We start from the raw sequence: 57,671 nt of genomic DNA, 5'->3' as shown, positions 1-57,671 counted from the left end.
TCATAAGCTTCTCTTGTGTCATAATAATTTCTAAGAGCCGTATCTATATATAAAATCATACTATGTTTAAAATAATGCAAATCAGGCGACGGATTCCAAGTAACTTCTTTTCCAATAGGTTTATACCCCCCAATAAACTTTTGTACTACACTACTTACAGGATCCCCTTTATTTACAATGCGTTTTATATCAAGAAGTTGTTCATATTTTTTAGAAAAATTTTCATTACCTATAGCAGGTGCACCAAAAGTGATTACTTCCAAAGGAGAAGTTACCCCTTCATCTTTGGCTCTAGCTGCCAATAAAGTACTTACTGCACCACCAAGACTATGTCCTGTAAAAATAAAGTTTTGATTTTGTGCTTTTTCTTTTATCAGTTCACCAACCGTTTTATCTTCTAAAGTAGTATCCCAGATAGAAGTCGCATAACGTTTAAAACCGCGATGTACCATACTTTCTGAATCTGATTCATTCCAAGCTATTTTAGACACACTTAAATCCGCCTTTATATCTGTAAAATCACTAGTCCCTGTAACTGCAACAATAGTAAGTGGTTCTAAATCTGTATCCGCTGATTCTGCAATCAAAAATTTTGCATGACCGGATTCGTTACTAATTTCTGCTTTCCTCAATATCCAATTTTCTTTTTTCAGTTCTTCCCTTGCTACTTTTCCAATCAACCCATTATAAGCAGCCATGGATATCCAAGAGGACAAGTAAGCTTTACGTGCATCAGTATAATCTTGTTCTATATCTGTTGCTAAAACTCCATGAGGAAAAACTGTAGTATATAATATAACTATTACTGTAGTTAATCTTTTTACCCAATTCATCATAGTCTCCATATAACATGTAACTGCTTATATAAATTATTTATATAATAAGTATACTATATTGTATAAACATTACCTAATATTTGTTTAATAGAAAAAAGAACTGCTAAGTTAGCAGTTCTTTTTTCTATTTTTCAAGCGAGCAATTCCTTTCATTGCAATATCACTACGATATTGCATTCCTTCCCAATAAATTTTCGAAACTCCTTCATAAGCTTTTTTTCTTGATTCTTCCAATGTAGAACCACAAGCCACTACATTTAACACACGTCCACCAGATGTATAAAACCCATCATCTTTCAAAGTAGTGCCTGCATGAAAAACATGACACCCCAAATTTTCTGCTTGCTTAATACCTTCAATTTTATCATCTTTAGAATGTGCTTCGGGATACCCGTTAGTAGCCAATACTATATCTACAGCATAACCATTTTTCCAAGTTACATCTTTTTCATTTAATGTTCCTTGTACACAACTCATCATAATATTTGCCAAATCTCCATCCAACAAAGGTAATACCGCTTCTGTTTCAGGATCTCCAAATCGGCAATTAAACTCCACTACTTTAGGACCATCTTCAGTTATCATCAAGCCTGCATAAAGACAGCCAATAAAAGGATGTCCTTCTGCCTGCATAGCATCAACTACAGGTTTAAGAATCTGTTGATAAATAGTTTCAGATAGTGCATCTGTAATAATAGGAGCAGGTGCATAAGCACCCATCCCTCCTGTATTAGCGCCGGTATCATTGTTACCAATACGTTTATGATCCTGAGATGAAAGCATAGGAACTACATTTTTTCCATCACAGAAAGCAAGTATAGAAGCTTCTTCACCCGACATAAATTCTTCAATTACAATTTGCTTACCTGCCCCATTAAAAGCTAATCCCGCCATCATATTATGAATAGCATCCACTGCTGCTTCTTCATTTTGTGCTATAATAACACCCTTACCTGCTGCTAGCCCATCCGCCTTAATAACCAATGGATAATTTTGCTCTTTTACATATTGAATTGCATCCTTTTCATCAGTAAATGCTTCATACCCTGCTGTAGGAATATGATATTTTTTCATAAAATTTTTTGCAAATGTTTTAGATCCTTCAATACGTGCTGCCTTAGCAGAAGGTCCAAAGAAAGGCAATCCTGCTTCTGCAAACTTATCAGCCAATCCGTCAACTAATACCGTTTCCGGTCCTGCTACAGTTAAATCAATATTCAATTCTTTTGCAAGTTCTACATAATCCATATCATTTTGTGCAGGAATAACTGATGCCACATCAGTCATTGCTAAGCTTCCGGGAGAAACGTAGACTTCTTCAACACCGGCACTTTCTGATAACTTCCATGCCAATGCATGTTCACGTCCACCAGCCCCAATTACAAGTATCTTCATAAACTCCCCCTTTTAACAATGACGGAAATGTCTATGTCCGGTAAAGACCATGGTAATATTATATTTATTTGCCATATCTATAGATTCTTGATCCCGGATAGACCCACCCGGTTGGATTACACAAGTAACTCCAGCTTTTCCTGCCGCTTCAATGGTATCTCCAAAAGGAAAAAAAGCATCCGATGCAAGAGCTGCACCTTTTGATTTTTCACCAGCTTCTTGAATAGCAATTGCAGCAGCACCTACACGATTCATTTGTCCTGCACCTATTCCATAAGTAACATCGGTTCCGGCCAATACAATGGCATTCGATTTTACATGCTTAACTATTTTCCATGCAAATTCCATAGCTTTCCACTCTTCTTCTGTGGGTACACGTTCTGTTACTACTTGACAATCTTCTCTTGTTTCCGAACTATCATCAGCAGTCTGTACTAATAATCCCCCGGATACTTTGCGAAGTTGTAACTCTTCTGTTGTTGTTTCCGGTATTTCTATTAAACGAATGTTTTTCTTCGTTCCAAGAATTTCTAAAGCATCTTTTGAAATAGTAGGTGCCATAACTACTTCAAAAAATATAGGTTTCATAGCTTCTGCCGTTTCAGCATCCAATTCTCTGTTAAATGCTACAATACCACCAAAAGCAGATTTATCATCTGCTGCAAAAGCACGTTCAAATGCTTCTAATACTGTATTTCCTAATGCAGTCCCACATGGGTTTGTATGTTTTACGATTACACAAGAAGGCCGTTCTTTCCATTCATGTGCTAAATTCCATGCTGCTTCCATATCTACAATATTATTATAAGAAAGTTCTTTCCCATGTAATTGTTTTGCAAATGCAATACCACCTTGTGCTGCAGTATCTCTATAAAAAGCCGCTTTCTGATGTGGATTTTCACCATATCGCAAATCTTGTATTTTAGTAAATGACTTACTATAAACGACAGGCATAGAAGCTTTTTCTGTTACTTGTTTTGTCAAATATTCAGCAATAGCACAGTCATATAGTCCTGTATGCAAAAAAGCTTTTTGTGATAATGCCAATCGAAAATCTTCCGTTAATGTATTTGAGTTAACTTTTTCTAAAACTTCAGAATATTGCATAGGGTCTACTACAATAGCAACATATTTATAATTTTTAGCAGCAGCTCTTACCATAGAAGGGCCGCCAATATCAATATTTTCGATAGCTTCTTCTCTGGTTACATCAGGTTTAGCAATAGTTTCTCGGAAAGGATATAAATTTACTACTACTAAATCAATCCCTGTAATGCCATGTGCTTTCATAGCTCCTACATGTTCAGGATTATCACGAATTGCCAAAATCCCTCCATGTACTTTCGGATGTAAAGTTTTTACTCTTCCATCCATCATTTCCGGAAAACCGGTAATTTCAGAAACAGATATTACCGGAATACCTGCTGCCTTTAATTGTTGCATAGTTCCGCCTGTTGAAATAAGTTCTACCCCAAGTTCATGCAACCCTTGTGCAAACTCAACAATACCTGTCTTATCAGAAACGCTCAATAATGCTCGTTTTATTTCCATTGATTAATTTTCCTCCCCATGTATCCCTAGAACACGATTACCACTAACAGTAAGTTTATCTGCGCAAAATGCAGCAACAGCTGCCACATAAGTCGGATGTTCTTTTTCTAGAATACGACTTGATAAAGTTTCTTCGGTATCATGGTCATATACCGGCACTACAGTTTGTGTAATGATAGGTCCATCATCCAATCCTGTTCCTACAAAATGAACTGTACATCCTGCTACTTTTACTCCAGCTTCTAAAGCCTGTCTTTGTGCATGAAGACCTCTAAAACTCGGAAGCAATGCCGGATGTATATTGATTATTTTATTAGGAAATTCGTGAATTAAATCAGCACCACAAATCCTCATATATCCTGCTAAACATATTAAATCAGGAGTATAAGATTTTGCTGCTACAACAAGTGCTTCATCAAAATCCATTTTGTTAACAAAATTTTTCTTCTCAATAATAGTTACCGGCACTTTCCACATAGAAGCTCTCTTAATGACAAATGCTTCTTTATGATCGCAAATGACTCCAACAACTACACCATTAATTTTATCTTCTATCGTAGCTTTATAAATAGCTTCTGCATTAGAGCCTCTACCGGAAGCAAATATCAAAATACGTTTTTTACTCATTAAACAAACCACCCGTCACTACTACATCTTGATTTCCTTCAGTAATAGTACCCACTTCATAAACCGGTTCATTAATAGATTCTAAGATAGATTTTATCTTTTCTGCCTCTTCTGTATTCGCAATTAAAAGCATTCCCAATCCACAGTTAAATGTTCGATACATCTCTCTTGCTTCTACTCCACCTTTTTTTGCAAGGAACGGGAATATAGGAAGCATCGGCCACTTATCCGCATCTAACACCGCACGAGTCCCTTCCGGTAAAACACGTGGAATATTGTCATAGAACCCGCCACCGGTAATATGAACTAAAGCATGTACATCATATTCACTAATAACCGGAAGTACTATCTTTGGATAAAGTCGTGTAGGTTCTAAAAGTACTTCGCCCAATGATCTATCAAAATTCTTATATACTTTATTTAAATTTAACTTTTCATCTTTAATAATACGACGAACTAAAGAATATCCATTAGAATGCACACCGGAAGAAGGAAGTCCTAAGATAACATCTCCCACTGATACCTTCTCCCCGGTAATTAAATCAGCTCGATCCACAATTCCTACCGCAAATCCTGCAACATCATAATCACCTTTACTGTAAAACCCTGCCATTTCAGCAGTTTCGCCACCTAGCAAAGCACATCCGGACTCTTTGCATGCATTAGCAACCCCTTTAACAATTTCTGCCATATGCTCCGGTTTTAATTTTCCGGTTGCAATATAATCAAGGAAAAATAGAGGTCTGGCCCCTTGTACTAATACATCATTAACACTCATAGCTACACAATCTTGTCCAATAGTATCATGAATATCCATGTCAATAGCCAAGCGTAATTTAGTTCCAACTCCATCCGTTCCGGATACTAAAACCGGATCAGCTGTTAAATCTCCCTTTAGAGAATATAATCCACCAAATCCACCTAAATCACCAATCACGCCTGATGTATAAGTAGAACGTACGGAATCTTTGATTAACTCTACTTCTCTTTCTCCTGCATCAATATCAACCCCTGCATCTGCATAAGTAAGTCCTTTTTTCTTCTTATTCATGAGCAACCTCCTCCGATATCATACTCTTTATTACTCTTTTTTCTGCCCTTCTGTATCTAATACTTCCGGATAATCTCCATTAAAACATGCCATGCACATATCTTTTTTAGGTATACAGGAAATAGCTCTTGCTAGACCTTCTTCTGACAAATATTGTAATCTATCCGCCCCAATAAATTTTCTAATCTCTTCCAACGTGTGTGTAGCGCCAATTAACTGTTTCCTCTCTGCTGTATCTATACCGAAATAACAAGGATAACATACCGGTGGAGAACTAATCAGTAAATTTACTTCTTTAGCTCCTGCTTTTTTTAATAATCGGACAATAATTCCACTTGTAGTACCACGAACAATCGAATCATCAATCAGTACAATTCGTTTTCCTTCCACATTACAGCGAATAGGATTCAGTTTCATTCGTACGGCTATTTCTCTATTTTTTTGACCGGGCTTAATAAAAGTACGCCCCATATATTTATTTTTGAGTAAACCGACAGAGTAAGGAATTCCGGATACTTCCGCATAACCTCTCGCTGCTACATTCCCCGAATCAGGAACACTCATAACTACATCTCCATCAAATTGTGCTTCTTTCCACAGCTGCCTTCCCATTTCAAGACGTGCTTCATAAACACTTTGTCCGTTAATAATAGAATCAGGTCGTGCAAAATATATATATTCAAAAGAACACATTCCTAATCGTGCCGGACGATAAGCCTCAAACCATTCACTATGTAATCCCTCTTCATCAATAGTTACAATTTCTCCCGGCTGCACATCTCTATAATATTGAGCATCGATAAGATCTAGTGCAGCGGTTTCAGATGCTAAAACCCAGCCTTTTTCAGTCTGTCCAATAACTAAGGGACGATATCCCAATGGATCACGAACACCATAGAGTGAATGATTAGTGCATACGACTAAAGCATATGCTCCACGGATCTCGCTCATCACTTCTTTAATTTGATCTTCAATTCGTCTTTCTTTAGAGCGAGCCAGAAGTTTAATAATAACCTCTGTATCCATAGTAGTTTGAAAAGTAGCTCCACCTTGTAACAAACGTGTTTTCAATGAAATAGTGTTTGTTAAATTTCCATTATGTGCTATGGCAACAGATCCATTAATACCTTCTGCTTGTAATGGTTGAATATTACTGGAAACAGAGGAACCCGTAGTACTATAACGTACATGACCTATCCCAATAAATCCTTCTTTTTCCGGTATTTGTCTAAAAACTTCTGTAACCAATCCCATTCCACGAAAAGTTTCCATACTCTTTCCATCAGAAATAGTAATTCCGGCACTTTCTTGTCCTCGGTGTTGTAATGCAAACAATCCATAATAGGTTTCAAGTCCTGCTTGCCGTTCATGATCAAAAATCCCGAATACACCACATTCTTCATGAGGTCTATAATCATAAATTATATTTGTAGACTTCACTATACACTCCTGTTTTCACTCTAGGTAATTATACATACTGTATATCCTATATATTAAAATTGTTCTCCAGTTAATAATTCATATGCTTCTTTATATTTACCAATGGTCTTTTCAATAATTTCTTTTGGAAGCGCATCTGTCGGATTTTCTTTCAAATAATCTCGCACAAATTGTTTATCATAAGACGGTTGACCTCTACCAACTTCATAACCTTTTAGTGGCCAGAAACGAGAATTATCCGGTGTCAATATTTCATCACCTAGAATAAATTCTCCTTTTTCATTAAGTCCAAATTCAAATTTAGTATCTGCTATGATAATTCCTTTTTCTAAAGCATAATCAGCACATTTTTTATACAATGCTAAAGAAAGATCTCTTAATTTTTCCATATATTCTTTTCCTTTACCCGGAAAGAATTTATCTAACCAAACAGCCCCTTCTTCCATGGAAATATTCATATCATGCTCACCCACCGGTGCTTTAGTACTGGGAGTAAATAATGCTTCAGGAAGTTTTTGGCACTCTTTAAGGCCTTCAGGTAATGAAATACCACATACATGTCCATCCATTTTATAACTTTCCCAACCGCTACCGGTAATATACCCGCGAACAATACATTCTACAGGAATCATATCCAGCTTTAAAGTCTTCATGCTACGTTTTGCAAACCAGTCTGTTTGAAAAAATTCAGGCATATCCTTTGTGTCAACAGAAAGCATATGATTAGGAATAATATCTTTAGTTAAATTAAACCAAAACTTGGACATATAGTTTAATACATCGCCCTTTTCAGGGATATCTGTTTCCAATATTTTATCAAAAGCGGAAATACGATCGGTACACACCATAACTAAACTATCTTCTAAATCGTATAATTCTCTAACTTTTCCTTCTTTATAGGGCTTGTACTGTTTCATGATATTCTCCTTTAATCTTTTAACTTTTCTTGTATTGTTTTATCTTTTTCATAAATACTTTTTGCCATATTATTTCGATACGCCTTATATTGATCACACAATACCGCATCTGATAATGCACCCATTTGAACCGCTAAAAGAGCTGCATTTTTAGCACCATCAATAGCTACAGTAGCAACCGGCATACCGCTTGGCATTTGAACAATCGATAATAACGCATCCATTCCATCCAATGTATTACCGGAAAGAGGAACTCCTATAACAGGCTTAGTAGTAAGACTTGCAACTACACCAGGAAGTGCCGCTGCCATACCGGCACCGGCAATAAAAACAGCTACTCCTTTTTCTTCTTGTGTTTCTACAAAATCAATCAGTTTCTCCGGTGTTCGATGTGCGGATGCTAATGCTACATCATATGTCACTTCAAATTGATTTAAAATCTCAACCGCTTTTTTCATTACAGAAAGATCCGAATCACTTCCCATTACTATTGCAACATGCATTAGAAATCCTCCTTATAACTCCTTCTATTTCATACAGAAAATAAAAACACTCCCTGCATAAAGAAAACAGTCTTTTTTAAAGACAATAATCCATTATACAGAGAGTTGTTCCATGCGGACATAGAGTTATACTGCATTATAAACACAAATAATAACACACAATAATATACAATCTCCCCCGGGACAACATGCATAAGGCTAACCGCTGCGCTTGCCAATCCTCGATGCAGGAACCCAGACAAATGTGTCATTATAACTCCTTTTAGAAAAAACAAAGAGTCAGTTGTAAATAAGCTGACTCTTGAGTCCTACCAGTCCAATTAACTTCATTGTATATGCTTTAATATAAATTGTCTAGATTATTTTACACTTTTTAATAATTATTTATATTTATTTTTTTATATCACAATAATAAAGTATACTTTGATAGATAATTACATATATTATTACTTTAAGACTATTCATATATTTGGTTTTCTTTTATATAGCATATACTTATACAATAATAAAAAGAGAGAATTCATTCTCTCTTTTTATTATTGTATTATTCTTCCGGAAGTTCTGCGTTATGATACACTTCCTGTACATCATCCATTTCTTCTAATTCAGCAATAAGACGACTCATTGTTTCTGCCTGATCCCCTTCTAAATTTACAGTGGTATCAGGAATCATTGCCACTTCTGATGCTTCAACAGGAATATTTTCGTTTTCAATAGCTTCTGAAACTGTCAAAAAATCTTCAGGAGAAGTAATAACCTGGAAAGTATCTCCTTCTGTAATTACATCTTCCGCCCCTGCTTCCAGTGCAATTAGCATTACATTATCTTCTTCCGCTTTTTCTTTGTCAATAATAATAGTTCCTTTACGCTTAAACATCCATCCAACAGAACCTGTTGCGCCTAAAGAACCCCCATTGTGATTAAAAGCGTGACGAATATCTGCTGCCATACGGTTGCGATTATCTGTATTGCATTCTGCAATAATAGCTGCTCCACCAGGACCATACCCTTCATAAGTTACTTCATCAAACCCGGCACCGGTAGAAGCCCCAACCCCTTTATCAATAGCACGTTTAATAATATCTTTAGGAACATTATTTTGCCTTGCTTTAGTTAATGCTAACTTTAAACGCATATTACCAACAGGATTTCCTCCACCCATACGAGCTGCTATTGTAATTTCTTTTGAAATTTTTGTAGTTACTTTTGCTCGCATAGCATCATTTTTACCTTTTGTACGCTTAATATTTGCCCATTTTGAATGTCCTGACATTATAAAGCCTCCTTATTTCCACCAAGATTCCCCTAATAAACGATCTAAGATAATAGCTACCGCACTTCTTACACATAAATGATTATATTCTCCACCCCCATAAATTGGCTCAAGAATATAATCAAAATTTTTCATCATTTCTTTTGTCATTCCAAATCCGGTTCCGAAGAGAATAAATATTGGATTTTCTTCTTCCAAAATTTTTTTACGTATAAAGGGATATCCTACTGTATTAGGATACACCCTGGCATCTGTAGTAACAACAATCGGTTTCTTTCCACATTCTTTTTCAATCGTATTTACAGCTGTTTCCAAATCGGAAACTAATTCAGTTGTTATAAATGCATCTTTTCTATCCGGATTATATTGAGTTCCATAACCGCTTTTCCAATGATTCATGACACGATATGCCATTTCACGCTGTTTTTCTATAGGATGAATAATAAAGTATGTCGATACATTATATGTCCTCGCTGTTCGGGATATATCATGAAGATCATAGTTGGTAAGTGCCGTTGTTACTATCTCCATATGTTTATTATAAATTGGATAGTGCAATAACCCAATATAAACTGGTGCCATATTTACGCCTCGTTTTCTTCATCAAGAATTTCTTTTATCATTTTTTTATCTTCTTTAGATAAAATCAGTTTTTTCATAAGATCCGGTCTTTCTTGCATCGTTCTACGTAAAGACTCTTTCCTTCTCCATTTCGCAATATTCGCATGATGCCCTGAAATCAAAACTTCAGGAACCTTCATCCCTCTGAAATCATACGGCTTTGTATATTGAGGATATTCTAATATAGGTTCATAAAAAGAATCTGTGGTAGCACTACTGCTATCACCAAGAACACCAGGAATCATTCTTGAAACTGCATCAGCAATAACCATTGCCCCCAACTCCCCACCGGTAAGCACATAATCCCCAATAGAAATCAATTCATCCGCTAAATACTTTTCTACTCGATGGTCGACCCCCTCATAATGTCCACAGATAAGAACCAAATGGTTATAATCACGATGTAGTTGTTTAGCTTTATCTTGTGTAAACGGTTGTCCTGCCGGAGATAAAAATATAACTCGGTCTTTTTCTGTCTTAGTGGGAAGTACGGATGCTACTGCATCAAACAAAGGCTCACATTGCATAAGCATGCCTGCACCACCGCCATAGATAGTATCGTCCACATGACGATGCTTATTTTTTGAAAAAGTGCGTGGATCTGTAACTTCCATCTCCACATACCCCGACTCAATCGCCCTCTTAATAATACTTTGATTAAAAAAAGACTCTATAAAATCAGGAAATAAAGATAAAATATCTATTTTCATATGCTATGCCCATTCTGGAAGTTTCACTGTAATTATACGCTTCTCTTTATCAGTATTTAACACACAAGAAGGAATTACAGGGAGATATATCTCTTTACCATCCGGCAGTTTAACTGCATACACTTTATTAGCACCTGTTTCCAATATTTGAGAAAGAGTTCCTATAACTTCCCCCATATCTGATACAACTGTCATCCCAATAAGTTCAAAATAGTAAATGGCTCCTTCCGGACGTTTAGGAAGTAAAGAAAATGGTACTTCTACCGTCTCACCAACTAAAGTTTCAGCCATATTCCTATCATCTATTCCCTCTAAATGAACAATATAGATGTTTTTATGCGGACGTGCGGAAAGAAGGTCATATATATGACCTTTTATGTAAATATTTTTTAATTTTTTATAAATAGATGGTCGATCCGTATCCGGTAATATACGCAAATCACCCCGCACACCATGCGGGGCTACGATTCGACCGATAATTATCAATTCATCGGATTTCATATGTTGTTAATTGCGAAAAGCTACAACCTTTCCGTCTTCTACAAGAATTTCCCCAGCCAATACTTGATTCATGTCGTCTCCTACACGAAGAGTTACTACACGAGTCATAGAAGGACGAACAATTTCTGCGCCGATAGTAAGTTTATTAAGATGTTCTTTATCTGCGAGAAGTTTTTCCTTAACCTGAGTCATTTGAAATTTTTGCTGTTCAAACTGAGCACGAAGAGAAGCTACTCCCTGCATATTCAACTTAGCTTGTTCAGCAATCTTGCCATTAGCTTCAAATTCAAGACTAGACAAATCATGTTCCACACGACTGAGGTTCTGGTCAATTTCATTCATTAATGTGTTTTTCAACGTTTCTGTTAACTTAGACTTAACTGTAACAGGAACGAGAATCTGCATTTCATCCATTTCTGTACCCCTTAAACAATATCAACAGCTACTTTAATGCCCTTTTTGAGAGCACCTGCTTTGACTACAGTTCGAATTGCATCTGCAATTCGACCACGTCTGCCGATGACTTTCCCCATATCCTCAGGGGCAACATGGATTTGATAAACCTCCATATTCCCCTTTTGAACTATGGTTACCGAGACAGCGTCTGGATCTTTGACGAGAGCCTTAGTGATAACTTCCACCAATTCTTTCATAAGTAGACGCCTCCCTTACTTCTTTGCTTCTGCAAACTTAGCAAGAATTCCATTCTTCTTCAAGATAGAACGAACAGTGTCTGTTGGCTGTGCACCTTTGCTTAACCAATAAACAGCCTTTTCTCCATCAATCTGTACCGGTGCGTCCAACTTAGTTGGATCATACCAACCCAAAGTTTCGGTCGGAACACCATTACGAGCTTCGCGAGAGTCAATAACAACAATGCGATAGAATGGATTTTTCTTTGCACCCATACGAGTTAAACGAATTTTTAACATAATTTCACCTCCTCAATTTATTTGCTATTATCTATGGAACATCCCTGAAAAGCCGTTGCCAAACAAGGATGAGTTCATGCGTTTATTATTTTTCATACGTTTCATTTGCTTTTTCATTTCTTTAAATTGCTTGACCATACGATTTACATCTTGAATTTGAGTACCGCTGCCATCTGCAATTCGCTTTCTTCTACTTCCATTTAAAATTTCAGGCTTTCTACGTTCTTCCGGGGTCATAGAATAAATAATGGCTTCCAAATGTTTCATCTCTTTTCCATCAAGATCCACATCTTTTAATGCCTCTTTATATTTGCCCATTCCCGGAATAAGCCCTAAAAGACTTTGTAACGAGCCTAATTTCTTTATTTGATGAAGCTGAGTAAGAAAATCGTCTAAAGTAAACTCTCCTTTAGACAATTTAGAGGCTGCTTCTTGCATTTCTTCTTCATCAATAGCTGTCTTAGCTTTATCAATTAAAGTTTCCAAATCGCCTAAGTCTAAAATACGACTAGCCATACGAGCCGGATAGAAGTCTTCTAAACCGCCATCTAATTTCTCGCTCATCCCAATCAATTTGATAGGCTTACCGGTTACACTCTTAATGGAAAGTGCTGCACCGCCTCTTGCATCACCATCCATCTTAGTGAGTATCGTTCCATCAATACCCAAACTTTCATCAAAAGCAGATGCTGTAGTTACTGCATCTTGCCCTGTCATAGAATCTAACACCAATAAAATTTCATGTGGATGAACCTTACTTTTTATAAGACGAAGTTCTTCCATCAACTCTTCATCAATCGTAAGTCTTCCTGCTGTATCAAGAATAACCACATCTCGGCCTAATTTCCTTGCTTCATCCAATGCATTTCTAGCTATTTCAACCGGAGAATTGCTACCTTCTATAGTAAATACAGGAACTTTAACTTGTTCACCAAGAATTTGCAACTGTTTAATAGCTGCAGGACGATATACATCGCAAGCTACCAGCATTGGATTTTTGCCTTGCTTTTTTAATCGCAACGCAAGCTTACCGACTGTAGTAGTTTTACCTGCCCCTTGCAATCCTACAAGCATAAGTACTGTAAGACCCGTAGAAGAAATTGTAATTTTACTGGATGTACCACCCAATAATTCCGTCAATTCATCACGTACAATTTTTATAACAGTTTGATCCGGTTTCAAACTCCCAAAGACTTCTTCTCCTAAAGCCTTTTCTCGCACATTAGCAATGAATTGCTTTGCCACTTTAAAATTGACATCTGCTTCCAGTAAAGACTTTCTTACTTCACGAAGTGCATTATCAATATCATCGGGAGATAACTTTCCCTTTCCACGTAAATCTTTAAACGCATTTCGTAGCCGATCACCTAAATTCTCAAATGGCATGTATTCACCTTCATTCTGATAATAGTTCCAACCATATTTCCGCTTTTTTTAGTTGTGTTTCCGTTAATATATTTTTTACATTAACAAGGGCTTTTTGTTTTTCTTTTTTTTTGTAAAGAAGACAGAGTGTCTTTTCATAATAGGCAAGCTGCTCTTCTCCATGACGCATAGCATCATGAACAGCTTGTCTTGAAATCCGAAAATGTTCCGCAATTTCTGCCAATGTCAAGTTTTCATTATAGTATAAATCCAAACAATCTCTTTGTCTTTTTGTCAAAAGCTCTCCGTAGCAATCTAGAAGTTCGCCTTTTTTTATAATATTTGTTAGCAACATAAAATCACCATTTCGGAAGTCATTATATCAATACCGATTAGTAGCGTCAAGTATTTTTTCTTTACAAGTCATATTTTTTCTTATACACATGTAATAAATCAATAAATTCTTTTTCAGATTGAGCCTTCATTATACCTCGCCGTAATTCGGTTGCTTTTCTTAATCCACGAAAATAATGACTTGCATGTGCTCGCATTTCTCGTACAGCTACATACTCACCTTTATCAATGACTAACCCTTTTAAATGCAATTCCGCCATCCTTAATTTTTCTCCGGCAGTTGGTTCAGAAAGAATGCTTCCATCTTGTAAATAAGCATTTACACTTCTAAAAATCCAAGGATTCCCCCAAGCAGCACGACCGATAGCAATACCGGCACAACCGGTTTCCTCCATAAGTCGTTTTGCTGAAATCCCGTCTACTACATCTCCATTACCAAATACAGGAATAGCTACAGATTCTACGACCCTTTTTATAACATCCCAATGTGCATGCCCCATGTACATTTCTGATCGAGTTCTACCATGTACAGTAATAGCTGCAGCACCGGCTTCCTCTACTGCTTGTGCCAGTTCTATACAGTTGATAGATTTTTCGTCCCATCCGATACGCATTTTTACTGTTACAGGAACAGATACTGCACGAACTATAGATTTTACAATATCTGCTGCTAAAGAAACATTTTTCATTAAAGCGGATCCTTCTCCATTTCTAACTATTTTATGCATAGGACACCCCATATTGATATCCACTATATCTGCCCCAACTTTTTGAACTTCTTTTGCTGCAAAAGCCATAATATCCGGATCACTTCCAAAAAGTTGGATAGTTACAGGATGTTCTCCTTCATGAATTTTTAACATATTTTTAGTTTTTTCATTATTGAAATATAACCCCTTAGCACTTACCATTTCTGTTGTTGTCATAGCTGCACCATGATTCATGGCTATAACACGATATGGCAAATCACTGACACCTGCCATAGGGGCTAATACTGCCCAACCATTAAGCTTTATATTTCCTATTTTTGGCTTTTCCGTAACCACAGTAAACCTCACTTTATCCAATACCAACTTTTATTTTTTATCTTAGTTATCCATATATAACGATTTAATTCCTATAATCAATCATTTAATTTTATCAAAAACTAAATGACTTGCCTATCCAATAGTAAATATTTTATTATTGATACAATAACTTAATCTAGAATATAAATACACATAGCTATAGAAAGGAACTTATACATGTATCTCGAAAAAATTCAAACTCCTAACGACATCAAACACTATACACCTCATGAACGTAAAATATTAGCACAAGAGATGCGTGATGCTATGCTTATTCGAACCAGTATACACGGTGGTCATTTTGGTCCGGACTTTGGAATCGTAGAAGCAACTATTGCACTTCATACAGTTTTTGATTCTCCCAAAGATAAAATTGTCTTTGACATTTCGCATCAATGCTATCCACATAAAATGTTAACCGGGCGTAAAGATGCTTTCTTATATAAAGAGCATTACAATGATGTATCCGGTTATACCAATCCTGATGAAAGTGAACATGATTTTTTTAATGTCGGCCACACCTCGACTTCTTTAAGTCTTGCTTCAGGTTTAGCTAAAGCAAGAGATCTCAAGTGCGACTCGGAAAATATTATTGCTGTTATAGGTGATGGTTCTATGAGTGGTGGAGAAGCACTTGAAGGACTGGATACTATCGGTGAATTAGGTACAAACCTAATTATTATTTTCAATGATAACAATCAATCCATTGCAGAATTACATGGTGGTATGTATCGTTCATTTAGTGAACTGCGAAAGACTAACGGTAAATCTCCTAACAACCTTTTTAAAGCAATGGGATTAGATTATCGGTTTGTTGCAGATGGAAATAATACAGAAAAGCTTATTCAAATCTTTCAAGAAGTGAAAAATATTGATCATCCCATAGTCATTCATATATGTACCCAAAAGGGTAAAGGATATAAACTTGCAGAAGAAAATAAAGAAGCTTGGCACTATCGAGATGCCTTCGACATAGAAACCGGTGAATTAAAAGAACAGTTCTTAAATCCTTATGCAGAATTAACTGCCACTTATTTATTAGACCGGATGAAAACAGACAAAAAGTTAGTCGCCATAGCAGCTGCTACCCCTTCTGCGCTCGGTTTCAATAAAGAGCGAAGAGAACAAGCCGGAGCACAATATATAGATGTCGGAATTGCAGAAGAACAGGCTGTTGCTATGGCATCCGGTTGTTCTAAAAACGGTGTTCATCCTGTATTTGCTACTGCTGCCACATTCTGGCAACGTACTTATGACCAAATATCACAAGATGTCTGCATCAATAATAATCCTGTAACTTTTCTTGTCTGTTGGGCAGGATTTTATGGAATGAACGATGTAACACATTTAGGCATTTTTGATATCCCCATGTTATCTTCCATTCCCAACTTAGTTTATATAGCACCCACTTCACTCAAAGAATATAAAGCGGTATTAGATTGGTCTATTAATCAGAAAAATCATCCGGTAGCCATTCGTGTTCCTTTACCTCAATTTACAGATTCCAACAGTCCGATTCGCCATTCTTATGACGATATTAATTCTTATGAAGCAACCCAATCAGGGAATGCGGTCGCCATATTAGGTGTAGGGAATATGTATCATATAGCTGTAAAAGTCGCATCATTACTCAAAAAAGAAAATATACAAGCTACACTTATCAATCCTTTATTTATTAGCAGTATAGATAAGGAATTATTAACGCAATTACAAACTAACCATCATCTAGTTTGTACAATTGAAGATGGGATTTTAGCAGGTGGCTTTGGTGAAAAAATTGCAGGTTTCTATGCGCCAACAACTATGCGCGTTCTAAATTTCGGATTAGAGAAAAACTTTTATGACCGCTACGATTATGAAGAACTTGCAAAAACAAATCATTTGACTCCTCAGCAAATAGCACAAGATACATTACAACTTTTACATACATTACAAAATAAAAATTCTTAAAAATAAATGAAAAACCCCGTTCTTACGAACGAGTTTTTTTATTTATAGTACCGCTGCATGAACCGGATTTTCCGATTCTTTTTCCAACACATCTTTTAAATCATGGTTAGTCATAGCACATACAGCTGCATCAGACCATACATTTTCTGCTGTTTCAATCATATCTATAATCGTGTAAATAGGAAGAATTACCCCCATCAATCCCAAAGGCGCACCAATAGAAGACATAAGAGATAATGTTAAGAAATAGCAACCCATAGGTACTCCGGCATTTCCGATTGCTGAAATAACGGCAATAAATATCCATAAAATCATAGTATTTAAACTAAGGTCAAACCCCGCATTCTGCATAACAAATAAAGAAGTGGTTAATATGAATGCTGCACAACCATTCATATTTATAGTAGTGCATATAGGAAGAACAAAACGTGAAACGGAACGATTGACTTTCATATTTTGTTCTGCAGAAGCCAATGTTACAGGTAATGTTCCTGCTGAACTTTTAGTAAATAATGCCACAGCTAAAGCGGAAGACATTTGTTTAAATACAAGCACGGGATTCAATCCTCTTGCTTTTAAGAATAAAGGAATCACGATAAAGAATTGAATGGCATTACTGCCAAGAACTACTGCCAAATATTTACCAAGAGTACCCACAATAACACCGGCTTCAATTTGAGCTGACAACTGTGCAGCAAAAGCGGTAATCCCTACGGGGAGAATCCATAACAATGCTTTTATAAGTGTAAATAACAACTCCTGTAATCCGTGAATAGTCTTAATAAGCATATCTCTATTTTCTGTCTTTGGCATAAAAGCAAGTGCCAAACCGGAAGAAGCTGCAATAAATAAAACAGATAACACATTCCCGGACAGAAAAGGAGCTAAAATGTTGTTAGGAACTACAGATAAGAAATGATCATAATAACTTAATGTTTGTAAATTAGCAGGTACAGAGCCGGCTCCTGCACCAATAACTTGGCTGGGAATATTTCCGGGAGCAATCAGTAGATATAAAGAAAAAGCTACTAGCGCAGACGAAAAAGTAGTTAATAAAGTATAGGTAATGGTGTGAGCAAAGATACGACCGGTATTTTTCTTTGCGCCTAAAGATGCCAAAGTAGTAATCACTGCCAAAGCAATAGTAGGCACAGAAATAAATTGAAACAACCGAGTAAATACTGTAGCTACAAAGTTAAATAATTCATTAAGAGCAGTATTATTTAACCATCCTAGAACTGCACCTAAAAGTAAAGCTGCTGTCCAAATAATTAATTGTCTCTTGTTTTTTTGTTTTTGACTAGCACGTAATACAGCATCAGCTTGACCTTTCACTGTATTGTGTCCATGGCAAGATGCACACATGATAACTCCTCCTTGTTTTTTAAAATCAAAAAGCTTCCGCCCCTAAGGGACGAAAGCTTTGTTTCGTGATTCTCACCCAAATTCACAAATATGTCACCATATTTGCCTCTACCGGTACGTGTTCATACCGTGAACGCTATATCGGGCGTACCCGAGAAAACCTACTTCATTCAGCCTCTAAGCTCCGGAATGCACTTCAGTCTCTTATCTGTACCCGCTTTCACTGTCCGGGCTCGCTATGCCATCATGGAAGACTTACTCTTTCCTTCATTGCTTTATATGATACATCTACTATATCGTTAAAAAAATAATTTGTCAACAGTTCACATTATTAGAAGTGTTAAACACCTAAGAGTTCTAATAATTCATGAATACTCTTTTTTCCAAAATGAAGTTTTCCCTCATCAATCATAAAACAGGGAACACTCATAATATTATACTTGTCCTTAAATGCAGGATAGTGTTGCAAGTCATACACATCAACAGTTACATGTGGAGATCCTGCAGCAATACGTTCTGCAGCTGCCACTAAATCAGGACACATAGTACATGTTAAAGAAATAACTAAGCGAATATGCTTATTTTCTTTAATAGATTGGATTCTCTTTTCTATTTCTTCTCCTACATCCTGTCCGGGACCTGCAGCATTATATAACGCTAAGATAAATGAATTAAATTCATGTCCGCCGGGAACACCATGGAAACGCATACCCATATCATTCCCATAAGCGTCTATAATAGCAATCGTGTTTTTAAAATCATCAGTTGCTGCAACAATATCCGTAGAAATTTTAGCTGATAGTTGAGCTAATTCCTCAATTAACTTCTTATTTTCAGATGCATAAGTAGAGTTATCATCATACAGTCTCAATGTAATCGGATTTGCTAAGCGTGCTAATACAGGAGCCAGTGCTTGACGAATAGAATCGTCTAAATAGGATCCATTGCTTGCTTTTACAGTTTCTACTTTTTCTTCTTTTTTAGGAATAACTACTTTTTTATATTCTCTCTTTATACCAAGATTTCTATATAATTGTTCAATGTACTTTTCTAACGAAGTAGCAGCAATAGCTCCATCAGAAACAGCAGTCACTACCTGTCTCAAATTCTTAACACAAATATCACCGGCACCATATACGCCTGCAAGGTTTGTCTTCTGATCACGGTCAGTGATAATATAACCGCGATCATCCAACTCTACTTGCCCTTGAATTAATTTATTTTCCGGAGCATAACCGGTAAATACGAATACTCCGCAAAAATCTCCGGAATCAGCATCATATCTCTTCTCTTCACCGGTTTCTGTATTTTCTAAAATAACACTGCGAATGGCTTCATTTCCTAACACTTCCTTAATTTTAGTATGTGTGAGTACGGTAACCTTTTCATGACTCTTCAACTCATCTACTGCTGGAGAATGAATAGAGAAATCGTCACGACGAACCACCATAAATACACGACGTGCATAACGTGTCAGGAAAAGACCTTCTTCTACCGCAGCAAATCCGCCTCCAACCACAAAAATATCCTTATCGGTAAAAAACTCCCCATCACAAGTTGCACAATAAGCTACACCGTGACCTTTAAAATCTTCTTCCCCTTTAAAACCGGCTGCTCGGGGATGTGCACCTGCTGCATAAATAATTCCCGGTGCTGAAAAATCACCACGAGTAGTATGTACTGTCTTATAGGTGCCGGATAATTCTAATCCTGTAACTTCCGCGGACAAAAATGTTGCACCAAAATTTTCTGCTTGGCGATGCATATCTGCTGTTAGATTTTTACCATTCGTAGCAAGAATTCCCGGATAATTTACAACTTCTCCTGTAATTACAATTTGCCCACCAATAGCATCTCTTTCTACTACTAAAACATTAAACTGTGCACGTGCCAAATAAATAGCGGCGGACAGCCCTGCAGGACCTCCGCCAACTATTATGGCATCATACTTCTTTTCCATGATGCCTCTCCTTTTTATAACTTACCTACTAAATCAAATGTCGGCTTAAGAGTTTCTGCACCCGGTTTCCACTTAGCCGGACAAACCTGATCACCATGTTCATAAACAAACTGAGACGCAGCAACTTTACGAATTAATTCTTCTGCATTACGCCCGATGTTGTCAGATACTACTTCATAAGAAGCAACTTTACCTTCCGGATTAATAACGATGGTTCCACGTTCCGCCATCCCGTCTGCCGGACTATATAAACTAAACATCTTAGTAAGCTGTCCATTCGGATCTCCAATCATCGGATAAGTTACATGATTAATTCTATCGGAAGAATCATGCCATGCCTTATGAACGAAATGGGAATCCATAGATATAGAATAAATTTCACAACCAAGCTTCTTAAATTCTTCATAGTTATCCTGAAGGTCTGCCAATTCGGTTGGACATACAAAAGTAAAATCTCCCGGATAGAAGAATAATACACTCCATTTACCAAGAAGATCTTTTTTGCTAATCTTCACAAATTCCCCATTGGAATAAGCATCTGCAGTAAAATCTTCAATTTCCATACGCAACATAGATGCTGCCGGTTTCTGTTCAAGCTTTGACTGAAGTAGCTGTAATAACTGTTCATTTGTAATTTCCATAATAATTTCCTCCTTATTTAAAACTATTTTTATCAATCTACATTGAAAATATTTGATTTATCTGTACTGATTCTATCATTGCTATTTATAGTCGTCAATACCCAGAATAAAAAATTTATTCAAGTATTTTTTATACTCTACTAATATCTTACACTTTTATATTAACATTCGTATTAAATTTTAAAAATATAAGCAAAAGCTGTAAAACTCTAAACTAGAATTTTACAGCTTTCTTTTATAAATCCAAATTTGTTACATTTTCTGCATTTTCTTCAATAAACTTACGTCTAGGTTCTACTTTGTCCCCCATTAAAACATCAAAAATATGATCTGCTTCTACGGCATCCATTAAATCTACACGGAACATAATTCTATTCTTAGGGTCCATTGTTGTATCCCACAACTGCTCAGGATTCATTTCACCAAGCCCTTTATAACGCTGAATATAGCTTCCTTCTAAGCCAATTTCTTCAATAAGCTTATTCTGTTCATCATCGTTATAAGTATAATACTTTTTCTTACCTTTTCGAACTTGATAAAGTGGGGGTTGTGCAATAAATACATGTCCTTCTGTAATAAGTTTCGGCATATAACGGTAGAAAAATGTCAATAGTAAGGTACGAATATGTGCACCATCAACATCGGCATCCGTCATAATAATAATTTTATGATATCTAAGTTTTTCGATATCAAAATCTTGCCCAATTCCGGTACCGAATGCAGTAATCATAGTACGAATAGCATCGCTATTAAGCACTCTATCCAAACGTGCCTTTTCTACATTAAGAATCTTACCTCGCAATGGTAAAATTGCTTGATATCTTCTATCTCGTCCTGATTTTGCACTTCCACCTGCAGAATCTCCTTCTACAATATAGAGTTCCGTGAATTTCGGATCTCGTTCTGAACAATCCGCTAACTTACCCGGCAAACTGGATACTTCCAATGCATTTTTTCTACGAGTTAATTCTCTTGCACGACGAGCGGCTTCTCTTGCACGACTTGCAGTAATACTCTTTCCAATAATTTCCTTAGCTTCCGCCGGATGTTCTTCTAAATAAACACGTAACCCTTCACTCGTAATGTTATCTACAATACCTTTAACTTCCTGATTCCCCAATTTAGTCTTTGTTTGTCCTTCAAATTGTGGATTAGGTACTTTAACACTGATAACACAAGTAAGCCCTTCTCGTACATCTTCCCCTGTTAAATTTTCATCACTATTTTTAAGGAGTCCGTTCTTTCTTGCATAATCATTAATACAACGAGTCAAGGCCGTACGGAATCCGGATAAATGCATCCCACCTTCAATAGTATTGATATCATTAACGAAAGTGTACATATTTTCGGTATATCCGTTCTGATACTGAAGTGCAATATCTACGATAACCTTATCCTTTTCACCTTCAAATGCAATAACATCTTTAGTTACTAAATCTTTACCGTTATTTAAATATTTAACAAATTCTGTAATACCGCCTGCATAGTGAAATTCTTCACTCTTCGTAGTAGCAGGTCTATTATCCGTTAAGCGAATGCGAAGTCCTTTATTTAAAAATGCTAATTCTCTGACACGTACTTTTAATGTGTCATAACTAAAATCTACACCTTCTTTAAAAATTTCCGGATCAGGCATAAATGTAACAATGGTTCCGGTATGATCGGTCTTGTCTACAATAGTCATTTCCTTCGTAACTTCACCACGAGAAAACATCATTTCATACACATTACCATCACGATGAACCTGTACCTTCATCCATGAAGATAATGCATTAACTACAGAAACACCTACCCCATGAAGCCCACCGGAAATAGCATATCCGCCATCACCAAACTTACCACCGGCATGTAATACCGTTAATACTACTTCCAATGCCGGTTTTCCTGATTCATGCATATCTACAGGAATGCCTCGACCATTATCAACAACGGTACAACTTCCATCCTCATTAATACGAACTTCAATCTTATCACAAAATCCGGCTAATGCTTCATCTATACTATTATCTACAATTTCATACACTAAATGATGCAAGCCACGAGATGATGTAGATCCGATATACATCCCCGGACGAAGACGAACCGCTTCCAATCCTTCTAAGACCCTAATCTCACCTGCACTATAATTAGCATCTCCATTTTCTTCTATATGATTTGTTGGTACTTTATGAACGTTTTCGCTCATTTTATTTTCTCCTATGATGCAATAAAAAATCAGCGGAACAAAAAGAGCCGCTGTTACTGACTCAAATGCGTTTAAAACGCCCTTAAGAACTCTTTTATATTATACCATAAAGCTAAGTATATTCATACTTTTCAGTATTATAATAAAAAAGATATATTTTGTTTTTATTTGTAATATTTGGACTCTCCCTATTGACATGCTACAATAAAATGCAAGCAGAAAAGAGGTTCTATGAAAAAAATTATTTTCTTAATACTTACAGTAGGTTCTATCTATGCAGGCTATATCTTTGGTATACAGCCCAATACAACAAATATACCCGTACAAACAGCCACGGCTTTATTAGCCGATACCCAAAAACAAATATTTTTGTTATTATCCTCGGAAGAAATTTTAAATACTGCTTCCGATAAGAATGAAAGTTTAAAAAGTAAAATCATGAATGTGACCGACTTCAAAAATCAACTGGAAAGTCGTATTCACCGAGATGAGTTTACAGCTTATAAAGATATAAATCCATTAGTAATAAAAGCTCTTATCGATACAGAGGATAAGCGCTTTTATGAACATGGAGCACTAGACATTATAGGTGTTATACGTGCAGCAATAACTAACTATATGGCAGGAAGCACATTGGAGGGAGGAAGTACCATTTCCCAACAAGTCGTAAAAAATGTTTTTCTTTCCAATGAAAGAACTTTTACCAGAAAAATAGAAGAGCTCTTTTTAGCTGTACAACTTGAAAGAACTTATACAAAAGATGAAATACTTGAAATGTATCTAAATACTATCTATTTTGGACATGGTACGTATGGAATAAAAGAAGCCTCTCAGACTTATTTTAATAAAACCCCCGATACTTTAAATTTAGCCCAATGTGCTATGCTTGCAGGACTACCACAAGCACCAAGTGCTTATGATCCGATTGACAATCCGGAGGAAGGATTCAAGCGTATGGTTTTAGTTCTTACTTTAATGTCAGCTGCCGGTGATTGTACAGCAGCAGAAGCAGCTGTAGCCCCAACTATGCTTTGGGATAAATAACTATCTATATGTAATATACTCTGTTATAATTTGGATTATCCTTCGGACTTTCACTCCGTTGTCATTTGATAGTTATGGAGTCTTTTATATATTTCTATAAAAGCATTCCTCAGAAAGGATAACATGATAACACAAAAAAAAGTGGTTGTAGCCATGTCCGGCGGTATAGACAGTACGTTAGTAGTACGTTTATTACAAGAAGCCGGATATGAAGTTTGCGGTGCTACCATGCACCATTTTAATGGACAAGATTTCTCTGATGCAATAAAAATGGCAGATTTTTTAAAAATTCCATATCGTATCATAGATGTCCGCGACAACTTTAAAAAAATTGTTCTCACTTATTTTACAGAATCTTATACAAAAGGACTAACACCTAATCCTTGTATGATTTGTGATTTTAAGATAAAATTCGGACTCTTTTATGATAAAGCACGTGAATTACTGAACTGCCCCTACTTTGCCACCGGCCACTACTGTCGAATTACTTACAATTCAGACAGAAAAAAATTCCAAGTGGACAAAGCTCTTGATTTAGCTAAAGATCAATCTTATATGATGTATCATTTAACACAAGAACAGCTAGCACATATTTTATTCCCTTTAGGTAGGATACATAAAGAAAATACACGACTTTTAGCAAAAGAAAAAGGGATTCCGATTTATAACAAATCGGAATCCCAAGATATTTGTTTCTTATCTGAGAATGAAACTTATATCGATTACCTTAAACAATATGCGCCTGATGCATTTAAACCCGGATATATTATAAATAGAAAAGGGGAAGTTTTAGGTAAACACCGAGGTCTTCCCTATTATACCATTGGACAGCGTCGTGGATTAGGAATTGCTGCTAAAACTCCTTTATATGTAATCGCATTGGATGGTAAAAAAAATCGTGTAATTGTAGGTGCTAATGAAGACTTATTCAGAACTAGATTACTTGCTTGTGATCTTGACTTTACAGATGGAAATGCTCCTCAATCCCCCTTTACATGTGAAGCCAAAATTCGCTATGGAATAAAAACACATACCTGTAGTGTAACATTAAAACAAAATGGGAATGCCATAATTTCTTTTAACGAACCGCAACGTGCGGTTACGCCGGGACAATCTGTAGTTTTTTACGATAACGAACGTCTTATTGGCGGCGGTACTATTGTTAAACCTTTATAAAAAAAGAATCCGGAATGGATTCTTTTTTATTTATCACTTTTATCATTATGAGTATGTGCAGCAGCCGCTTTTACCACTTGTTTTCGTTTGAAAATGCCTAGTATAAGAATTAAAATAGTCATTCCTATTTCCAACGGAAGTTTCATGAATAGAGGAATTCCCAAAGATGTATCTGTGCCTATCATACCGCCTGCAGCCCATCCTACAACCATTCCAGCCAAATAAATAGTAACCGGAAATCTATCCATCAATTTTAATACTATAGTACTTCCAAATATAATAATCGGAACCGAAATAATCATTCCGAATATCAACATCCCTAAATGACCATCAGTAGCACCAACAATAGCTAATACATTATCTAAACTCATAATTACATCAGCAATAATAATGGTTTTTATCGCACCAAGTAAAGTATTACTTTCTGCTACTTCTTTATCATCCGTTTCTTCTCCCGCAATGAGGTTAATACCAATAAAAATAAGTATTATAGCACCTACTGTTTTAAGAAAAAGAATCTGCATCAAATACGTTGCTACTGCCGCCAAAACGAATCGTGCAACAATAGCTCCACCTGTTCCTATAAGAATTGCCTTTTTACGGAGATTAACATTTAAATTCCTTGCAGCCATCCCAATAATTGCAGAATTATCTGCACCTAATGCTACATCAAGCAAAATAACCTTAATAATCATAATGATAAGTTGAAAGGTATCTGCACTTAAAAAGTCCAATATTTTTCTCCCTTTTATTAAAAAATAAATAAAAACAATAAAACACTTATGAACTGTATAGAGAGCATATCAAAAAAGACTAGGAAAGGCAAGATTCTTCTCTACTAAAACAAGTCAAAAGACCAAGAATGCACTCCTAGTCTTTTGACTTTAAACTATATTGTATAGAAGGTCCTTTTTCTCTACTTATTCATTTATATAATTCTGTAGATCAAAGCGATCGGAAACAAATCCATATAATGTCCATCCGAAGAAAGCCAACAAGGAACCATATGTCATCGCATCCATACCGGCCGACCAACATGCATACAATGTATATACAGAACCTATAAATGCAGCGATTCTAGGTAATCTTAGTTCTCCAGGACTTCCATGTCCGGCTGCTTTCATAATAACCACCATAGCAGCCATACATAAGAAATATGGAATTACATTTAAAATAACAGCTAAGTTAACGAGTGCTTCAAACTGCTTATTAAGAGAAGGACTGATAGTCATTAAAGCGAGCCCTGTTTGAATACTGCCTGCAATAATCATTCCTATGACAGGAGCGCCTTTAGACGTTACTTTCGCAAAAATCTTTGGATAAAAACCAAATTCAGCTGCCCCCTTGTACATATTCGCACCAGTAAATTGCCAACCAAACAAAGACCCCAAACAAGACACACACATAAGCCCCATAACTGTTTTTCCAATTATCGGTCCAAACATAGTTGCAAATGCAAGCCCGAAAGGAGCCGAACTAGCAGATATTTCTGCTGCAGGAAGTATCCCAAACATAACATTAGTAGAAAGAATATACACTACTGCACAACCTAAGGTTCCCCCCATAACAGCAAAAGGAACACTCTTCTCAGGATTTTCTACAGCATCTGCATTAACGCAAGCCGACTCGAGTCCTAAGAAAGCCCATAATGTCATAGTAATGGAATTAAGTGCAGCTTCACTAAAAGGTAAATCATGTATATTCCAATTAGAGACGTACATATCCCCGGAGAAGAAAAACCATCCTACTGTAGAAATAGTAAATATAGGAATCAACACTCCCCAAACCGTTACTCCACTAATTCTACCGGTAATTTCAGGTCCCCAGAAATTAAAAACTGTCGTTAACCAAATCACAAAAATAGTATACACACAAGTCATAATAGGAGTAAGCTCGATACCAAAAAAGGTACAGCCATATCCTACTGCTGAAATAGCAATTGCTACATTAGAAACTAAAATGGACACACTGTACACATAATTACATAAAAAATTACCGGCTTTCCCAAAAGAGTATTCTGCATATCCCGTCATGCCACCACTTTTTTTGCTAAACATTCCACACTTAGAAAAAGCATAAGCTAAACACATAGAACCCACAGCGGTAACTAACCAGGATACAATGGAAATCCCGCCAAACTCCGCTAAATTAGAAGGAAGCATAATAATACCGGATCCCATCATATTAACAGCAGTTAGAATGGTAAGTTGCCACACATTCATTTTATGATTCTCATTCATAGCAATTCCCCCTTAATCTTATAGCAGGCCGAACTCATGTCATTCGGCCTCTATAAGTTACAATGATCTTTTAGCTACTACTATTATTTCTCGTATTCCTTTTTAAGCACATAACCATAAGCTCTACGGCTACCATCTGCTTCATCCTGGAAATATACCCCTTGGATTTCAGGTGTAAATCCCGGTAACTGATTAATACCTTCTTCTAATGCCAAGAAATATTGTGTAACTGTTTCTGACCATCTTTCTCCAGGCTGTACACAAAGAACCCCCGGAGGATAAGGAAGTGCCCCTTCTAAAGCGATACGTCCTGTAATTTCGCTAAGACGAACTAATTCTCCATGCCCACGAATAAATTCATAATTTGCATCTTGTGGAAGCATTGCATATGCAGGTAAATAGTTGCGAAGGAACATGCGTCTTTGTAGTACATTCACTTTTCTATTCTTGTAGAACTCATGCATTTCTCGGCAAAGTCTACGCATGGTATACCCTCTATATTTCTGTTCATTTGCATAGTAAACAGCAGGTAATACTTCTGACATCGGACGATCTTCATCAATTAATTGTTCAAAACGAATTAATTTTGCAATCAAATCATCCATCTTTGCTTTAGTGTCTGCAGGGGTTACTAAGAATAAAATATCATTCAAATCACACTTTTCCGGAATAATTTGGTTAGCACGTAAATAAGTCATTAATACGTTTGCGGGTATACCAAAATTCTCATATTCTCCGGTTTCAATATCAATACCACCGGTTACAAATTGAATCTTACACGGATCAACAAAATATTGCCCTTCACTATACCCCTCGAAACCATGCCACTTAGCACCCGGTTCAAAAGTCCAATATGCCATATCGTTAATCATCTTATCGGTATCGCCCTCTTCCCACTTCTTGCCATGAACCATAGGTGGTACAAGAGGTCTTAAATAATGACAATTCTTTAAGATAGATTTACGTGCTTCTACAGCAACCTTCATCGCATTTGCCCATAAAAGTTTTCCCGCTTCCCCTTCCTGTACTCTGGCATTTACATCTAATGCTGCAAACAACGGATAGAAAGGAGATGTAGAGGTGTGCATCATATAACAATTATTTACTCTCTTATGTGGCACATATCTATCTTGCCCCTTAATATGACTATCTTTTTTGTGAACTTGAGATGTCATAGAGAATCCTAGCAACTGCTTATGTACAGATTGTGTTACAAAAATTCCGGGATCTTCCGGCCCTAATTCCAATAATAAAGGACTACAGTCTTTCATCATTGGAATAAATTGTTCATAACCGACCCATGCAGAGTCAAATAAGATATAATCACAGAGATGTCCAATTTTATCAATAACCTGACGTGCACTGTAGATACATCCATCATAAGTCCCGAGCTGAATAACGGCTAAACGAACAGGTCTCTTTTCTTGTGCCTTAACAGGATCCCTTTCTGCAATAATTTTGCGAATGTGTTCTTCCGTAAAACAATGACTTATAATCCCACCAATAGACCCGAACGGATTACGAGCTGTTTCTAAATATACAGGCGTAGCACCTGCTTCAATAAGCGCTCCATGAGAAACCGACTTGTGATTATTACGATCATAAAGAACAATATCCCCGGGTGCTAATACGGAATTTAATACAACCTTATTAGCAGACGAAGTACCATTCATAATAAAATAGGTCTTATCTGCATTAAATACATGTGCCGCATGTTTTTCCGCATCTACAGCAACACCTTCATGAATCATTAAGTCTCCCAATTCCGGAACACCGCAACTAATGTCTGCCTTAAACAAATTTTCACCAAAGAAATTATATAAAGCATATCCTGCCGGATGTTTTAAAAAATACTGCCCACCTTCATGCCCCGGTGTATCAAAGGAGGAATATCCCACTTTTACATACTCCATTAAAGCTCTAGCAAAAGGAGGTACTACCTTTTTTTCATATCGAGTAGCGGCACATTCAATTTGTGTATCATACATATCTCTATTTAATGGGTCTAAATCAAATACACCATATGCATATTTCATCATATCATCAGGAATTGACTCTCCTTCAGAAGTAACTACAAACACAGGTAGTTCTAATGCTTTTATAAAAGGTTTATCTCTTAATACTTGTGCATCTTCTACGGCAACAACAACAGCTGCCACATCTACAAAATCCGTACATCTTACATCAACTATCTCTCTTTCTGATATGGGATTCAATAAAGAACAAGCTTTCTCAGAATAAGCTAATTTAAATGGTTTCATACATGATCCCTCCATTAAGTAAGTAACTAATAATAAAATAAGAAATGATAGTTATTTAAGCCGGCTCTGCTATCTACAGTATATAAGTGATGATTCAATCTCACTAATATATATACTTGTCTTCTTCCTTGTTATAGATTTTCTTTTTAATATTTTTAATTAAAAATACCAATAAATAATATTTATCTATACAATGGGATAATTACGTATTTTAAAGGTATTAATCGAAAAAATTGATAGATTATAAAAGAAGTTGCAAGCTTATCATCGCTTGCAACTTCTTTTATAATTATGTTCTAGCTCCAAGTTGACTTCTTTATAAAGTCAACTATATATCTTTGTATATAAGATTTTAATTTCTGTATTTCCGGAATCCGCATACTTTCCTGATTCCAAACCAAACTTATATATCTATGGCAATGTGGTGATGCAATTGGAATAAACACAATACCTTTTCCACTAATTTTCCCCCAAGTCACATTGGGAACCAAGAGTACTCCTAACCCTGAGCGTATGCACTCACAAATCAAATTCTCGTTATCACTACACATAGTTACTTTAGGCATAAATCCGGCTTCTCTACAATAATGTTCCATAACTAATCGTAATCCCGGCTCAGACTGAATTTGAATAAAATTTTCTGTTGCAAAATCAGATAAATGCACTACAGCATGAGTTGATAAAGGGTGTGTTTGTGGAACTGCAAGCATTAATTCTTCTTTAAATAAAGTAATTGCATGCTCAGCCTTAAAAGGTTTAGAACCGGATACTAACGCTAAATCAGAAGTGTCTGCGATTTTTCTTACACTTTCCTTATCAATCGATGGAGAAAAATCAATGGATAAATGTATCTGCGGATACATTTGTTTAATTCCTTTTACCAAACTAGGGGCTAAGTCACACAAAGCAAGAAAAGCAATATGAATAGATTCCACTTCCTTCTTTTTCATCGCCTCTAACTTGTTTTTTGTCTTTTCTATTTCTGCAAGAATACGATTAGTTCCTTTTAAAAATTCCATTCCGTACGAAGTTAAAATAATATTTCGTCCTCGCCTTTCAAATAAAGGTACTCCCAAAGATTCTTCCAATGATTTCATCGTATAGCTTAAAGAAGATTGTGCTACATGAAGAGCTTTTGCTGCCTTAGTCATATGCTGTAATTCTGCTGTCTTCTTAAAATATTTTAATACAGTAAAAGTGATATCCATAGTATGTCCTCGCATGAATTACTTATCTTATAACAATTACGTCTTTAGTTCTTCCTGCAAACGTTTAGCATAACAACCAATTTCATATAATCCGCTCATTAATTGCTGATGATTGCATGCATAACTAATTCTAAAACTGGAAGGTTCTTTAAAAGCATCTCCCGGCATAACTAAAGTACCTGTTTCTTTTAAAATATTTTTACAAAAAACTTCTGTCGATATATCAAATGGATAATAAATCAATGCCATGGATCCTGCATGTGGCTTTACATAGGAAAAAATATCACTGTAATATTGCATCCAACTGTCAAGACTTTCTAAATTGGCTCGCAGCATACTCAAATTCCGATTAATTAATAGCTCTTTTGCTCTTAGTGCCAAAATAGCAATTAACTCTGAAATAATATTACATCCACCTACGTGATAAGATGCACAATTCATAAAACTTTTTCGTGCCAATTCATCACGGGTAGCTAACCAGCCTAATCTAAGACCTGCTAAGGAAAACACTTTTGACATACTTCCTACGGATATGCCTTTTTCATAGATATCACAAATGGAAGGCTGTATATCTCCGTCAGTAACTAAATGTCTGTATACTTCATCAGCCAATATATATATATCTTGTTTGGCTGCAAGAGCTATAATTGTTTCTAATTCATCCTTGCTAAACAAAGTACCTGTTGGATTGCAAGGTGTAGAAAAACAAATCATTTTAGTTTTGGGAGTAATGAGTCGTTCTAATTCTTTTATATCTATATGAAATTCATTTTCTTTTTTTAATCGCAAAAATTTAACAATCGCTCCATAAGCTTTAGGCAATGACCATAACTGCTGATAGCCCGGAATAAAAGTAATAATTTCATCTCCTGGTTCAAGTAAAGAGAAAAACGCATGATGATTCGCTGCAGTTCCACCAAAAGTAGTCATAATTTGATGTGCTTTTATATCTTCATATAATTTAGCAATCTCTGCAAGAAGTATCGGATTCCCACCCGTAGCATATCCACCATAACTTAGTTGAATATTACGAAACATATTTAAAATTTCTTGTTCTTCAATGCCAATTAAATTTTTAAATTCTATGAGACTTAAAGCATATACACAACTATTATCCAGATTATAAACTTCTTCCCCTTCATATTTTTGCATCCACTCTTCCAAAATAAATGGTTCTATCCGCATAAAGTCACCACCTTTGCTGTCTATATAAAGTTATCTATTCACCTATATAGTATCAAATTTTTATAAGCTCTCCAATGTATGAAAATATTCAAAAAAAAGACTCCCGAAGGAGTCTTTTTTTATAGTGAATGTGTCACTTTCAGACGAAGAAGTGCTCTAGCTAACGCTAACTGTGCTCGATCTACATCTAAATCAGCTGTACGAGCAGCCAAACGCTTTTCAGCACGCTCTTTTGCTGCTTGTGCACGAGCTACATCAATGTCCTCAGCCAATTCTACCTGTGGAGCTACAATATTAACAATATCTTTATTGATTTCAAGGAATCCGTTAAATACTGCAATAGTAGTTTCTTTGCTTCCGCTCTTAATACGAACAGGAGCAACAGTAAGTGCTGCCACTAACGGTAAATGACCTTTCATGACTGCAAATTCACCATCTGCTGCATGTGCAACAACCATGTCCACGCTATCTGCGGTAAATACCGCACCGTCCGGACTCATAACTTCCACATGCATAGGTGATGTCAGGGTGTCAGCCATAGCTTATTCCCCTTTCTTCATCTTTTCAGCCTTTTCGATTGCTTCATCAATGGTTCCTACCATGTAAAATGCACCTTCCGGGAGATCATCGTGTTGACCTGCAAGAATTTCCTTGAAACCACGGATGGTTTCTTTCAGTGGTACATAACGTCCTGGAGAACCAGTAAACTGTTCAGCTACGAAGAACGGCTGAGACAGGAATCTCTGAATCTTTCTTGCACGAGCAACAATAACTTTGTCTTCGTCAGAAAGTTCTTCCATACCCAGAATGGCGATAATGTCTTGCAATTCCTTATAGCGTTGCAGAATAGCCTGTACGCCACGGGCAACTTCATAATGTTCTGTACCGAGAATATTCGGATCAAGAATACGGCTGGTAGAGTCTAACGGATCTACTGCCGGATAAATACCGAGCTCAGCAATAGAACGATTAAGAACCGTTGTAGAGTCCAAGTGGGAGAATACACCTGCCGGAGCCGGGTCTGTCAAATCATCGGCAGGTACATATACTGCCTGTACAGAAGTGATAGAACCGTTCTTGGTTGAGGTAATTCTTTCCTGAAGTTCACCAATATCAGTTGCTAATGTTGGCTGGTAACCTACCGCTGATGGCATACGGCCAAGCAACGCAGACACTTCAGAACCTGCCTGAACGAAACGGAAAATATTATCAATGAAAAGTAATACGTCCTGATTTTCCTTATCGCGGAAATATTCGGACATTGTCAAACCGGTCAATGCTACACGCATACGTGCTCCCGGCGGTTCATTCATCTGACCATACACAAGTGCAGCCTTAGAAAGAACTCCGGATTCACGCATTTCTCCCCAAAGGTCATTACCTTCACGGGTACGTTCACCTACGCCGCAGAATACGGAACAGCCGGAGTGTTCTGTAGCAACGTTGTGAATGAGTTCCTGAATAAGAACTGTCTTACCAACGCCTGCACCACCGAACAAACCTACCTTACCACCCTTAGCGTATGGAGCAATCAGGTCAACGACCTTAATGCCGGTTTCAAAAATTTCAGCCGCCGGAGACTGGTCTTTAAATGCCGGTGCCGGACGGTGAATTGGCCAATAATCTTTCGCTTCTACTTTAGCGGGATCATTGTCCACTGTCTGACCAAGAACGTTAAAAATACGTCCAAGGCAGCCATCGCCTACCGGAACTGCAATTGCACGACCGGTATCAACAGCCTTCATTCCACGTACCATACCGTCGGTAGAGCTCATAGCTACTGTACGGACTACACCGTCACCGAGATGTTGCATGGTTTCGCAGATGACATCTACAGGAACGCTGCCATTGTCATCTTTGACGTGAATTGCGTTATAAATAGCAGGAAGATTATTATCATCGTCAAAAGCGATATCTACAACCGCACCAATGACTTGGACAACCTTACCTACCTGCCCTTCCTGTTCATTTGCCATGAAGAAGCATTCCTCCTTAACTACTCAGATACTTATTCAAGTGCGTTTGCACCGCCGACAATTTCAGAAATTTCATTAGTAATTTGTGCCTGACGCGCCTTATTATACGTCAAATTCAAATCATCAATTCTTTCCTTAGCATTGTCGGTTGCAGCTGTCATTGCCGCCATTCTACTGCCCAATTCGGATGCAGCAGACTGCAACATACTGCTGTAAATTTGTACCTGTACATATTCCGGAAGTAACTTAGTCAACACGGTAGTAGCATCCGGTAAGAAAATAAATTCTTCCGGCTCTACATTAAATGTGTCTTCCGCTACTTCGGAACTCTTAGCCGGCTCATCTGCTACAATTGGCAGCAAACGGGTCATAGTAACCTGCTGGCGAAGAGCTGTAAAAAACTTCGTATAAACAATGTATACCTCATCAACTTCTTCATTTACAAACTCGTCAATCATTTCTTTGGCAAGTTCGATTGCATCCGAAGCTTGAGGTTTATCGGAAAATCCGAAATGATAGGAATCTTCTGTAATACCACGGAACTTTAAGTAGTTATGGGCCTGTTTACCACATAAATAAAGTTTGTAAGTACTACTATCCTTTTCTGAGATCTCTGCCACAATCTTCTTCATCACGTTAGAGTTATATGCTCCGGCAAGTCCCTTATCGGCTGAAATAACCAGATAACCGACCTTTTTAACTTCCCCAGTACGCAAAAGTGGACTGGTAAAACCGGTAACGTTAGCGGATGCTCGGCGCAAGAGCTCTCCTACTTTGTCGGCATAGGGACGTGCGCCGGCTGCCTTTTCTTCTGCTTTACGCAGACGGGCAGCAGCCACCATCTTCATTGCCTTCGTAATCTGCTGGATGTTGGTGACAGATTTAATGCGCCCTTTTATATCACGCGTACTCTCCAATCAGATCACCTCTCTGCCGTTTCAGACTTTGCTTCCGATTTAGCCGCTTTGTAGCGAGTCTTAAATTCTTCGATAGCGGCGCGCAGCTGTGCGTCGATATCATCGGTGAGCTTCTTCTTATCAAGAATAGCTGCTCCAATCTCCGGATGAGATGTACGTAAGAAAACAACAAGCTGATCTTCAAAATCAACAACATCTTCTACAGCAATATCATCCAAATAGCCCTTAACTGCCGCAAAAATAGCCTGTACCTGTTCTTCTACAGGTAATGGACTATACTGTGGCTGCTTAAGAACCTCGGTTGTTCTCTGCCCACGGTCAATCTGTGCTTTAGTTGCCGGATCAAGATCGGAACCGAACTGCGCAAACGCTGCCAATTCACGATACTGAGCCAATTCCAAACGCAGAGTACCTGCTACCTGCTTCATTGCCTTAATCTGTGCAGAACCACCTACACGGGATACGGACAAACCAACGTTGATAGCCGGACGAATACCGGAATAGAACAAGTTCGTTTCCAAGTAAATCTGACCGTCTGTAATAGAAATTACGTTTGTTGGAATGTACGCACCTACGTCACCAGCCAAAGTTTCAATGATTGGCAATGCGGTAATAGAGCCTCCGCCCAATTCGTCAGAAAGACGAGCCGCACGTTCCAAAAGACGAGAATGTAAATAGAATACGTCGCCGGGGTACGCTTCACGTCCCGGTGGACGACGGAGCAACAAGGACATAGCACGGTAAGCTACCGCATGCTTGGAGAGGTCATCATAAATAATGAGAACATCTTTACCTTGATGCATAAAATATTCTGCAATAGATACACCGGAGTACGGTGCAAGATACTGCATTGGAGAACCTTCAGAAGCACCTGCGTGAACGATAATGGAATAATCCATTGCGCCGGCTGCTTTAAGTCTTTCATGAACACGAACAACGTTAGAGTTCTTCTGTCCGACTGAGACATAAATACAAATAACGCCAAGTCCCTTCTGGTTCAAAATAGTATCAATTGCAATAGCAGTCTTACCGGTACCACGGTCACCAATGATTAATTCACGCTGACCACGTCCAATCGGAACCATTGCATCAATTGCTTTAAGACCTGTCTGCAACGGAACATTAACTGGCTGTCTGTCAGCAATGCCCGGTGCCTTAATTTCAATGTCGCGATAAGTATCAGTCTTGATTTCGCCCTTGCCGTCAATTGGCTGACCCAGTGAGTTAACAACGCGACCTAATACTGCGTCACCAACCGGAACCTGCATAAGACGTCCGGTTCTCTTAACTGTATCGCCTTCCTTAATTGTTTCAGCATCACCAAGAAGAACTGCACCTACATTGCTTTCTTCAAGGTTAAGAGCCATACCATATACCCCATTCGGCAATTCAAGCAATTCACCGGCCATACAATTTTCAAGGCCATACAAGTGAGCAATGCCATCGCCGACTTCGAGTACTGTACCTACTTCATCGACATTGAGGTCTACTTTGTAGTTTTCAATCTGTTTTTTAATGACAGATGTAATTTCATCTGAACTGATTTTCATATCCTATAAGTCACCTCAACCTCTTTGCATCATTTTCGCTTTCAGCGTGCTAAGCTGACGGGCTACAGATCCATCAATAAGACGGTCTCCGACCTTAACGGTAAAGCCACCAAGCAGCGCTGAATCTACTTCTTGTCTCATGATAATTTTCTTTCCTACAATTTCAGACAACTTAGCTTGAAGAGCAGCTGCCTGTTGTTCAGAAAGAGGACTTGCACTCGTTACCAATGCTTCCTCTACACCGAGCCCTTCACGAGCAAGCAGTGTATAAATTTCAATCATAGACTCAAGGATACTAGCTCTATCCTTGTCGATCACAACGTAGCAGAACTGTAGCACAATCGGCTGTACCTTATCTGCGAATATATTTTTAATTGTGTCTTTCTTTATTTCTTTAGAAAGAAGTGGATGTAATAAAAGTCTCTTTAAACTTTCATTTTCACCAATTGCATCTGCAATAAGACGAAGATCCGCTTCTGTCTGTTCGAGAGAGTGCTGTTCTACAGCAATTTCATAGATAGCTCGTCCATACTTTTTTGCAAGGATTACGGTCTTATCCATGTTTATTTACCTACTTTTTGAGCATCAAGCATAGCAATGCTCTCATCGATGAACCGGTCATTCATAGCCGGTGTCATATTTTCGCCGATAATCTTCGCTGCAATATCGCAGGAAATAGCAGCAAACTGAGCTTTAAGATCATCCAGAGCTTCCTTGCGTTCTCTCTCGATATGCTTAGTTGCATTTTCTTTTTCCTTTTCAATAGCGTCATGTGCAGCCTGAATCTGGGCTTGAGCCTGAACTTCAGCTTCCTTTACTGCTTTACGCACAATTTCATCAGCTTTAATCTGTGCGTCCTTAAGTTGTGATTCATAAGATGCTTTCAGTCTGCTTGCATCATCACGAGACTTTGCGGCAGAGTCAAGATCATTCTTAATTCGATTCTTACGATCATCAAGTACCTTGATAACCGGCTTGTAACAAAAATGTCCAAGAATCGCACAAAGGACAATAAAGTTGAGGATCTGAATCAGCAGTGTGCCATTAATGTCTACCAACTAGCTCCCCTCCTTAGACTAAAAATCTCGAAATTAAAATTAGCCGAGGAATGGGTTAGCAAACACCAATACGATAGCAATAACGATAGCAATAATCGGAATAGATTCAACCATACCGATACCAACGAGCATATTTGTAAAAAGCTGTCCAGCCATTTCAGGTTGACGGGTAGTGCCATCAATAGCAGCCTTAGCTACTTTGGAGTCATTGAAAGCTGCGCTGATAGAAGCAATAGCAGAAATAATGGTAGCTGCAATAAGAGAATATTGAATAACAATTGTCTGATCCATGATTAAAATTCCTCCTGAGAATTTAATAATATTTTCCGGTTATACCGGTAAGATTCCGTTTGAAGGGACGGTGCCCAAATTCCGTTATACGGAAATAAATACACTGGTTATTCGGCCAGCCCCGACTATCTTTATACACTTTCCTTTAAATAAACGGAAACAAGTGTTGTAAAGATATAAGCCTGGATAACACCAACAAATAAACTGAATGCAATCCAGATAATAGGTACCAACCACGGTGCCAGATTGTAAAGGATTTCCAGTAAAATTTCTCCGGCCAAAATATTACCAAACAAACGCATTGCCAAAGTAATTGGCTTGCTGACTTCTTCGATAAGATTAAGAACAACGAATGGTGCTATGGGGTGGAAAAAGTGTGCAAACCATGTTTTAACACCTTTATTTTTTATACGATAAAAATGCACGCATAAAGACGCTGCAAGAGCGAGCCCCAATGTTGTATTAACGTCATTTGTTGGAGAGGCAGTTAAATGTTCTGTCGGTAGTAAACCAATTTGGTTTGCCGTAAGAATAAACATAAACAATGTCAATAATACGGTAGACACCTTACGGTAGCTACTTCCAACATTCGACTCAAACTGACTGAAAAGCCATTCAAACAACAACTCCACCGCATTTTGAATACCTGATGGAATCAATGCACGGCTTCTGGTTGCTGCAAATACGATTAGAAAAACAATGATAGCACTAAGCCATGTAGTATAAATCGTATCCAAGTTTATGGGCATTCCAAACAATTGAGAAACAACGTGTGTACCTGTGTGAAGATGCATAGTCTCACCCCCTCTCCCTTACTCTGGCAATACAATAATTTATTCCTTAATTAATTTAATCACTCTGTCCACAAGGGTCATAAGTGTTAAAGTAAGTAAGCCTACTAAATACCCGAAAATATTAACGGGTGTAAATATGATACCGACACAAGTTAGAATCTGTAACACGAGTCGACTCATAGCAAACAAAGAAAGTCTTTGACTAATAAAAACAGGAGCTTTCCCTTGTCTTTCCCATTGACTTTCTTTAACCAAAAGAAAAGAGAGAAAAAGAATCTGAAATAATCCGCCTAGTACAATACCGACTGCTACATGCCAATCCCAAATAAATTCAGAAATGAATGCAAAACCAATAATAGCAACGGTAGTATACTTGATCATACGTCTGGCAAACCTGGCAAATGTCTGATCATATTTCATGAACCTTATCTCTCCAACATTTTTCTAATTACTGACCAAAGTCCTGCTGCTCCACCAAGAATTGACATACTCGTCAATCCGAAAGGTGCGCAACCAAAATACCTATCAATGATAACACCTGTGTAAACACCTATCCCGATACAAGTAAGCAATGTAAGACCTGCGGCTGATGCAGTAGCAATTCGACGAGCAGCTGAAAGTTCTCTTTCTGATTCTTTACTCGGCTTTTCCTTCATAATTGTCACCTATACGTCAGGAAACCGCATCTTCTAACATCACGTTAAAAGACACGGGCAAACACATACAAATTTATTGTATCATAAAGTCTGCTATCTTGCTATAAAAGCACATGGCTTCTTTTTAGAAATTTTATAGTGGTATAAAATAGCCTCAACAATACGTGTGGCAGCATGCCCATCTCCATATGGGTTTACTGCTTCCGCCATCTCCTGATAAGACTTAACATTAGTTAACAATTCATAGGCTGTATTATATATTTTCTCCTCGTCAGTTCCTACCAATTTCACAGTTCCGGAAGCAACTGCTTCCGGTCTTTCTGTAGTATCACGAAGAACCAATACCGGTTTCCCAAGACTGGGAGCTTCTTCCTGAATTCCACCCGAATCCGTAAGAATGATATCTGCACGTGCCATTAAATTAGTAAAAGGCTCATATTCCATAGGATCCACCAAATGAACACCGGCAATTCCTGCCAACTCTTCATTCACGGCTTGACGCACTAATGGATTTCTATGCACAGGAAATACAATCTCCGTATTAGGAACATCTTCAATTAATCTTCTAAGTGCACGATATACTTGGCGCATAGGATCTCCCAAATTTTCTCGTCTATGCGTAGTTACTAATATTATACGTTTCCCTTCCTCAATCGATTCTATTTCTTTATCTGCAAATACATAATCTTTCTTAACAGTAGCCAGTAATGCATCAATAACAGAGTTCCCAACCGTAAAAATAGTTTCTTCTTTTCTGTTTTCCATCAATAAATTATTTTTTGCTGTATCCGTAGGTGCAAAGTGTAAGGTAGTTAGAATACCGGTTAAAGAACGATTAGCTTCTTCCGGAAAAGGAGAATACATATTACCCGTACGAAGCCCCGCTTCTACATGTCCTACATCAATTTGCTGATAAAAAGCTGCTAATGCAGCAGAAAAGGTGGTTGTTGTATCACCATGTACCAACACCAAATCAGGATTCTCTTTCTCCAATACTTCTTTTAATCCCAAAAGAACCCGTGTAGTGATATCGTATAAAGATTGTCCCTTTTTCATAATATCCAAATCATAATCAACCGGCAAATTAAATAACTCCACGACTTGATCAAGCATTTCTCGATGTTGTGCAGTAAGACATACTTTAGTTTCAATTTCCGGATGTTTTAATAATTCTTTAACAACAGGTGCCATTTTTATAGCTTCAGGACGTGTCCCAAAAATCGCCATGACCTTCACTGTGTTCACCTTCCTATTCCAATGATTTGCAAATTTTAAAATGTATCTATTTCTTTATTTTGAAAAGTTTTTTTTAGAACACCTAACTTCTTAGCCCATAAAATGAATATTGTTACAACGCCCCCTACAATTACTATTCCGATAATAGGCGATACATGAATAACTAATAACGCAATACAAGAAAAGAAGGCTGTTAAAGCATACATAACAAGAACAACCTGTTTCTGGTTCAATCCTTGAGCAAGCAATCTATGATGCAAATGACTCTTATCCGGTGCAAATACAGGAATCCCACTGATTCTACGACGAATAATTGCCAATAGGGTATCCATAATGGGAACCATAAGTGCAATAACCGGTACAAATAAAACGGTTACTGCCGCAGTTTTCATAGCACCAAGCACAGAAGCAACCGCAATAATATACCCCAAGAACATGGAACCGGTGTCTCCCATAAAAATTTTAGCAGGATTAAAATTATACTGTAAAAAAGCCAGTGCCGATCCTGCCATAGCTACCATAGCTGCGGCAGAAACCCACTGTCCCATTTGAAATGCCAACATAGCAATAGCCAGTGATGCAATGGCGGCTACTCCTGCTGCCAATCCATCTAATCCGTCAATCAAATTTACTGTATTCACAAAACCGATAATCCAAAATATAGTGACCGGTACCGAAATAAGTGTAGGTAAATACAACAATCCGATATATGGTAAAACTAACCAATCAATCTGAATTCCAAACCCAATCACCACAATAGCAGCAGCTAATATTTGCCCCAACAACTTCACTTTTGCAGGTAAAGACCATCTGTCATCAATAACTCCCACAACAATAAGAACGGTAGCTCCAATCATAATTCCGACCATCTCAAACGATAGACCTACCGTACAAAGAACAGATATCATAAATCCTGCATAGATAGCAAGCCCACCTAAACGGGGAATAAGTCCATGATGTACTTTACGCGCATTCGGTTTATCGACTGCACCTATTTTAATTGCCATCTTTTTTACTACAGGTGTAAGTACAAAAGTCACAAGCAATGCAGTTAAAAATGTATATGCATATGCAAACAAGGGTACACCTCCTAAAAGAGAACACTTTAAGGTAATTGTATCATAACCGAGTCATTGTTTCGAATAAGGAGACTATACTATTTCTTATCAATAAATCTGCGAATAACTTGCATATTTTATTGATAATGCTTTTCAAATAGATTTTTCTATGTTATAATGCATGTATAGGTCAATCACAACCTCGATGTACGGATCGAAGATTGATTTATATAAAAGGACGACGGGAAATACTATTTCCCTACGACTCCCTTCAATACACTCCTTGTAGAATACCCGAACTTTCCTCGTTCGGGTATTTTCATTTTAAAACTTACTTTTATAAATAAGATGATATAATTAATATAAGTATAGAAAAGGAGGGACGATTCGTATGTCATTTATTCAGTTATCCCCGGAAAAATGGAATTTCAATGTATTTAACGCCATAAAAAACTGGATGGTTCTTACAGCAGGCACGCCAAGCAATTGTAATTCTATGATTGTCTCTTGGGGAGCACTTGGCATTATGTGGAATAAGCCTACTGCCAGTGTATATGTCCGTGAAAGTCGATATACTCTACCTTTTATGCAAGAAGAAGATTATTTTACACTTTCTATTCTTCCTATGACCTATGAAACAGATATGAAATATTTAGGAAGCCATTCCGGAAGAAATGAAAATAAATATGCTAAAACTAATCTACATCCTATATCGGTAGGTCCCGCTATAGGAATTGAAGAAGCTAATTATATAATGGTTATAAAAAAACAATTAGTAACAAAATTAGATTTCTGCAATTATTATGACAAAGAAATCTATGAACAGTGGTATAGTCATAAAGATAAAAATAATGACCATTATATGTTCATGGGCGAAATTATAAATATTTTCAAACGAATTTAATATAGAAACATTTTTATGTACCACATCCATTATAAATCACACCTTATCAATAGAGGACTTTATGTTATTACCTTATATTGCTCCCACTACATCCTTTAGAAAAGAAATAGAAATAAAAAAATCTCTTTTCATTGCAGATATAATCCCTATACAAACTATAGAAGAAGCAGTAACTACACTAGCATCCAAAAAAAAAGAGTTTAAAGATGCTACTCACCATTGTTATGCTTATCGTATCGGCACCACACAAATCATAGAAAAGTCCGGAGATGATGGTGAACCATCCGGTACGGCAGGACATCCTATGCTCCATGTATTACAAAAAAACAAATTAACTTATACACTGGCAGTCGTCACTCGTTACTTTGGTGGAATCAAACTAGGTACGGGAGGACTCACAAGAGCCTATTCCGGTTGTCTTAGTGAATGTATAAAATTCGCAAATTTTTCAGCATATACACCACATATAAGAGGAAGTCTTATTATCCCTTACACAGCTATGGGTGCTTTTGAACATTATATTTTATCAACGGATATTCATATTATAGACCGAAAATTTACACACAAAGTAGAAATTATATTTTTATCCTTACCCAACACCTTAGAAAAGCATCTTCGTTATATAACGGATATGACAGGAGGGCAATCCATTTACACAAAAATAAAAGAGGAATATCTACCTTTACCCACCAAAACAAAAGACACCGATTAATCGGTGTCTTTTGTTTATAAACATTTATTGTGCTGTTAATCGCTGTTTTTCTTCTGTTTCAAATAACATATCTGCCATCTTTGAAGTAATTTCACTTGCTTCTACACACTCTACCCAATAAGCAGGTAAAAAAGAAGTTCCAAAACGAATACCTTCTAAAGCGCCTGTTAATGCACCGGTAACGGTACTACAACCATCATGATTCGCTGCTGTTATGACAGCTTCAAACGGATCATCCATAACTGTTGCACAATATACAGCAATTGCCAATGCTTCTTCTGCTATATCACCGCCACCTAAAGAACGTATACTGTCTAAATGCTCCCAAACTCCACTCTTTCCTGCAGGATGTTTATTCGCTTGTTCCACAGCAGCCGTTAACAATTTAATAATATTTTCTCCACCTTTACGAGAAGAAAGTAAATAGTTCACTTTATCTATCGATTTAGGAAGCGAGATTCCATTGATTAAATAAGATACCAATGATGCTACCGCCCCGCCTGCTAAATAAGCAGTAGCATGTGAATGTGTCAATGCGGAAATTTCTGCTCCCACCGAAAAAGCTTCTTCCGGTTTATCCCAATATAATATGCCAAGAGGAATATTACGTGTAAGTACAGCACTACCTTTACTATTATTGATATCCTTATCAGTCGTACCTTTTTCTTCGTTTGACAGTGCATTGAGAACACCGGTTTCCGGCATCCTACGTTCGTGCATAAATTTTTCACGAACTAAGCATAAGTCTTTTTCATGCGGCTGTCTTCTTGTCCAAGATTTTTGCCCACGACGAGGTTCTTCACCGGTTTGACTATAAAACCAACGCATAAACCCACGGTACACACCATCAGATGAGCTTAATTTTTTAGCATCACTCCAGAGTAGCCCATCTACAGTGGCAAGCATCATTTGGGTGCTATCAGATACTAACGCTTTTGCTTTTTTATTTTTACTTGTAATCATGGTACGAAGACCAAATGGACCGAAACGACGAATAATTTTGCCGGTTGTTAATGTTTTCATCGGATATCCTAAAGCATCTCCACATACTTCTCCCAACAATGCTCCTCGAACTTTGTCTATTTCGAGCATTTTCCCCCTCCTTCTTAACAAATTTCCTCCATTTAGAAAAACCGGAATTTATCCCCCTTGCTGTTAAGCACATCCAGCTAAAAACGAGTTAAATCTCCGGTTATTTGTCCGTCATTTTAAAAATCGATTTTATAAATTAATAAACTAAAGTATATATATAGTATATCATACCTTAAAGAATTCTTTTTATTTTAATTATTTCCGCCTAAAGCTTCCAAATCTTTTCTGATTGTTGATAAAAGAACGGTTGGATCATTAATTTTGCGTTGCAAATCTTCTATCATACCCCAAGTATCGCGTTGTACTTGTGTCAAATTGCTTTTGCCTGTCATACTAATCACATCGATCCGATAACAAGACATATGATTCAAGGTACGATATACAGATTCAGGAATCTTTCCCATATCATAACGATCCATCAATAATTGAGTTGCTTCCAATTTATCTTCCTGTGATTCTAAAAAGACTACTTTTGCTTCCCCCATAACACTTTCAAAAGCATTCGTCCACATGAGAGGAATATTACCTAATCCAATCCTAAATGAATGATCTAAAACAAAAGTAACATAAGGATTCTCCTTTAATATATTGATTTTGCGACCTTCCAATGCTGAATGACAATAAAAAGATAATTGTCCCTCTTTCACTCGATATCCAAAATCAAGCGGTACAATATAAGCCTTTCCTGCCTCTACCATTCCTATATGAACCTGCTTACATCTGGATACAATAGATATTTGTTCTTCAAAAGCAGTAACTTCTCTATCTTTACGTCTCATTTTTTGTTCCATAATAGACCTCTCAATATGTTATTTATCTAAATATATATTTATTATAACTTCTTTTTTAATAAAAAAGGAAGATTATCTATTTGATAATCTTCCTTTTCATTATGTATTCGATAAAATATCTCACTTTATTTTATATATTTTTATGTGGTATCAACTACTTCACATTATACAATCCGGAAGGTCCTTCATTCATATTAATCATAACATTCTTAACCTGTGTATACGCATTGAGAATCATCTTATGTGTTTCTCTGCCGATACCGGATTTCTTATAACCGCCGAAAGGAGCACCTGCCGGAATTAAGTTATAACAGTTGACCCAAATACGTCCCGTTCTTACATTGCGAGCAATCTTAAGTGCTGTATGAATATTAGTGGAGAACACACCGCCACCAAGACCATATTCAGAATCATTAGCCAGCTTAATTACTTCATCTACAGAGCTAAATTTCTGAATAACAACTACCGGCCCGAATACTTCTTCCTGACAAATACGAAGCTTGTTATTATCCGCCTCAATAATGGTCGGCTTAAAGAAATACCCTTTATCACAACCATTAGCAGTATATCTTTCCCCACCGGTAACAATGCGGCAACCTTCCTGACGCGCAATATCTACATAACCGGCAACCTTTTCCATCTGTTTCTTATAGATTTCAGCCCCCAACTGTGTCTCCGGATCAGTCGGATCGCCAATCTTTACGGATTCAAAAGTGTCTTTTAAACGCTGCAAGAATTCATCATAAATTCCTTCTTGCACAAACACACGTGAACCGGCACAGCAAACTTGACCTTGATTGAAAAGAATACCTGTAGCAACTCCTTCCAATGCCTGCTCCATATTAGCATCATCAAGAATGATATTCGCAGATTTACCACCTAACTCCAAAGTAACCGGAACCAATTTTTCACCTGCTGCTTTATACACACCCTTACCTACACTGGTAGAGCCGGTAAATGCCAGTTTATCTACATCCGGATGATCTAAGAGATACTGTCCGGACTTAGAGCCCGCTCCTGTAATAACATTCAACACCCCTGCCGGAAGAATATCCTGAATTAATCTAACTAATTCCAATACAGATAAAGAAGTATGAGAAGACGGTTTTAATACAATCGTATCTCCTGCCGCCAATGCAGGCGCCAACTTCCAACATGCCATAAGGAACGGGAAATTCCAAGGAACAACCTGCCCTACAACACCAATCGGCTCCCGTAAAATTAAAGATAAATTATTTCCATCCAATATTTTGGCGCTACCTTCTTCAATACGCACAGCACCTGCAAAGTATCTGAAATGGTCTGCACCGAGAGGAATATCTACCGTAGAAGTTTCACGAATCGGCTTACCGTTATCCATAGTTTCAATTAATGCTAACCGTTCTTTGTTTGCATCAATAATATCCGCAATCTTAAGCAAGATGTTCTGACGTTCTACCGGTTCTACAGCTGCCCACGAAGGAAATGCTTTATGTGCAGCTTTTACTGCCGCATCCACGTCTTCTTTAGTCGCTTCTGCAAAAGATGCCAACTTCTCTCCGGTTGCCGGATTATGTGCATCACTATATACACCATCAGAGGACGGTACCCATTGTCCACCGATAAATAAATCATATTTTTCTTGAAGAGCTACTTTATTCATAAGAATAACCTCTTTTCTTTGTAAAAAACATTGATATAAAAATATATCTTTATTTGATGTACTTAGTGTAGCACCAACCAAGAGTATATTCAAGAGTTTTGATATGCTTTTATTTATATCAATATATCATCGTCACAATGCATTTAAGTTATATTTACTTTAGATATAAAAAAGAAGCTCCATACAGAGCTTCTTTTTCTAAAATTATCAATTAAAAAACATAGTTTAAGGATAAAGATGCAAGATTTCTAAAAATGAATCTCGGTTGATTTGACTTGACATCAAATGCATATTCACCATGAAGTCTTACATTCTTATCAAGTGTTACATCTGTTTCTAATAACCAATATTTAATATGTCTACCTCCGCTGGATAAACCTTCGATAGGAGATACATCATGCTTATAATGATAAGTAGTTGCTCCCAATCTAACATTTACATAGGAAACGGCGATACGATAAGAACCTACTTGTTCATCATTTTGATGCCCGAATCCTATACCGGCAATAAAAGAGTCCGGTCTTTTATAAAAAGCATTGCTTTCTACGTTCTTGTAGTAGTCACCAAATAAATCAATCTTATCTGTCAACCCAATAGTTAATCCGATACCCCAAACCTGGAATTCTCTATAAGATTCAGGATAATTATTAATATATTCTAAATCATATTTGAATCGGCCATTGGAATTCTGCCCATCTAAACGAGCATATACAACATCATCATTTGTACGGAAATCTGCACGACCGAACCCCACTGTCAAATTAGCTGCATCATTAAAGTGTGCAATCGCTTCAATCCCCTTAACTTCTCCATCGAAAAGTAAACCTGTTTGTCCAAAAGTTTGCCCATATTTACCAATATTCACACTTAACTTATCATTAAAATCATGGTGTACATACAATTTCTGCATATAAACTCTACTTTTATCATCCGGATTAAAATCATATGTGAAGTTTATATTGGATCGAAGTAGACCTTCTACATAAGTGCGATCATTAACTTGTGCATGAGCATTAATTCTCATGCACCCAAGATAATCATTTTCAACAATAGATCCTTCTACAATAGCTATAGTTTCACCATATCTCTGTACCCACTTAAACTGTGCATCACCAGACCAATAAATATTACCAACTTTAGATTCAAGATTTGCTACACGTACACCGAGAGTTCCCAGTTCATCAGCATATTCATTTGCTAATTTGTCAAGAACAGCTTTTTGCTCAGTATTATATTGGTCTTCATGTGCCAACATTCCGGCAATAATCTGTGCCATTTCATAACGAGTAATATTTTTTTCACCTTTAAACGTTCCATCCGGATATTCTTTAACAATATTTTGAACGGATAATTCACTTACCGCCTTGTATGCCCAATCATCAGGTGATACATCGGAAAATGGATTAGCGGCATATACAGATATACCCACAGTTAAAGCTGTTACAGCAGTGATTGTGAAAATTTTAAATTACTTATTTTTGTCAACAATAAGTAATTTAAAATTTTCACAATCATAAAATTAAAAGAGAATCTCACTATAGTGAGATTCTTTTTTAATTCATTTAGAATACATAATTCAAAGATACAGCTCCGAGATTCTTGTCGTTCTGTCCATCTTGATCGAGTTTTACATTAAATGCATATTCACCATGAAGTCTTACATTCTTAGCAATAGTTACATCCGTTTCTACTGTCCAATACTTAACTTTATTTACACCGGCTATATCCTTAGTAAGGTAAGACAATGGGGATACATCATAAGTATACCCACCAAGTACTGCACCAAGTTCAGCATTGACATAAGAAGCACCAATACGGAAAGACCCTACATGCATGTTATCCTGATGTCCAAAACCGATACCTGCAGTCCATGCTACCGGACGTTTTTCATCCTTAGTATTCTTATAGTAATCACCAAATACATCAATCTTATCAGTTACACCGATAGTCATACCTGCACCCCAGATATTGATAGGATGAGCAGTACTGTGTCCTTTGATATATTCAATATCATAGTCAACATGACCCATAAATCCGCTGCCGGCTAACTGTGCATAAGTTACATCTTTTTCTCCTACAACGGCTTTCCATTCATTTACACGTCCATAACCTACAGTCAAATGGATTGGAAGTTGATTGAATACATAGGTCGCTTCAACACCTTTGATTTCATCATCAAAGAACATACCGGTCTGTCCGAAGAACTGAGAATACTTACCAAGATTTACACCAAGGTTGTTACCGATATCATGGTGTACATAAAGTTTCTGCATATAAACATCACTGTTCTTGTCATCATGGAAATTCATATTTCCACGAAGTACACCTTCCACATAGGTATTGTCATTAACCTGTGCATGAGCTTTAATCTTCATCTTGCCCTTCCACATATCAATAACACTATTATTTGTCCCATACTTCTGTTTCCAATTCATTGATGCACTACCGGACCAGGAAATGTTGCCTACCTTGGATTCGAGGTTGCCTACACGTACACCGAGAGTGTCGAGTTCATCAGCATATTCGCTTGCGAGCTGATCAATCATAGCTCTCTGTTCTGCATTGTACTGATCTTCATTTGCCATGAGTCTAGCAATGATCTGTGCCAATTCATAACGGGTAATGTTTCTTTCTCCCTTGAATGTTCCGTCCGGATAACCTTCTACGATTCCCTGTTCGGACAATTCACTTACTGCCTGATATGCCCAGTCACTTGTGGATACATCAGAGAATGGATTTGCTGCGTATGCGGATACGCCTGCGGTTAAAGCTGCTACAGCAGCGATTGCAAGAATCTTTTTCATGTTCTTGTTTCCTTTTCTACAACTCCCTATTTAAAAATTAAGAATTATAGATAACATAACTGAGTATCCTAGTTTCCTCTACTATATTTTCTATATTCCTAAGTGATAACATATAGGGAATACACTTATCACCACTTATAGTGTATATAGGCTTTTTTGTTTTGTCAATTATTGATAACCTTTTTATAATTAATGCATCTTTTATGATTATTTTATATAAATAAAAAAGAAATCTCCTGTATGAGATTCCTTTTTTACTAAACTATCTATTAGAATACATAGTTTAAAGATACTGTTGCCAAATCATCTATATCAGCATCAAAACGATTTCCATTTACATCAAAAGCCTTCACATTGAATGCATATTCGCCATGTAAAGATACGTTCTTAGCTACGGTTACATCGGCAGTCGCACTCCAATACTTAACCTGAGGTACACCGGCAACAACGCCATAAATTGGAGATACATCATAGGTGTAGGATGGTGTTACCGCACCAAATTTAGCATCTACATAAGCAGCGGATACACGGAAAGAACCCGGTCTAGCCATATCCTGCTGACCGAAACCGATACCTGCCGTCCATGCTACCGGTTTCTTTCCAAATTGCATAACATCCTTAGTATTCTTGTAGTAATCTCCGAATACATCAATCTTATCGGTTACACCGACAGTTAAGCCTGCCCCCCAAATATTTAAAGCATCTTTAGCTTCGCCATGTCCTTTGATATATTCCACATCATAAGCAACACGGTTCATAAATGCATTCCCTGCTAAACGAGCATAAGTGAAATCTACATCTCCTGCAGCTTTCCAGAATTCTCCTACATTTGGGTCAATATCCCCTAAAAACTCGTCTGTATAACCGTTAACACGACCATAACCTACTGTCAAATCAGCTACGTCATTGAAATGAATAATGGCTTCTGCACCCTTAATTTCATCATCAAAGAACATACCGGTCTGACCGAAGAACTGTGCATACTTACCAATATTTACACTTACGTTGTCACCAAAGTCATGGTGTACATAAAGTCTCTGCATGGTAACATCGCTGTCATCCTTGTCCTTGAAATTCATATCGCCACGAAGCAATCCTTCTACATAAGTGCTGTCATTAACCTGTGCATGCGCATTAATTCTGAGACGACCTTCATAACTATCAGTAGTTTTTACCTTAGCACGTGTTCCCGGTGCAAGCTGTAAACCTTTTAAATTATAGCTCTGAACCCATTTCATGTATGCATCGCCGGACCAGGAAATGTTGCCTACCTTGGATTCGAGGTTGCCTACACGTACACCGAGGTTGTTAAGTTCATCAGCATATTCACTTGCGAGCTGATCAATCATAGCTCTCTGTTCTGCATTGTACTGATCTTCATTTGCCATAAGTCTAGCAATGATCTGTGCCAATTCATAACGGGTAATATTTCTTTCTCCCTTGAATGTTCCGTCCGGATAACCTTCTACGATTCCCTGGTCAGATAATTCACTTACTGCCTGATATGCCCAATCGCTTGTGGATACATCAGAGAATGGATTTGCTGCGTATGCGGATACGCCTGCGGTCAAAGCTGCTACAGCAGCGATTGCAAGAATCTTTTTCATGTTCTTGTCTCCTTTTCTACAACTTCCCCATAACATTAAATGTGATAGAAAATATAAAGGAGTGTCCTGGTTTCCTCTACTATACTTTCTATTTTACAACCATAAAAAATGGGAGAGATCTTTATGATCATAGATAGTGTACCTCTTATTTTTAACTTTGTCAATTATTATTAATTAATTAATTTATTAATAATTTTATTCTATTTTCAAAAATTCTCCAAATAAAAAAGGAATCCCAATGGGATTCCTTTTATTTTAAGACTGTAAAATTAGAACGCGTAGTTCAAAGATACCGTTGCCAAGTCCTTGAGGTCCTTGGAGTCATCGTTAGACTTAACGTTGAATGCATATTCACCGTGTAAGGATACATTCTTAGCTACAGTTACATCTGCAGCAGCAGTCCAGTACTTAACATGGTCAATACCATGTGCACCGCCCAACAATTCAATTGGAGATACATCATAGGTGTATCCCTGGGTAACCGCACCAGCTTTAGCATTTACATAAGCAGCGGATACACGGAAAGAACCTGGACGAGCCATGTCCTGACGACCAAAGCCGATACCTGCAGTCCATGCTACCGGTTTCTTTCCATTTCCAATAACATCCTTAGTATTCTTGTAGTAGTCACCGAATACATCAATCTTATCGGTTACACCGAGTGTCAAACCTGCACCCCAGATGTTGGTATCTTCATTGCCATGGCTCTTGATGTATTCTACATCATAAGCAACACGCCCCTGAACCAAATCACCTGCAAGCTTAGCGTAGGTGAAATCTACATCTTCAGCAAGATCGCTTACACGACCGTAACCTACTGTCAAGTCAGCCATGCCTGGCATGTTGAACATTACTTCAGCACCTTTGATTTCTCCATCAAAGAACATACCGGTCTGACCGAAAGACTGTGCATACTTACCAAGGTTTACTCCTACTCTGTTACCAAAATCATGGTGTACATAGAGTCTCTGCAAGTAAACATCACTATTCTTGTCATCCTTGAAGTTCATGTTGCCACGGAGCAAACCTTCTACATAGGTGCTGTCATTAACCTGTGCATGTGCCTTAATTCTGAGACGACCTTTGTAGTTATCAACAGTCTTTGCAGCATCATCAGAGTAACCCTGAGCCCACTTCATGTATGCATCGCCGGACCAGGAAATGTTGCCTACCTTGGATTCGAGGTTGCCTACACGTACACCGAGAGTGTTAAGTTCATCAGCATATTCACTTGCGAGCTGATCAATCATAGCTCTCTGTTCTGCATTGTACTGATCTTCATTTGCCATAAGTCTAGCAATGATCTGTGCCAATTCATAACGGGTAATGTTTCTTTCTCCCTTGAATGTTCCGTCCGGATAACCTTCTACGATTCCCTGGTCGGACAATTCACTTACTGCCTGATATGCCCAATCACTTGTGGATACATCAGAGAATGGATTTGCTGCGTATGCGGATACGCCTGCGGTCAAAGCTGCTACAGCAGCGATTGCAAGAATCTTTTTCATGTTCTTGTCTCCTTTTGTTTACTTTCTCCATAAAAGTTAAGAAATATAAAACATAAAGAGTATCCTAGTTTCCTCAGTTATTTTTAACATTCTTAATACGATAAAAGTGGAGAATTTCCCTATCGTTATCGATAGTTTATCTTTTCCTTTTACGCTTGTCAATTGTATTATTTTTATAATAATTATCATTAATTATTATTTGGTTATTTATATCTAAAACAGCTAATAAAACCTTACACTTTTTTCTATTCACATAATAGGCAGTAAAAAAAGGAATCCCGAAGGATTCCTTTTTTATTAAACTATTCTATTAGAATACATAGTTTAAAGATACAGTTGCCAAGTTGTCGAAGTCAACCTGAGTATCTTTAGCCTTCACGTTGAAGTCGTATTCACCGTGGAGTCTTACATTCTTAGCAATGGTTACGTCAGCCTGTGCTGCCCAGAACTTAACCTGAGATGCACCATTTGCAAGAGCATCGAGTGCAGATACATCATAGGTGTAGCCGCCGAGAAGAGCACCCTCTTCAGCATTGATATAGGAAGCACTTACACGGAAAGAGCCTACACGCATATCATCCTGACGACCAAAACCGATACCTGCAGTCCATGCTACCGGATCTTTGTCAAGACCAACATTCTTGTAGTAGTCACCGAATACATCGATTGCATCGGTTACGCCAACAGTTAAACCTGCGCCCCAAATCTTGTTCTTGTTGTTGGAGTGACCCTTGATGAAGTCAACATTGTATCCAACACGATCCATGAATACATTACCTTCAACCTTAGCATAGGTATAGTCAGCATTGGTGTTAGGTGCAAGAGCATCTGCATCTACCAAACGACCATAACCAACGGTTACATCAGCCATACCTGCATCAAAAGTTGCTTCAACACCCTTGATTTCTCCATCATAGAACATACCGGTCTGACCGAAGAACTGTGCATACTTACCAAGATTTACACCTACTCTGTTACCAATGTCATGGTGTACATAGAGTCTCTGCATAACAACATCACTGTTCTTGTCATCCTTGAAGTTCATGTCGCCACGGAGCAATCCTTCTACATAAGTGCTGTCGTTAACCTGTGCATGCGCATTGATTCTGAGACGACCTTTGTAGCTGTCAACAGTGTTATTAGCATCCTGTGCATCATAACCCTGAGCCCATTTCATGTATGCATCGCCGGACCAGGAAATGTTGCCTACCTTGGATTCGAGGTTACCTACACGTACACCGAGGTTGTTAAGTTCATCAGCATATTCGCTTGCGAGCTGATCAATCATAGCTCTCTGTTCTGCATTGTACTGATCTTCATTTGCCATAAGTCTAGCAATGATCTGTGCCAATTCATAACGGGTAATATTTCTTTCTCCCTTGAATGTTCCGTCCGGATAACCTTCTACGATTCCCTGGTCGGATAATTCACTTACTGCCTGATATGCCCAGTCGCTTGTGGATACATCAGAGAATGGATTTGCTGCGTATGCGGATACGCCTGCGGTCAAAGCTGCTACAGCAGCGATTGCAAGAATCTTTTTCATGTTCTTGTCTCCTTTTCTACAACTCCCTATCTAAAAATTAAGAATTATAGAAAACATAAATGAGTGTCCTGGTTTCCTCTACTATATTTTCTATGTTCTTTAACAACAAGATATAGGGAAATTTCTTATTGTTAAACAAATCATACTCTTCCAAACTCTTTTTGTCAAAAAAATAGGTCTTTTTGTTTAAAAATATTTTTTATATATTAATAAAAAATATAAATAACTACTACATGCTCACACAAAAAAGTCACGAAACTTTTATATTTCGTGACTTTTTATATTAAAAATTATTCAACATCTACAAAGTGATTCTCTTCTACCGAATGAACAACATTCATTTTTCTGTAACGAGAAATACCTGTTCCTGCCGGAATTAATTTTCCTATAATAACATTTTCTTTGAGCCCGATTAAAGGATCTACCTTCCCCTTAATCGCTGCATCAGTAAGAACTCTAGTAGTCTCCTGGAAAGAAGCTGCTGACAAGAACGAGTCTGTTGCTAAGGCTGCTTTGGTTGTCCCCAGTAAAAGATTTTCTCCTACAGCTACACTCTTCCCTTCTTCTTTCAAGCGGCTATTTTCTGCACGGAATGCGACAATATCCACCGTTTCGCCTTGAAGCCAATGAGAATCTCCGGGATCTTTAATCTTAATCTTTCGAAGCATCTGATGCACAATGATTTCAATATGTTTATCATTGATTTCAACGCCCTGTGAACGATATACTTTCTGTACTTCTTTAACAATATATCCCTGAGTAGCCTGTACACCACGTACGCGAAGAATATCATGAGGATTAATATTACCTTCGATAAGTCGGGCACCTGCTTCGATAACTTGCCCTTCTACTACAGAAATACGTTTACCAAACGGAATCTTATAAGACTCAGAAGTTTCCTCATTAGTAACTGTAATAACGAATACACCCTTATTTTCTTCAGACTCTTCAATGGATACCGTACCTGCAATATCAGAAATTATAGCATTCCCTTTCGGTCTACGAGCTTCAAATAATTCTTCAACACGTGGCAACCCCTGTGTAATATCTTCAGAAGATGCTACACCACCCGTATGGAATGTACGCATAGTAAGCTGTGTACCCGGTTCACCGATAGATTGTGCCGCAATAATACCAACTGCTTCACCAATTTCCACCTTACGTCCGGTTGCCAAATTACGTCCATAACACTTAGCACAAACACCATGTGCAGAATGACAGGTAAGAATAGAACGAACTTTAACCTTATCATAGAATTTTTCAATTTCTTCTGCTTGATCATCAGAAATCTCTTCATTCTTCTTAGCGATCACTTCACCTGTTTCCGGATGAAGAATATCTTCTACCGGACAACGTCCGCTAATACGATCTGCTAAGGATTCTATAAGTCCGCCTGATTCTACAATCTTGCTTAACTCTACACCTTCCGATTCATCCATGCGAACATGAATAAACGGAACATTACTATTGATAACAGTATCTGCAATTTCATCAGTAATTACAGTTCCCTTGCTATAAAGAATATCTCCATCAAGTGTTACCACATCATTTTCAAATGTCTTTCCGACAAAATGTGCATGCATACGATGGCTTATAACATTCTTATATTCTTCATAGCCTTCCTTCTGTCCTAAATCATAAGTAACCGGTTCCTGTGGTTCTAAAGTCTCCATATCCATAGGTGGAACAACCGTAACAGAAGTTACTAAGTGACGATTCATCACGGTAATATCTGATGCGTCAAGAGTCTTCCCTCTCACAAGTAGAATATCACCGGAACGAGTATCGATTATATCCTGTTCAAGAATGGCACCGATTAAGGCCGGTTTCAATTCCATAATAGTTTTCTTAACAGATTCGCTTGCCGCAATGATGGCTTTTTCTCTTTCAAAGTCTAAAACTTTTACATCACAGTCATCTTCACGAATAATAACATCCTGGGATACGTCAACAAGACGTCTGGTTAAATAACCGGAATCCGCAGTACGAAGTGCCGTATCGGCAAGCCCCTTACGAGCACCGTGAGAAGATGTAAAGTAATCTAATACGGTTAACCCTTCTCGGAAGTTTGCTTTAACCGGCAACTCTACAGTCTTACCGGAAGTATCCGCAATCAAACCACGCATACCTGCCAACTGACGAATCTGATTATCATTACCACGGGCACCGGACTGTGCCATCATAGTAAGCGGATTGAATTTCTTCATGCTATGTTTCATAGCTTCGCCAACTCTATTCGTAGCCTTGGACCAAATATCAACCACTAATCTATAACGTTCTGAGTTTGTAATAAGACCGCGACGGAAGTATTCTCTTACTTTAGCTACTTTCTTATCAGACTCTTGCAAAATCTTATCTTTTTCCGGCGGTACAGCTACGTCATTAATACCGATAGAAATACCGGAAATAAGTGCATAATGGAATCCCAGCGTCTTAATGCTATCCAATAAGTCACCCGTTGCTTTAAATCCTAATTTCTTAAAGCAATCATTGACTAACTTACCCATCTGCTTCTTGCCGATAGTAATTCCCAATGCTTCTTGCCCATCAGGACGTTTATAGAAGAAACGCATAGGTTCTGCAATAGCGAAATTAAAAATCAAACGCCCCGGTGTAGATACAACATATCCACGTCCCGGTATATACACTTTCAAGAAATCGTGAATTTTGACTCTCTTAAGATTATAAGCAAGCATTACTTCATCATAACTGGTAAAGCAATGAAGCTTAGATGTATCCATCGCATCTTCTTCTTCTTTGCTCTTTTCAACAATAGTAAGGTAGTATGCACCTAAAATCATATCCTGAGAAGGAATAGCTACCGGCTTTCCATCTTTAGTGGATAAAATATTGTTAATAGAAAGCATTAAAGTTCTTGCTTCAGCTTGTGCTTCTACAGAAAGTGGCAAATGACATGCCATCTGGTCACCGTCAAAGTCTGCATTATACCCCGGACAAACCAACGGATGTAATTTAATAGCACGACCATCCCAAAGAACCGGTTCAAACGCTTGAATACCTAATCTATGCAATGTAGGTGCACGATTCAAAAGTACCGGATGTTCTTTAATAACATCCCCCAATACATCCCACACTTCAGGAACTAATTTATCTACTTTCTTACGTGCCACCTTTAAATTAGATGCCAATCCACGTGCAATCAGTTCATGC

At 37.5% G+C, this 57,671-nt stretch carries 53 protein-coding genes (2 of these 53 cut by a window edge); 5 read left to right on the top strand and 48 right to left on the bottom strand.

Translation table 11 applies throughout. The features are described from left to right. The 18 genes from BCB69_RS00555 to dusB all read right to left on the bottom strand — a co-directional run. Positions 1-836, bottom strand: partial view of a lipase family protein gene (locus tag BCB69_RS00555; protein ID WP_159049957.1) — the 5' portion only. It extends 433 nt beyond the left edge of the window; only the first 836 of its 1,269 coding nucleotides appear in the window; the start codon lies at positions 834-836; its stop codon lies off the left edge, out of view. A gap of 108 nt (positions 837-944) precedes the next feature. Then, positions 945-2,231 (bottom strand): phosphoribosylamine--glycine ligase, encoded by a 1,287-nt coding sequence (purD, locus tag BCB69_RS00550; RefSeq protein ID WP_069176714.1) that lies wholly within the window; start codon positions 2,229-2,231, stop codon positions 945-947. Positions 2,232-2,243: 12 nt separating this feature from the next. Beyond that, positions 2,244-3,782: a bifunctional phosphoribosylaminoimidazolecarboxamide formyltransferase/IMP cyclohydrolase gene (gene purH, locus BCB69_RS00545; RefSeq protein ID WP_022513352.1), complete on the bottom strand. Its 1,539-nt coding sequence runs from the start codon at positions 3,780-3,782 to the stop codon at positions 2,244-2,246. A 3-nt stretch (positions 3,783-3,785) separates the two neighbouring features. Beyond that, positions 3,786-4,409, bottom strand: a complete 624-nt coding sequence (gene purN / locus BCB69_RS00540) for a phosphoribosylglycinamide formyltransferase (protein ID WP_022513351.1) — start codon at positions 4,407-4,409, stop codon at positions 3,786-3,788. Next, entirely contained in the window at positions 4,402-5,460 is a 1,059-nt protein-coding gene (purM, locus tag BCB69_RS00535; protein ID WP_069176713.1) for a phosphoribosylformylglycinamidine cyclo-ligase, read from the bottom strand. Before purM ends, purN begins: the two co-directional genes overlap by 8 nt. A 30-nt stretch (positions 5,461-5,490) precedes the next feature. Next, on the bottom strand, positions 5,491-6,885 hold the full coding sequence (gene purF / locus BCB69_RS00530; protein ID WP_069177351.1) for an amidophosphoribosyltransferase: 1,395 nt from the start codon (positions 6,883-6,885) through the stop codon (positions 5,491-5,493). A 68-nt stretch (positions 6,886-6,953) separates the two neighbouring features. Further along, positions 6,954-7,817 carry a phosphoribosylaminoimidazolesuccinocarboxamide synthase gene (locus tag BCB69_RS00525; protein WP_069176712.1) on the bottom strand — a complete coding sequence of 288 codons (864 nt, stop codon included), beginning with the start codon at positions 7,815-7,817 and terminating at the stop codon, positions 6,954-6,956. 11 nt (positions 7,818-7,828) lie between these two features. Continuing rightward, positions 7,829-8,320, bottom strand: coding sequence for a 5-(carboxyamino)imidazole ribonucleotide mutase (gene purE, locus BCB69_RS00520; protein ID WP_022513571.1), 492 nt, complete (start codon positions 8,318-8,320; stop codon positions 7,829-7,831). 544 nt (positions 8,321-8,864) lie between these two features. Next, entirely contained in the window at positions 8,865-9,593 is a 729-nt protein-coding gene (locus tag BCB69_RS00510) for a YebC/PmpR family DNA-binding transcriptional regulator (protein ID WP_022513569.1), read from the bottom strand. Positions 9,594-9,605: 12 nt separating this feature from the next. Further along, positions 9,606-10,175: an RNA methyltransferase gene (locus tag BCB69_RS00505; RefSeq protein ID WP_069176711.1), complete on the bottom strand. Its 570-nt coding sequence runs from the start codon at positions 10,173-10,175 to the stop codon at positions 9,606-9,608. Positions 10,176-10,177: 2 nt separating this feature from the next. After that, on the bottom strand, positions 10,178-10,924 hold the full coding sequence (trmD, locus tag BCB69_RS00500) for a tRNA (guanosine(37)-N1)-methyltransferase TrmD (protein ID WP_022513567.1): 747 nt from the start codon (positions 10,922-10,924) through the stop codon (positions 10,178-10,180). Positions 10,925-10,927: 3 nt separating this feature from the next. Then, positions 10,928-11,425 carry a ribosome maturation factor RimM gene (gene rimM / locus BCB69_RS00495; RefSeq protein WP_022513566.1) on the bottom strand — a complete coding sequence of 166 codons (498 nt, stop codon included), beginning with the start codon at positions 11,423-11,425 and terminating at the stop codon, positions 10,928-10,930. A gap of 6 nt (positions 11,426-11,431) precedes the next feature. Next, positions 11,432-11,839: a YlqD family protein gene (locus BCB69_RS00490; RefSeq protein WP_022513565.1), complete on the bottom strand. Its 408-nt coding sequence runs from the start codon at positions 11,837-11,839 to the stop codon at positions 11,432-11,434. An 11-nt stretch (positions 11,840-11,850) separates the two neighbouring features. After that, a complete protein-coding gene (locus BCB69_RS00485; protein ID WP_022513564.1) occupies positions 11,851-12,078 on the bottom strand; it encodes a KH domain-containing protein in 228 nt (75 codons plus the stop codon). Positions 12,079-12,093: 15 nt separating this feature from the next. Continuing rightward, positions 12,094-12,357, bottom strand: coding sequence for a 30S ribosomal protein S16 (gene rpsP, locus BCB69_RS00480; protein ID WP_022513563.1), 264 nt, complete (start codon positions 12,355-12,357; stop codon positions 12,094-12,096). A 27-nt stretch (positions 12,358-12,384) separates the two neighbouring features. Further along, positions 12,385-13,743 carry a signal recognition particle protein gene (gene ffh / locus BCB69_RS00475; RefSeq protein ID WP_069176710.1) on the bottom strand — a complete coding sequence of 453 codons (1,359 nt, stop codon included), beginning with the start codon at positions 13,741-13,743 and terminating at the stop codon, positions 12,385-12,387. Positions 13,744-13,753: 10 nt separating this feature from the next. Further along, positions 13,754-14,077, bottom strand: a complete 324-nt coding sequence (ylxM, locus tag BCB69_RS00470; protein WP_069176709.1) for a YlxM family DNA-binding protein — start codon at positions 14,075-14,077, stop codon at positions 13,754-13,756. Between the two features lie 61 nt (positions 14,078-14,138). Continuing rightward, the gene (gene dusB / locus BCB69_RS00465; protein ID WP_236887191.1) at positions 14,139-15,122 is read right to left on the bottom strand and encodes a tRNA dihydrouridine synthase DusB; all 984 of its coding nucleotides are present in this window, start codon (positions 15,120-15,122) and stop codon (positions 14,139-14,141) included. Positions 15,123-15,320: 198 nt separating this feature from the next. Here dusB and BCB69_RS00460 point away from each other — a divergent pair, with 198 nt between their 5' ends. Next, positions 15,321-17,093 carry a 1-deoxy-D-xylulose-5-phosphate synthase gene (locus BCB69_RS00460; RefSeq protein ID WP_069176708.1) on the top strand — a complete coding sequence of 591 codons (1,773 nt, stop codon included), beginning with the start codon at positions 15,321-15,323 and terminating at the stop codon, positions 17,091-17,093. 42 nt (positions 17,094-17,135) lie between these two features. On the opposite strand, the gene BCB69_RS00455 is transcribed toward BCB69_RS00460, so the two are convergent. The 4 genes from BCB69_RS00455 to gyrB form a co-directional block, all read right to left on the bottom strand. After that, on the bottom strand, positions 17,136-18,458 hold the full coding sequence (locus tag BCB69_RS00455; protein WP_069176707.1) for a dicarboxylate/amino acid:cation symporter: 1,323 nt from the start codon (positions 18,456-18,458) through the stop codon (positions 17,136-17,138). Positions 18,459-18,798: 340 nt separating this feature from the next. Beyond that, on the bottom strand, positions 18,799-20,418 hold the full coding sequence (locus BCB69_RS00450) for an FAD-dependent oxidoreductase (protein WP_022513651.1): 1,620 nt from the start codon (positions 20,416-20,418) through the stop codon (positions 18,799-18,801). A 14-nt stretch (positions 20,419-20,432) separates the two neighbouring features. Beyond that, positions 20,433-20,990 carry an alkyl hydroperoxide reductase subunit C gene (ahpC, locus tag BCB69_RS00445; protein WP_069177349.1) on the bottom strand — a complete coding sequence of 186 codons (558 nt, stop codon included), beginning with the start codon at positions 20,988-20,990 and terminating at the stop codon, positions 20,433-20,435. Positions 20,991-21,294: 304 nt separating this feature from the next. Further along, complete coding sequence (gyrB, locus tag BCB69_RS00440; protein WP_069176706.1) at positions 21,295-23,244, bottom strand: DNA topoisomerase (ATP-hydrolyzing) subunit B; 1,950 nt, start codon at positions 23,242-23,244, stop codon at positions 21,295-21,297. 231 nt (positions 23,245-23,475) lie between these two features. Between gyrB and BCB69_RS00435 the strand changes: the two genes are divergently transcribed. Next, positions 23,476-24,288 (top strand): transglycosylase domain-containing protein, encoded by an 813-nt coding sequence (locus BCB69_RS00435; protein WP_069176705.1) that lies wholly within the window; start codon positions 23,476-23,478, stop codon positions 24,286-24,288. Between the two features lie 90 nt (positions 24,289-24,378). After that, entirely contained in the window at positions 24,379-25,464 is a 1,086-nt protein-coding gene (gene mnmA, locus BCB69_RS00430; protein ID WP_335582822.1) for a tRNA 2-thiouridine(34) synthase MnmA, read from the top strand. Positions 25,465-25,490: 26 nt separating this feature from the next. Here mnmA and BCB69_RS00425 read toward each other — a convergent pair whose 3' ends face one another. From BCB69_RS00425 to BCB69_RS00345, 17 genes are all read right to left on the bottom strand, one after another. Further along, positions 25,491-26,198: a TerC family protein gene (locus BCB69_RS00425; protein WP_069176703.1), complete on the bottom strand. Its 708-nt coding sequence runs from the start codon at positions 26,196-26,198 to the stop codon at positions 25,491-25,493. Between the two features lie 186 nt (positions 26,199-26,384). Further along, a complete protein-coding gene (gene potE / locus BCB69_RS00420; RefSeq protein ID WP_022513656.1) occupies positions 26,385-27,704 on the bottom strand; it encodes a putrescine-ornithine antiporter in 1,320 nt (439 codons plus the stop codon). 83 nt (positions 27,705-27,787) lie between these two features. Further along, positions 27,788-29,965, bottom strand: a complete 2,178-nt coding sequence (gene speC, locus BCB69_RS00415) for an ornithine decarboxylase (RefSeq protein WP_069176702.1) — start codon at positions 29,963-29,965, stop codon at positions 27,788-27,790. Positions 29,966-30,261: 296 nt separating this feature from the next. Next, positions 30,262-31,173: a LysR family transcriptional regulator gene (locus BCB69_RS00410; RefSeq protein ID WP_069176701.1), complete on the bottom strand. Its 912-nt coding sequence runs from the start codon at positions 31,171-31,173 to the stop codon at positions 30,262-30,264. A gap of 36 nt (positions 31,174-31,209) precedes the next feature. Continuing rightward, complete coding sequence (locus BCB69_RS00405; RefSeq protein WP_069176700.1) at positions 31,210-32,358, bottom strand: aminotransferase class I/II-fold pyridoxal phosphate-dependent enzyme; 1,149 nt, start codon at positions 32,356-32,358, stop codon at positions 31,210-31,212. A gap of 119 nt (positions 32,359-32,477) precedes the next feature. After that, positions 32,478-32,897, bottom strand: coding sequence for a F0F1 ATP synthase subunit epsilon (locus BCB69_RS00400; RefSeq protein ID WP_022513660.1), 420 nt, complete (start codon positions 32,895-32,897; stop codon positions 32,478-32,480). A 3-nt stretch (positions 32,898-32,900) separates the two neighbouring features. Next, the gene (atpD, locus tag BCB69_RS00395) at positions 32,901-34,334 is read right to left on the bottom strand and encodes a F0F1 ATP synthase subunit beta (protein ID WP_022513661.1); all 1,434 of its coding nucleotides are present in this window, start codon (positions 34,332-34,334) and stop codon (positions 32,901-32,903) included. A 32-nt stretch (positions 34,335-34,366) separates the two neighbouring features. Continuing rightward, entirely contained in the window at positions 34,367-35,251 is an 885-nt protein-coding gene (gene atpG / locus BCB69_RS00390; RefSeq protein ID WP_022513662.1) for an ATP synthase F1 subunit gamma, read from the bottom strand. Positions 35,252-35,256: 5 nt separating this feature from the next. Further along, positions 35,257-36,801 (bottom strand): F0F1 ATP synthase subunit alpha, encoded by a 1,545-nt coding sequence (gene atpA, locus BCB69_RS00385; protein ID WP_022513663.1) that lies wholly within the window; start codon positions 36,799-36,801, stop codon positions 35,257-35,259. Between the two features lie 15 nt (positions 36,802-36,816). Then, positions 36,817-37,362 (bottom strand): F0F1 ATP synthase subunit delta, encoded by a 546-nt coding sequence (locus BCB69_RS00380; protein WP_022513664.1) that lies wholly within the window; start codon positions 37,360-37,362, stop codon positions 36,817-36,819. Between the two features lie 2 nt (positions 37,363-37,364). Further along, positions 37,365-37,859, bottom strand: coding sequence for a F0F1 ATP synthase subunit B (gene atpF / locus BCB69_RS00375; RefSeq protein ID WP_022513665.1), 495 nt, complete (start codon positions 37,857-37,859; stop codon positions 37,365-37,367). Positions 37,860-37,898: 39 nt separating this feature from the next. Further along, entirely contained in the window at positions 37,899-38,150 is a 252-nt protein-coding gene (gene atpE, locus BCB69_RS00370; RefSeq protein ID WP_022513666.1) for an ATP synthase F0 subunit C, read from the bottom strand. 131 nt (positions 38,151-38,281) lie between these two features. Then, positions 38,282-38,944: a F0F1 ATP synthase subunit A gene (gene atpB / locus BCB69_RS00365; protein ID WP_069176699.1), complete on the bottom strand. Its 663-nt coding sequence runs from the start codon at positions 38,942-38,944 to the stop codon at positions 38,282-38,284. 39 nt (positions 38,945-38,983) lie between these two features. After that, entirely contained in the window at positions 38,984-39,364 is a 381-nt protein-coding gene (locus BCB69_RS00360) for a hypothetical protein (protein ID WP_022513668.1), read from the bottom strand. A 5-nt stretch (positions 39,365-39,369) separates the two neighbouring features. After that, complete coding sequence (locus tag BCB69_RS00355) at positions 39,370-39,600, bottom strand: AtpZ/AtpI family protein (RefSeq protein WP_022513669.1); 231 nt, start codon at positions 39,598-39,600, stop codon at positions 39,370-39,372. Positions 39,601-39,693: 93 nt separating this feature from the next. Further along, entirely contained in the window at positions 39,694-40,836 is a 1,143-nt protein-coding gene (wecB, locus tag BCB69_RS00350) for a non-hydrolyzing UDP-N-acetylglucosamine 2-epimerase (RefSeq protein WP_083989969.1), read from the bottom strand. A gap of 35 nt (positions 40,837-40,871) precedes the next feature. Then, a complete protein-coding gene (locus BCB69_RS00345) occupies positions 40,872-41,915 on the bottom strand; it encodes a glycosyltransferase family 4 protein (RefSeq protein ID WP_069176698.1) in 1,044 nt (347 codons plus the stop codon). 370 nt (positions 41,916-42,285) lie between these two features. Between BCB69_RS00345 and BCB69_RS00340 the strand changes: the two genes are divergently transcribed. Both BCB69_RS00340 and BCB69_RS00335 read left to right on the top strand, forming a co-directional pair. Further along, entirely contained in the window at positions 42,286-42,798 is a 513-nt protein-coding gene (locus BCB69_RS00340) for a flavin reductase (RefSeq protein WP_022513672.1), read from the top strand. 61 nt (positions 42,799-42,859) lie between these two features. Further along, positions 42,860-43,510, top strand: coding sequence for a YigZ family protein (locus tag BCB69_RS00335; RefSeq protein WP_069176697.1), 651 nt, complete (start codon positions 42,860-42,862; stop codon positions 43,508-43,510). Between the two features lie 24 nt (positions 43,511-43,534). On the opposite strand, the gene BCB69_RS00330 is transcribed toward BCB69_RS00335, so the two are convergent. From BCB69_RS00330 to rpoC, 9 genes are all read right to left on the bottom strand, one after another. Next, positions 43,535-44,602 carry an ADP-ribosylglycohydrolase family protein gene (locus tag BCB69_RS00330; protein WP_022513674.1) on the bottom strand — a complete coding sequence of 356 codons (1,068 nt, stop codon included), beginning with the start codon at positions 44,600-44,602 and terminating at the stop codon, positions 43,535-43,537. A gap of 191 nt (positions 44,603-44,793) precedes the next feature. Then, positions 44,794-45,393 carry a pyridoxamine 5'-phosphate oxidase family protein gene (locus tag BCB69_RS00325; RefSeq protein WP_069176696.1) on the bottom strand — a complete coding sequence of 200 codons (600 nt, stop codon included), beginning with the start codon at positions 45,391-45,393 and terminating at the stop codon, positions 44,794-44,796. 154 nt (positions 45,394-45,547) lie between these two features. After that, the gene (locus tag BCB69_RS00320) at positions 45,548-47,035 is read right to left on the bottom strand and encodes an aldehyde dehydrogenase family protein (RefSeq protein ID WP_069176695.1); all 1,488 of its coding nucleotides are present in this window, start codon (positions 47,033-47,035) and stop codon (positions 45,548-45,550) included. Between the two features lie 211 nt (positions 47,036-47,246). Continuing rightward, complete coding sequence (locus BCB69_RS00315; protein ID WP_236887190.1) at positions 47,247-48,464, bottom strand: S-layer homology domain-containing protein; 1,218 nt, start codon at positions 48,462-48,464, stop codon at positions 47,247-47,249. Positions 48,465-48,597: 133 nt separating this feature from the next. Beyond that, a complete protein-coding gene (locus tag BCB69_RS00310) occupies positions 48,598-49,839 on the bottom strand; it encodes an S-layer homology domain-containing protein (protein ID WP_069176693.1) in 1,242 nt (413 codons plus the stop codon). A gap of 269 nt (positions 49,840-50,108) precedes the next feature. Continuing rightward, on the bottom strand, positions 50,109-51,446 hold the full coding sequence (locus BCB69_RS00305) for an S-layer homology domain-containing protein (RefSeq protein WP_069176692.1): 1,338 nt from the start codon (positions 51,444-51,446) through the stop codon (positions 50,109-50,111). Positions 51,447-51,715: 269 nt separating this feature from the next. Next, positions 51,716-52,954: an S-layer homology domain-containing protein gene (locus BCB69_RS00300; RefSeq protein WP_069176691.1), complete on the bottom strand. Its 1,239-nt coding sequence runs from the start codon at positions 52,952-52,954 to the stop codon at positions 51,716-51,718. A gap of 310 nt (positions 52,955-53,264) precedes the next feature. Further along, positions 53,265-54,500, bottom strand: a complete 1,236-nt coding sequence (locus BCB69_RS00295) for an S-layer homology domain-containing protein (RefSeq protein ID WP_069176690.1) — start codon at positions 54,498-54,500, stop codon at positions 53,265-53,267. A 290-nt stretch (positions 54,501-54,790) separates the two neighbouring features. Next, positions 54,791-57,671, bottom strand: the 3' portion of a protein-coding gene (rpoC, locus tag BCB69_RS00290; protein ID WP_069176689.1) for a DNA-directed RNA polymerase subunit beta'. Its footprint extends 1,115 nt past the window's final position; the window shows 2,881 of its 3,996 coding nt (coding positions 1,116-3,996); its start codon lies off the right edge, out of view — the gene reads right to left on this strand; the stop codon is at positions 54,791-54,793.

The sequence above is a fragment of the Dialister pneumosintes genome, assembly GCF_001717505.1.
Taxonomy (GTDB): Bacteria; Bacillota; Negativicutes; order Veillonellales; family Dialisteraceae; genus Allisonella; species Allisonella pneumosinta.
This window is presented reverse-complemented; position numbering and strand designations above follow the sequence as displayed.

Excerpts from the sequence above, each read along its gene's own strand:
- BCB69_RS00355 (WP_022513669.1), bottom strand. The coding sequence starts at position 39,600 with ATGAAGGAAAAGCCGAGTAAAGAATCAGAAAGAGAACTTTCAGCTGCT.
- trmD (WP_022513567.1), bottom strand. The coding sequence starts at position 10,924 with ATGAAAATAGATATTTTATCTTTATTTCCTGATTTTATAGAGTCTTTT.
- rimM (WP_022513566.1), bottom strand. The coding sequence starts at position 11,425 with ATGAAATCCGATGAATTGATAATTATCGGTCGAATCGTAGCCCCGCAT.
- ylxM (WP_069176709.1), bottom strand. The coding sequence starts at position 14,077 with ATGTTGCTAACAAATATTATAAAAAAAGGCGAACTTCTAGATTGCTAC.
- purE (WP_022513571.1), bottom strand. The coding sequence starts at position 8,320 with ATGCATGTTGCAATAGTAATGGGAAGTGATTCGGATCTTTCTGTAATG.
- purM (WP_069176713.1), bottom strand. The coding sequence starts at position 5,460 with ATGAATAAGAAGAAAAAAGGACTTACTTATGCAGATGCAGGGGTTGAT.
- atpE (WP_022513666.1), bottom strand. The coding sequence starts at position 38,150 with ATGGATCAGACAATTGTTATTCAATATTCTCTTATTGCAGCTACCATT.
- BCB69_RS00295 (WP_069176690.1), bottom strand. The coding sequence starts at position 54,500 with ATGAAAAAGATTCTTGCAATCGCTGCTGTAGCAGCTTTGACCGCAGGC.
- purD (WP_069176714.1), bottom strand. The coding sequence starts at position 2,231 with ATGAAGATACTTGTAATTGGGGCTGGTGGACGTGAACATGCATTGGCA.
- BCB69_RS00300 (WP_069176691.1), bottom strand. The coding sequence starts at position 52,954 with ATGAAAAAGATTCTTGCAATCGCTGCTGTAGCAGCTTTGACCGCAGGC.
- BCB69_RS00525 (WP_069176712.1), bottom strand. The coding sequence starts at position 7,817 with ATGAAACAGTACAAGCCCTATAAAGAAGGAAAAGTTAGAGAATTATAC.
- BCB69_RS00485 (WP_022513564.1), bottom strand. The coding sequence starts at position 12,078 with ATGAAAGAATTGGTGGAAGTTATCACTAAGGCTCTCGTCAAAGATCCA.
- atpD (WP_022513661.1), bottom strand. The coding sequence starts at position 34,334 with ATGGCAAATGAACAGGAAGGGCAGGTAGGTAAGGTTGTCCAAGTCATT.
- BCB69_RS00490 (WP_022513565.1), bottom strand. The coding sequence starts at position 11,839 with ATGGATGAAATGCAGATTCTCGTTCCTGTTACAGTTAAGTCTAAGTTA.
- rpsP (WP_022513563.1), bottom strand. The coding sequence starts at position 12,357 with ATGTTAAAAATTCGTTTAACTCGTATGGGTGCAAAGAAAAATCCATTC.
- BCB69_RS00380 (WP_022513664.1), bottom strand. The coding sequence starts at position 37,362 with ATGGATAAGACCGTAATCCTTGCAAAAAAGTATGGACGAGCTATCTAT.
- BCB69_RS00340 (WP_022513672.1), top strand. The coding sequence starts at position 42,286 with ATGTCATTTATTCAGTTATCCCCGGAAAAATGGAATTTCAATGTATTT.
- BCB69_RS00505 (WP_069176711.1), bottom strand. The coding sequence starts at position 10,175 with ATGGCACCAGTTTATATTGGGTTATTGCACTATCCAATTTATAATAAA.
- BCB69_RS00325 (WP_069176696.1), bottom strand. The coding sequence starts at position 45,393 with ATGGAACAAAAAATGAGACGTAAAGATAGAGAAGTTACTGCTTTTGAA.
- BCB69_RS00310 (WP_069176693.1), bottom strand. The coding sequence starts at position 49,839 with ATGAAAAAGATTCTTGCAATCGCTGCTGTAGCAGCTTTAACCGCAGGC.
- BCB69_RS00305 (WP_069176692.1), bottom strand. The coding sequence starts at position 51,446 with ATGAAAAAGATTCTTGCAATCGCTGCTGTAGCAGCTTTGACCGCAGGC.
- BCB69_RS00460 (WP_069176708.1), top strand. The coding sequence starts at position 15,321 with ATGTATCTCGAAAAAATTCAAACTCCTAACGACATCAAACACTATACA.
- ahpC (WP_069177349.1), bottom strand. The coding sequence starts at position 20,990 with ATGTTGCGTATGGAAATTGAAGATTTTACTGCAGATGCTTATTCCAAT.
- speC (WP_069176702.1), bottom strand. The coding sequence starts at position 29,965 with ATGAAACCATTTAAATTAGCTTATTCTGAGAAAGCTTGTTCTTTATTG.
- BCB69_RS00450 (WP_022513651.1), bottom strand. The coding sequence starts at position 20,418 with ATGGAAAAGAAGTATGATGCCATAATAGTTGGCGGAGGTCCTGCAGGG.
- BCB69_RS00360 (WP_022513668.1), bottom strand. The coding sequence starts at position 39,364 with ATGAAATATGATCAGACATTTGCCAGGTTTGCCAGACGTATGATCAAG.
- ffh (WP_069176710.1), bottom strand. The coding sequence starts at position 13,743 with ATGCCATTTGAGAATTTAGGTGATCGGCTACGAAATGCGTTTAAAGAT.
- atpA (WP_022513663.1), bottom strand. The coding sequence starts at position 36,801 with ATGAAAATCAGTTCAGATGAAATTACATCTGTCATTAAAAAACAGATT.
- BCB69_RS00455 (WP_069176707.1), bottom strand. The coding sequence starts at position 18,458 with ATGTGTGCATCTTGCCATGGACACAATACAGTGAAAGGTCAAGCTGAT.
- potE (WP_022513656.1), bottom strand. The coding sequence starts at position 27,704 with ATGAATGAGAATCATAAAATGAATGTGTGGCAACTTACCATTCTAACT.
- purH (WP_022513352.1), bottom strand. The coding sequence starts at position 3,782 with ATGGAAATAAAACGAGCATTATTGAGCGTTTCTGATAAGACAGGTATT.
- BCB69_RS00405 (WP_069176700.1), bottom strand. The coding sequence starts at position 32,358 with ATGCGGATAGAACCATTTATTTTGGAAGAGTGGATGCAAAAATATGAA.
- BCB69_RS00435 (WP_069176705.1), top strand. The coding sequence starts at position 23,476 with ATGAAAAAAATTATTTTCTTAATACTTACAGTAGGTTCTATCTATGCA.
- BCB69_RS00410 (WP_069176701.1), bottom strand. The coding sequence starts at position 31,173 with ATGGATATCACTTTTACTGTATTAAAATATTTTAAGAAGACAGCAGAA.
- BCB69_RS00510 (WP_022513569.1), bottom strand. The coding sequence starts at position 9,593 with ATGTCAGGACATTCAAAATGGGCAAATATTAAGCGTACAAAAGGTAAA.
- BCB69_RS00330 (WP_022513674.1), bottom strand. The coding sequence starts at position 44,602 with ATGCTCGAAATAGACAAAGTTCGAGGAGCATTGTTGGGAGAAGTATGT.
- gyrB (WP_069176706.1), bottom strand. The coding sequence starts at position 23,244 with ATGAGCGAAAACGTTCATAAAGTACCAACAAATCATATAGAAGAAAAT.
- purN (WP_022513351.1), bottom strand. The coding sequence starts at position 4,409 with ATGAGTAAAAAACGTATTTTGATATTTGCTTCCGGTAGAGGCTCTAAT.
- BCB69_RS00335 (WP_069176697.1), top strand. The coding sequence starts at position 42,860 with ATGTTATTACCTTATATTGCTCCCACTACATCCTTTAGAAAAGAAATA.
- BCB69_RS00400 (WP_022513660.1), bottom strand. The coding sequence starts at position 32,897 with ATGGCTGACACCCTGACATCACCTATGCATGTGGAAGTTATGAGTCCG.
- atpB (WP_069176699.1), bottom strand. The coding sequence starts at position 38,944 with ATGCATCTTCACACAGGTACACACGTTGTTTCTCAATTGTTTGGAATG.
- BCB69_RS00320 (WP_069176695.1), bottom strand. The coding sequence starts at position 47,035 with ATGAATAAAGTAGCTCTTCAAGAAAAATATGATTTATTTATCGGTGGA.